Source organism: Acinetobacter sp. CWB-B33 (genome assembly GCF_039655955.1).
Taxonomy (GTDB): domain Bacteria; phylum Pseudomonadota; class Gammaproteobacteria; order Pseudomonadales; family Moraxellaceae; genus Acinetobacter; species Acinetobacter bouvetii.
Genome location: NZ_JAGFEU010000001.1, coordinates 230,285 through 286,992 on the forward strand (window position 1 = coordinate 230,285; position 56,708 = coordinate 286,992).

Below are 56,708 nucleotides of genomic sequence, written 5' to 3' on the forward strand. Positions count from 1 at the left end.
CACAGCCTGTACCAAATTCTTTGTCTACATATTCATCTTTAACGATTGGAACCGCACGGCCTGTAATCGGCAGGATGATGTTTTTGCCAACAAGCGCTGCATAGCGTTCATCATCAAGTGCAACTGCAACTGCTGTATCGCCAAGCAATGTTTCAGGACGAGTGGTTGCAACTACAATATGGTCTTTACCGTCATGGGTACGCAGTGACTTGTCTTCAAAGAAGTATTTGAAGTGCCACAATGAACCCGCTTCTTCTTTATCCGACTCAACTTCTAAGTCAGAAAGGGCCGTTTGCAGTTTAGGGTCCCAGTTGACGAGGCGCTTGCCGCGGTAGATCAAGCCTTCTTCATGAAGTTTTACAAACACTTCTTTAACCGCGTTTGAAAGGCCTTCATCCATGGTGAAGCGTTCACGAGACCAGTCTACAGATGAACCTAAGCGGCGGATTTGGTTGGTAATGTTGCCGCCCGATTGTTCTTTCCATTCCCACACTTTTTCGATGAACTTTTCACGGCCCAAGTCATGACGGCTCACACCTTGCGCGCCCAGCTGGCGCTCAACCACCATTTGCGTCGCAATACCGGCATGGTCAGTCCCTGGCTGCCACAAGGTATTTTTACCCGACATGCGGTTGTAGCGGGTCAGGGCATCCATGATGGCATTGTTGAAACCATGACCCATGTGCAAATTGCCTGTGACGTTAGGCGGCGGAATCATGATGCAGAATGATTCTCCTTTTTTAGAGGGCTTAAAGTAGCCGCGTTCTTCCCAAGTCTTGTACCATTTTTTCTCGATCTCGGTAGGATCGTAGGTCGTAGCAATATTTTGCGCTGAATCAGTCATAGTCTAAACAGATCAAAAGTAGATAAAAAATTGCGTCTATTGTAGCAAATAAAAACGGGGTTTAGGCACTTTGCGCGCATGGAAACTTTATCCGTTTGCAGCCTGAAAATAAGAACCAGTTGGCAGTTTTCATCTAAGGCTTTATGATAGGGGCAGATATAAGCGCAAGGTTCGCAGCACATTATAAAAAAAGGAGTTCAGTGCATGAGTTATTCTATCTCTTTGAAAATTTTGCCGGAAACACATCAGCGTTTTACGGATTTGCATCGAAAGCTGAATGCAGGAGATCAAGAAAGCCTGGCAAAGCCGCTCGGGGAGAATTTGGCGGATATTGCCTGTGAAATTATTGATCAGGTCTTTGGCAATATTGCCAAAATGTCGACCTCAGGGGATCATGAATCTGAAAAAGTAATTCAGCAGATTTTAGACACCACCCGTAAATATATGCCCTGGTCGGTCTCATTTTTCGCTAATGAGCGTCTGGTGCCGATGGTGAATTATCTGCGTGATTTGACCATAGAGAAGAACGGGCATTTTTATGTGACCTATCCCATAGACCATAGCTTGGCCAATGAGCTGCTGGGGCATGTCGAGAAAATGAAAGACGGCAACAATGCCTGCGTTCCGCCGGCATTAAAAGCATTTACAGAAGTGGTGGATCAAGGGGTCACGCATTTAATCCGCGAGCCGAAAAAAATGCTGAAATTTAATGTGGTGGTGGATAAAACGCTCAATGGCGTGATTCATGTGACGACCCAGCTGGGCTACAAGCGTTTTGATAAATTGGGTAAAATTTATGATGCCAACTCGATAAGCGGCTATTTTGATCACTTTTTGGTTTTTTTGAATAATGAGCAGATACAAAAAACGATTAAACTGCGGGATAGTAACTTTTAATAAAACAATGATTTCATAAGGAATGCATTATGGCAAAGCTGGATGATTTAAAAGGTAAGGTCGTATGGATTACAGGCGCTTCATCCGGTTTGGGCAAAGCCTTGGCGCAGGAATGCGCTTTGCAGGGCGCGCAAGTGGTGTTGACGGCGCGCCGTTTTGAGGAGCTGGAAAATGTCCGGGTCAGTTTGCTGAACCCGGATCAGCATGTATCTATTCCAGCCGATATTACCGATGAAAGCCAAGTCCGCCATGCCTATGAAAAAGTGCTGGAATGCAGGGGCCGAATTGACTGGCTGGTGAATAATGCAGGCTTAAGCCAGCGCGCTTTGATTGCCGACACCACCATGCAGACTGAACGCGCCATTATGGAAGTGGATTATTTCTCTCAAGTCTTTTTAACCAAAACCGTATTGCCAGCTTTCTTAAAGCAAAAATCAGGACGCATAGTCTTTGTGTCCAGTGTGGCAGGTTTATTAGGCACGCAATACCGCGCATCTTATTCTGCAGCCAAAGCGGCGATTCATATGTGGGCAAACAGCTTGCGTGCAGAAGTTGCTGAAGACGGGGTAAATGTTTCGGTGATTTTCCCGGGTTTTGTTAAAACCAATGTGTCGATTAATGCGCTCAATGGTGAGGGCAAGGCGCAGGGCTATGATAATGAAGCAACAGCCAATGGTTTGGAAGCCGATGAATTTGCGCAAATGACAGTAAAAGCGTTGCTGAAAGGTGAGGAATACATTGTTATCGGCGGCCGTAAAGAAGTCTTGGGGACTTGGGTCTCGCGTTTATCGCCAAGCACGCTGTATAAAATGATCCGTAAAGCGCAGGTGAAGTAAATTTAAAAGGCAGGAGGAAAGTCACTTCCACCTGCCTTTTGGGATCATGTTGTTCCCATATTCCATCCCCGATGGTTTGATAGGGGAACAGAGCTGCACTACTTGCTGATTTTATTTAAATAATTTAAGAACAATTCCGCATTTTCCCCACGCACTTGCCAAGACATGCAGCGCACACCGCCGCCCATATGACAGACATTAGCAGACTGTACAGGAATCACGGCACGTTTGGTTATGCTGCGAATTTGCTGTAAAGCGACAGCATCCTCTTTAATGCCAAATTGCGGGAAGTAAATCCGATCAGGCGTGACCAGCATGTTGGTGTATAAGCCGCATGCAGAACCAAATTTTTCATCGTAGATTTCACTGCCATCATAAGGCGTGATGATTTCATGAATTTTAACATTGGGAATGCCGCGCTTTAAATCTGCTTTGAGCTGTTTGGCATAATCGGGATCTTCAGGGTAGGAATTAATCACCAAGGTGTTTTGATCGACAAAGCTGACCACGCCATCGGCATGTTCCAAGCCTCCTTGTTCATCGGCTTCAATGAATGCAATCTGCTTGGCACCAGTTAACGCCATGAGTTTTTTGCGGGCTTCACTTTCAGTGAGCTTGTTATCCGCTAGAAATTTGGTGCTGAGGACGACATTGCCATAACCATCTTCAACCCAGTTTCCGCCATCATTCAACAGCTTGCTTTGAGTAAACTGCAAGCCCGCTTTTTGGCTGTAGTATTTAAACTCGTCCTGCACTTCATCTGAAATGGCCTGACCTTTTTTAGCGCCGCCTTGTCCTGCGGCCGTGTAGCGGAACATGACCGGCTGGGCTGGATTGGCGCTGGTAAAATCTCGCATCCAAATATCATGCATCGGCGCGATCGCCACATGCTTTTTGCCCAAGGCTTTGACATAGTCGGGGTAGAGATATTTATCCGTCAGAACAACGGCATTGTCGCCATTTTTAATAATTTTTTTTGCATAATCGACATGAAAATCGAAAATATCATCAATCATTTTTGCATAGTAAGCATCATTGCTTTGAGGGGATGCCAGTACAATTAATTCAGCTTTGGCTGCAAGTGGAAGCATAGTAAGTACCGCCATGCTTATTTTCAGTGCTAAAGATTTCATTATTTGTGACCTATTTGCAGTGTAGGTGATATCCATTTTTATTGTGTTCAGTGCAGAGCGTTATGCTCTAGTGAGAAATCTGCCATCAAGGTATGCGGTAGAAGGTGAAAGAGCATGAGCTATTTTGAAAGCTCATGCTGTTTGAGTTTAGTGAATAGATGATGGGTAAATAGCCGCTATTAAGGACTTTGAATGGCGGTCCCATATGCAAAGACTTCAATCATGCCACCTTGCATGCCCAATTCAGTGGTGCTCAAACGCAGCCCCATAATATGGGTGGCGCCCATTTTTTCAGCTTCAAGCTTTAAACGCACGACCGCTTCACGGCGCGCGCGGTCAACGACACTTTCATAGCTGGTTAGGCGTCCCCCGAAAAAGTTCTGAATATTGGCAATCACATATTTAAAATAATCATGTGAGATCACCACATTGCTTGAAACCAGTTGACCTAAATGCTCACTGGTTTTGAAGCGGTTATTGTCTATGCGGATGTAGGCCAAGCGCCGTTCCTGCAGCTCCAATTCGTTTAAATGCTTGCGTTCTGCATGGCGGCCGAAAGCCCATCCCACCGTAAACAAAATCACAAAAACAAGGACTTTAAATAAAAAAGCATCCATCGCTTTAGCCTTGAGCAGGGAAAGGGTCAGCCAGTTTCGGCATATTGGCTTCCGCCCGCACGGCAGTGCCGTAAACAAATAATTCAGATGCGCCTTGCGCAATGTTTGAGGTCGAAAAACGGATGCCGACAATGGCATTGGCGCCTAAGCCGCGGGCTTTTTCAATCATGCGGCTCATGGCTTCTTGGCGTGACTCTTCCAGCAGTTCGGTATAGCCTTTGAGTTCGCCGCCGACAATGTTTTTCAGCCCAGCCATAAAGTCGCGGCCAGCGTGTTTGCTGCGCACGGTGCTGCCATAGACAACATCCAATTGCTGGGTAATGGTATGTCCAGGCACAGTCTCAAGATTGCTTAAAATCATAGGGTGATTCATGTGTGTATTTTAGATGCATTGAAGATAGGCAATGTATTGAATAAAAGCAAGATTGCTGATTGATAAATCAGCTGGGCAATAAAAAAGCCCACCGGAGTGAGCTTGTTTATGTTTTAAGCAATCTGCTTATTTCGCGGCATCTGCCTTGCGTTCAGCGGTAGAGGGCTGCTGTTGAACAGCATCGCCGCTATTGGCTTTAATGCCGCCGCCTAAAGATTTATACAGTTCAACTTGGCTGTTTAAATTGCCTTGTTCAAGCAACAGCAAGCCTTGTTCAGCGGCATATGAGGTACGCTGCGCGTCCAATACGGTTAAGTAGCTGTCGATCCCTGCACGGAAGCGGGCATTCGACAGTTTGTAAGTTGTATTGGTCGCATCCACCAAGCGGCGCTGAGCAGACAAGCGGTCACCAATGTTTTGACGCACAGCCAAAGCATCGTTAACTTCACGGAATGCAGACTGAATTGATTTTTCATAATCAGACAGCGCAATTTGCTGCTCTGTTTCTGAAATTTTGATGTTGGCTTTGCGTGTGCCCCAGTCAAAGATTGGAATATCTAAGCTTGGCCCTAAGCCCCAGACAAAACTGCCTGATTTAAACAAATCACTCAAATCAGTCGATGCATAACCCGCAGTGCCGGTCAGGCTGATGGTCGGGAACAGGCGCGCTTTGGCTGCGCCAATGTTTGCGCCAGCTGCAGACAGTTTGTATTCCGCTGCGCGCACATCAGGACGGTTGTTCAGCAAGTCGCTTGGCAAGCCAGAGCCGATAGCGCTGGCTGAGGTAATGCGGGTGACCCGCTGATTTGGCATCAGGTTGTCAGGCACTTGCTGGCCGACCAGAAGATTCAGCAAGTTTTTCGCTTGCGCCACTTGAGTCTTATAGTTTGCAACGTCATTGCGGGCGGTTTCTACAGAGATTTGCGCCTGGCGAACAGGAACTTCACTGTCAATGCCGACATCAAAACGTTTTTTGTTCAGATTGTAAGATTCAAGCTGTGTTTTTAACGTTTGATCAGCCAGTTTCAAATTTGCATTTGAAAATGAATAGCTGAGCCATGCTTGCGCAACTTGGCCGATCAATGCAATTTGAGTTGCATCGCGTGCGCTTGCAGTTGCAAGGTAGCTGTCCAAGGCATTGTCTTTTAAGCTGCGGACACGGCCCCATAAGTCCAGTTCATACGCTGTCACACCGAGGCCAACGTTATACGACGTAACTGGCTTTTGTGAGTTTAGGGTATCTTGGCGCAGCACACTGCCGCTTGCGCCAATCGTTGGCAGCTGATTATTTTCAGTGATTTGGTATTGCTGCTGTGCGCGCTGAATGTTCAGGGCTGCAGTGCGCAAATCACGGTTGTTTGCCAGTGCTAAATCCAGAACTTGAACCAAACGCTGGTCTGAGAAAAAGTCCTTATAGCCTTGCTCTGCAGCAGAAGTGCCAGACGCGCTTGCTGTATAGCCTTGCGGAATGTTTGCTTGTGCTGCTGGTTCTGGACCGCGCATGCTTTGGCAGGCAGCCAAAGCAAGCGCAAGTGAAGAAACCGCAATGCTACGACCTGTAATAGACCATATATTTTGCATCACGATGTGTGCTCCTGATTATTTTGTTGTTTTGGTTTGTACTTAAAGATGCTTCGAATCCATACGTAGAACACAGGGATAAAGAAGATACCTAATAAGGTCGAGCTGATTACGCCACCCAGTACGCCATAACCTACAGAGTGCTGGCTGCCTGCACCCGCGCCAGATGCTAACGCAAGCGGAAGTACACCAAAACCAAAGGCTAGGGTTGTCATGATGATTGGGCGCAAACGCATTCTTGCGGCATGCATTGTCGCTTCAAACAGATCTTCGCCTTTTTCCTGAAGTTCTTTCGCAAATTCTACAATCAAAATCGCGTTTTTGGCAGCCAAACCAATGACTGCTACGATCGCGACTTGGAAGTAGATGTTATTTGAAAGATTTGAATCTTTAAGCAATACCATGCCAAGGAAGGTTAATGCGACTGCACCGACAACGCCTAGAGGGACAACTAAAAGTACAGAGAATGGAATTGACCAGCTTTCATACAGCGCAGCCAGGCACAGGAATACGATCAATAAAGACAGTGCGTAAATAATCGGCGCTTGAGCACCAGATTCACGCTCTTCAAGTGACAAGCCTGTCCATTCATAATCAAAGCCTTTTAGGCCCATAGACGGAAGTTTCGCAATGATTTCTTCCATCGCCGCCATTGCATCGCCAGAGCTGACACCCGGAGCAGGTGTGCCTTGAATGTTCATGGATGAAATGCCGTTATAGCGTTCCAGACGCGGTGAACCGTAAGTCCATTCGCCTGTTGCAAATGCCGAGAACGGAACCATAGTGCCTTGGTTGTTGCGGACATACCATTTATTCAGGTCTTCAGGCATCATGCGGGAATCCGCTTCGCCCTGAACATAAACTTTTTTCACGCGGCCGCGGTCAACAAAGTCATTGATGTAAGAACCGCCCCATGCCATACCCATTGTGGTGTTGATCTCAGAGATGCTCACACCCATAGCGCCAGCTTGCGCTTGGTCAACAATGATTTTGTACTGAGGGGTATCTTCCTGACCGTTCGGACGCACGCCAGTTAAGCGCTTGTCTTGTGCAGCCATGCCTAAAATGGCATTACGCGCATTTAGCAGCTGCTCGTGGCCTAAACCGCTTGAATCTTTCAGCTGCAGGTTAAAGCCAGCAGTCACACCCAATTCAGGCATTGCTGGAAGCTGCAATGGCATGATGTAAGAAGCATCTTTAACGATCATGTTCAATGCCATGCCGCGCTGAATAATCTTACCGATTTGAGCTTCCGGTGTGGTCCGGTCTTCCCAGTCTTTTAATTTAATAAAAGCTAAACCAGCATTTTGACCGACACCTGTAAACGAGAAGCCCGATACGCTGAATACGGATTCAACGTAATCTTTTTCCTTGTTCAGGAAGTAGTCAGTCATGGTGCTGATGGTTTTGTCTGTGCGGTCCAATGTCGCGTTTGGCGGCAATTGCACCAGTGTCATCACGACACCCTGGTCTTCATCCGGAAGGAACGAAGACGGCAGTTTAGTAAACAGAAGGCCTAAAACCACAATCACGGCGCCATACAGTAAGCCTGAAAACAGCTTATGGTGCGTCATGCGGTTTACGCCGTTTTGATACTTGCCGGCGACTTTGTCGAATGTTTCATTAAACCAGCGGAAGAAACGCGCAGGCAAGCTGTTGCTTGGCGCCGCATTTTTATCATGCTGTTTCAGGATGGTCGCACACAGGGCAGGGGTAAAGGTCAACGCGACAAGCAGTGACAGGACCATGGCTGTAACCAGCGTGATCGAGAACTGGCGGTAAATTACACCTGTGGTCCCGCTCATAAATGCCATTGGTACGAATACCGCTGACAGTACAGAAGTAATGCCGACCAATGCGCCGGAAATTTGCTTCATCGAGATCTCTGTGGCTTCCACAGGATCCAGATGCTCTTCGGCCATAATCCGTTCAACGTTTTCCACGACAACAATTGCATCATCGACCAGAAGGCCAATCGCAAGCACCATGGCAAACATGGTGAGCGTGTTGATAGAGAAGCCGAAGACATTAATAACAGCAAATGTGCCCAATACTACGACTGGCACAGCCATTGTTGGAATGATGGTCGCGCGCCAGTTCTGCAAGAACAGGAACATGACCAGGAATACAAGAATCACCGCTTCAACCAAGGTGTGAACCACACTCTCAATTGACAATTGAATGAACGGCGTTGTATCAAATGCAAGTTTGTCCTGCATGCCTGTCGGGTAGTTTTTACGAAGGTCTACAAGGCGGGCTTCAACTGCAGCGGCTGTATCTAAGGCATTCGCGCCAGTAGCGAGCTTGATGGCCACACCGCCGGCAGGTTTGCCGTTGAATTTGGAGTCAAACTGATAGTTGTCTGCACCCAATTCGACGCGGGCAACATCGCCCAAACGCACTTGTGCGCCGCTTGTTGTGTTTTTCAAGAAGATGTTTTTAAATTCTTCAGGTGTTGTCAGCAAGCTTTGCGCATTCACAGTCGCGTTCAGCACTTGGCCTTGCACGGACGGTGCGCCGCCCAGTTGGCCGACAGCCACTTGAGCATTTTGCGTTTTCAATGCTGCGGCGATATCGCTTGGCGTTACTTGAAGGCTTGCCATTTTGGCAGGATCCATCCAAATGCGCATCGCATATGAACCGCCGAATACCTGCACTTCACCGACACCGGCAACACGGCTGAGCGGTTCTGAAATATTCGAGTTTACATAGTCCTTAATGTCATCTGCAGATAAGCTGCTGTCAGGCGAATAGAATGCAATAACTTGCAGGAAGCTTGCGCCTGATTTAGTGACTTTGACCCCTTGACGCTGAACATCTTCAGGCAAAAGCGCAGTTGCAGACTGTAATTTGTTCTGCACCTGAACTTGCGCGATATCCGGATCAACACCTTGGTTAAAGTTCAGCTGAATAGAAGCCTGGCCATTGCCTGCGCTGTTTGATGAAATATAGCGCAGACCGTCAAGGCCATTCATTTGCTGTTCGATGATCTGCGTTACTGTATTTTCAACAGTCGCTGCAGATGCACCTGGATAAGTTGCAGAAATCGTTACCGTTGGCGGGGCAATGGTTGGATACTGCGCGATAGGCATTTTTGTCAGCGTGAGAATACCCGCCAGCATAATGACTAACGCAATCACCCAAGCAAAAATTGGGCGATGGATAAAGAATTGAGCCATTCAGTCTACCCCTTATGAATTTGAAGTAGCTTTTTGTTCAGGCTTTGCAGCAGCTTGAGCAGCTGGTTTTGCTTGGCCAGCGGCGCCTTGAGCAGCTTGCGGCGCAGCAGCTTGAGGCTGGTAAGGTTTAGCTGTAACTTGCTGTTCAGGCTTCACTTTCGCAATGCCGTCTACAATGACTTTATCGCCGGCTTTTAAGCCGTCAGTGACAATCCAGTCTTTGCCTTGAACGCCAACAGTGGTTACTGGGCGGGATTCAACAGCGCCTTTTGCATTCACTAACATAGCCATTGCTTGGCCAGTCGGTGTGCGGGTAAGCGCGGCTTGCGGAATCAGGTACGCATTTGGAATGACGGCCTGTACAATTTTTGCGTTCGCGAACATGCCTGGAAGCAGCAAGTGGTTCGGGTTGGAAAATACAGCACGCAAAGTGACTGTGCCTGTATCTGGGTTCACGCTGGCATCAGAGAATGCTAAACGGCCTTCCACAGGGTAGTCGCTGCCATCTTCCAGCTTCAGCTGCACTTTGGTGTTGTTGCTGCTGTCCACTGCGCCTTTGCTCAGCTGCTGACGCAAGCGAAGCAATTCTGCGCTGGACTGATTGATATCCACATAGATTGGATCTAAGCGCTGAATGGTCACCAAAGGTTCTGCCTGATTGGCGGTTACCAATGCGCCGACAGTGACTGTTGAGCGGTTGGTTTGACCTGAAATTGGCGCACGGACAGTTGAATAGCCCAAGTTGATTTGCGCATTCTTTAAGACCGCTTGGTTAGCATTCAGCGTTGCTTCAGCCAGTTTTACCTGACCGACAATATCGTCATACTCTTGCTTAGAAATGGCATTTGAACCCACCAACTGGCGGTAACGCCCTTCTTTTACACGCAGAACATTTAAATTTGCTTCAGCGCTGGCAATCGCCGCGCGCGCATTGTCAACATTCGCACGGTTTGAGCTGGAATCGATCTCGTAAAGCGCTTGGCCTTCACGGACATAGCTGCCTTCAGCAAATAGACGTTTCAGAACGACACCGCTGGTTTGCGGACGCACTTCAGAAATTTCATATGCTGTAGTGCGGCCTGAAAGTTCTACAGACTGTTCTACGCTTTGCGGCTGGGCAACAAGCACGCCAACTTCAGTTGGAGGCATCTGCTGAGCAGCGCCAGCTTGCTGTGCGTCTTTTGGATCTTTGCTACAACCGACAAGTGCAATACTTGTTGCTAATGCGCAAGCAGTCAGGGCAGGAGCCCAAAGCTTTGCAGACATCATTCTTTCACCTCTATATTAGATTTTTATCTAAAATTATTTATTTAGGCTGCTGGTATTTTACGAGTGCTAAATACAGCAGCGTGATCCAAATAAAACTTATGCTCCAGCCAGAAAAGACATCGGAAGGAAAATGCACGCCGGCATAGACTCTTGAAATGCCCATCAGCAAAATCCATAGACTTGCAATGAGGCAGATCAGTTTATGCCGCGGATGCTGCCGGGAAATGTACATCGCCAAACAGCCTAAAGCAGCCGCATAAAGGCTATGTCCACTTGGAAATGAATCTCCATAGGTTTTCACCAAGAAATACATTTCAGGTGGACGCGGTCTAGAGACGAAATACTTAAGCACCCAAGCGATGCAAATACTTCCAACCAATCCTATACTGATAAAAACAATATCTGAATATTTTTTATACCATGCTTGGCGTAAACACCATAGTGTGGCTAAAAATAATACAAATGGCATGCCGCCTGCTATGGAAAACCCTTGAGCTGCGATATTTAAGACAGGGGTTCTGTGTTCGTACATCCATGCCACAGCGCCTAAGTCATAAGCGCTCAAAGCATGTGATTTGTATAGCAACATACTGATTGTCAATGATAACAAACTCAGGAAAAGCAAGAGTTTCGGCATGCTTGAATCCTTGTTGTTTTATAAGGAACAAGTCCGAATAAATTAAGTGGTAAAGTGTACTCATCAGTACACTTTATTTCAAGTGTGTGTAAATTATGCTAATTTCTTTTTTGTGTTTTTTTAACACTTGATAATATAAATTAACAATTTTTTTAATGACTTTACTTCTGCCCATGGGATGAATCTTCAATTTCCAAAGGCTGTTTCGGCGGCCAAAAAAAGTCGCTAGGGCGGGTCAGGAAATGCGTCAGCACCAATTTTGCCAAGGGTTTCCATTGTTCAAAGCGCACACGACGCGCCCGCAGCGCCACAATAATAGTGAGGGTAAAGCTGACAAATAAGTTGGTCAGGCCGATGCACAGTACTCCTAAGAACGAGACAATTGCCAAGCCGATTTCAGGTCCGCCATTGATGCACATCAAGCCCTGAATAAAGTTGGCGGATGCAAAGGCAATATGGCGGATATCCAGCGGCAAGCCGAGAATATACCCCAGCGTTCCCATGCTGCCGAGCATGATGCCAAATAAGAAGTTGCCTGCCAAAGCTCCTAAATTGCGTTCGATATAAGCCGCGAATGCATTTAAGCGCTCTTGCCCCATGATTTCCCTAAGCGCAGGGTGGGCTTGAATGCGTGGCCCGACTTTACGGTAAATGGCCATGTTGTCAAAATATCCGGCCAGCAACCCAGACAAGAACAAACAGACGCCCGCAATCGCAGCATGCGGTATCGCCAGTGAGGTAAAGGGGTCTAAGCTGTGCAGCAGGTGAGAGGCTTTGGCATGGCTCAGCAAAGGCTCATGCATGGCGGCTTGCCAAAAATAAGTAATCAGTGCGGCCGTTGGAATTGCAATTGAGATATTGCCCAAAATGGCGATAAATTGTGTTCGTATAATATTGATAATCAGCGCAGCCAATTCTGCTATTTGCGCATTTTTTGAGCCTTTCCGGTGCTGCACCGTGGCCGCCAATGCGGCTGCAGTCATTGCCGGCTGTTTGGTCGCAACGGTAAAATGCAGCACATGAATCAGCATAAAGCCAAAAGAGTAGTTCATGCTGAACAAAAAGGCCTGCATCAGCGGCGCCAATGTTAAGCGGGCTGCCAGGATTTTCAGTGACGCCATGACCGCGATAATAACGCCGGCGCCAGCAGCAGCTTTATACATGGCAATAAAGCCTTTTTTATCGCTGCTGACGTAATGTTCACCTGTCTTGCTGGCATTCTCGGTGACTTGCAGCGCCATCAATTCACTGTTTGTCGCCAATAAAGAGCGGACGCTGCGTTCGCTATACAGGGCGTCGGTAACATCAACCAGCAATGCGCCAATCGAGCTGTAGCGGACATCATCTTCTTCCACAATCAGGTTCAGCAGAATTTCAATGCGTTCCAAACATTGTTCCAGTAACGACAGTAAATAAGTCAGGCTGACGCTGACCCCGCTGCGCTTGGTGGCTCTGCGGATTTTAAGCGTTACTTCACGGCATTGATCCAGCATCACCAGCGCTTGCGATGCATCTGGCGGCTCGACGGCGCTCATTTGCTCCGCATTTTGGTGCAGATGTTTATATTGCTGAATAAACTCATTAATTTCACGATTCTGAACTAAAAACGGCGATTCATACTCGGTCAATTCCGGGTGCGCATTGATAAATTCAGGGTATAAGCCGATGCCGCTGACACGGTATGACAAAATTGTGATGGCTTTAATCAATTCACGGCGGATTTGCTTTTTTTCATCCTGATTGCCATGGCCTTGATTGAACAGCCTAAACAGATTTTGCCATTCTGCATCGTCAATTTCATCCAGCCAGTATTTATCGCTGCGCTGATGAAAAACTTGACGCAATAGTTCCTGCAGCTGGCTTTCGTCATGAATTAAAGGTAAAAAGTGTGCGCCTAAGCGCTGCATCAGCTGATTAAAGAATCCATCTAAAGACAAAATTCCGGTATCCGCATAGAGGCTGGTTTGCTTATAACGGCTAATTAATTTAAGAACAAAACTTTGCAGCGTAGAGGCGGCATCCGGCGTCAACAATAAGGCCGTGTAAAAGGCTTTAAATGTTTGATGTATTTCTTCTGTGTTTTTGGTGTCTGCCGGACGGATGCGGTTCACCAGCTCGATCAATAGATTGTGATCCAGCACAGCCTGACGGGTGTCAAGCTGGTGCTGCATTTGCAGGAATAAATCATTCAATTTTATATGCATAAGCAAGCGGTTACGATTCTTTAGTTTATTGAATGCGGTGCAATGCCAAATTTGCGAGATTAATCAGCGCTTGACGGTATTCACTGTCAGGAAGCGCATTCAATGCATCCAGCGCTGCGTTGGTTTCTTCGGTGGCGCGCCGGCTGCAGTAATCCAAGGCGCCAGAAGTCTGAACTATGGAAATTACCTGTTCTAAGTCTGCAGTGCCGCCAGTAGCAATGCTGCGGCGGATTACGTCGTGCTCTTCACCAGAGGTATTCTTCAGTGCAGAGATTAAAGGCAAAGTCGGTTTGCCTTCCATTAAATCATCACCGATATTTTTACCTAATGTTTCAGCATCTGAGGTGTAATCTAAAATATCATCAATGATTTGAAAGGCATTGCCGAAGTGGCCGGCAAATTTTCGCAGCGGTTCGCGGTATTCGGGTTTACCTGAAAGAATAGCCGCGCCTTCTGTTGCCAATTCAAACAGGCGTGAAGTTTTGCCGTGAATAATATCTAAATAGGTCTGTTCCGTAGTATCCGGCTGATGCTGAGACTGCAGCTGCAAGACTTCGCCTTCTGCAATTTCACAGGTGCCTGTAGAAAAGTCTTTCAGCAGCACCATGTCATTCAGGTCGACCAGCAGGTCGAATGCGCGTGAAATCAGGAAGTCTCCGACTAAAACCGCAGTCTGGTTATTCCAGGTGGCATTGGCTGTCGGGCGCCCGCGGCGCAAGCCTGATTCATCGACAACATCATCATGCACCAGGGTTGCAGTATGCAGCATTTCAATAATGGCGGCTAATTTGCGGTGCTCTGCGATGTCTTCTGCGCCGCAGGCTTTGGCGGCCAGTAAGCACATAATGGGACGCATGCGTTTGCCGCCAGCTTCAACCACATGTTTGCTGACGGCCATGACTAAAGCAACTTTTGAGGTAATCCCTTCATTGATAAATTTGTCCATCGCGGCAAAGTCAGTAGCAACAGGAGCGAGAATGTCTTGCTTGAAGTCGATGGTCATGTGAAGAAGAACCTCAGTAATTTTGAATTGCCGCTATAGTTTAGCAATTTCGTATAATAATTACAGATATGAAGCTCGGCGGCTGATTTAAAATTAGATGATAATTTTAAATCAGGCTAAGTTCAGATCACCTGATGTGAATATAAAATGCTGAGTTAAGTAAGTCTGGCTGGCATTTTGTGATTCATCTTAAGCCTTATAGTAGCGAATTGATTTTAAAAATCTATTTGAATTTTTGAAAGATGTTTTCTGCCGTTGCGCGAATGTGCAGGCGCTAAAAATATTTGTTTATAAAACAGTCGCTGTTTTTGGATAATTTTTTGTGCAAATGGCTTGTTGTTTTTATGCAGATCGCTTAAAATCCTTGCCCTTGTATGACCCCAGTGGCGATCGTCTTAAGATCGGTATCTTCCTTTACCGGCACGGCGACACGGGCATGTTTGGAGTACATTATGTACGCAGTTATCCAGAGCGGTGGTAAACAACACCGTGTGGTTGAGGGTGAAACCCTTAAAGTAGAATTATTGAAAGCTGAAACTGGCGCAACAATTACGTTTGATGACGTGTTGATGCTTGTTAACGGTGACAGCATTCAAATCGGTGCTCCAGTTGTTGCTGGCGCTACTGTTACTGCTGAAGTAGTTAGCCATGGTCGTCACGACAAAATCCGCATTATCAAAATGCGCCGTCGTAAACACTATCGTAAACAACAAGGTCACCGTCAATGGTTCACTGAGTTGAAAATTACAGCTATTTCAGGCTAATTACGAGGAGTAAATAGACATGGCAACTAAAAAAGCCGGTGGTTCGACTAAAAACGGTCGTGACTCGAATCCTAAAATGTTAGGTGTTAAAATGTACGGCGGTCAATCTGTGACTGCTGGTAACATTATCGTTCGTCAACGTGGTACAGAATTCCACGCTGGTGCAAACGTAGGTATGGGCCGTGACCATACTTTGTTCGCTACTGCTGACGGCGTAATCAAATTCGAAGTGAAAGGCCAATTCGGTCGTCGCTACGTATCTGTTGAAGTTTAAGCTTTAATAGAAAAAAACCCGCAAATTTTGCGGGTTTTTTTTTGCCAAACAAATCATTCCAAAAAGATTTATTTCAGTAAAAAAAATAAAAATTCACAAGAAAAATAAATAATAACCTGAAATCTTTACTAATAATTAAATCTCCAAAGTGTAATTAAATGTGATTTACGTCACATAAATGAATGTGTGTAATAGGAGGGGAGAAGTACAAAAAAAGGATAAGGACATGAATAGAATATTAAGAAAAGTATTCATAAATACCTGCTCCAAAAGTAGGAAACTTTCTGAAAATGGTTTGAGAGTTACAGGGCTTGAAGATTCAACTCATTTCTCAAACAGCATGATGTGTGAACTAAAACCATATTCACCAGTTGCGCAAGCAATGCCTAAAATGCTGGCTGTAAGCATTCTATTTGCAATCGGCAGTGCGGTATGGGCAGGAAACAGTATAGATCCTGTTATTGCGGATAATTCTTGCCATATGGGATGCAGCTCAGGCCATGATGGTCACGGCGGCAGCGGTGGCGGGCATGAAAATGGGCAAGGTGGCCATGGCGGTGGCGGACAGGGTGGTCATAATGATCACGGCAACGGCAACGGCAACGGCAACGGCAACGGCAACGGCAACGGCAACGGCAACGGCAACGGCAACGGCAACGGCAACGGCAACGGCAACGGCAACGGCAACGGCAACGGCAACGGCAACGGCAATGGCAATGGCAACGGCAATGGCAATGGCAATGGCGGCGGCAGCGGACACGGTCATGGACATGGCGGTGTGCCAGGCCCTCAAGGTGAAACAGGCGCTGCTGGGCCAGTTGGCCCGCAAGGCCCTCAGGGTGAAACTGGCGCTACAGGTCAAACAGGCGCCACAGGTGCAGCGGGGAATACGGGGGCAAGCGGTTTGAGCGCTTATGAGATTGCTGTTGATAATGGCTTTGAAGGCACGCAAGGAGAATGGCTGCTGAGTTTGAGGGGGCCTGCTGGGCAGGATGGCGGAAACGGCCTGAATGAGGCGAAAAGCTATACAGACAGCCGTGCCGATGAATTGAATCACAGGATTGACCGTCTAGAGGATGGGGTATATGCCGCAGTCGCATCTAGTATCGCAATCGCATCTCTGCCGCAGCCGACAGACGCCGGCTATAATATGTTCAGTGCCGGTGTGGGAACATGGGAAGGCGAGCAAGGCTTTGCGGTTGGCTTTAGCGGTGTGTCAGAAAATAACAAGTATGTTTATAAACTGGCCGCCACAACCAATACGGAAGGTGACTTTGGTGCAGGCGCTTCAATAGGGTGGCAGTGGAAATAATGCTGAATCATTTAACTGAATAAAAGCTCCCAATCGATCGGGAGCTTTTTTATATTGAGTGCATTTCTCCATCATGATGAATAAAATCTTCTGATTTGCATTAATAACAATACAAAACTTATTGTTTTCGCTCATATTCGTCTGAGAAATTGGTTTAAGATGGGCTATCTGACAAATTGCAATGCTGCAAATATAAAAGGTGAATCTATGAATATGCTTCGTAAAACCATGTGTGCTATGGCATTGGGTGCAGCGACATTGGCACCTGTGATAAGTACAACAGTTTTTGCTGCCACCGCAGCATCGGAGCAGCAAGCGACAGCCAGCTTGGTTCAGCAGCTGAGCGGTGTGAAAAGTTTTTCTGCAAATTTTGAACAGACGACGAAAGTCACTGGCGGCAAGGCTGTACAGAAAAAAGGCCTGTCTGCTCAGCATATGAATCAAACCTTTAAAGGGGTGATGAAGGTTGAGCGTCCGGGTAAATTCTTCTGGGAAACCTCAAGCCCATCAAAACAGACGATTGTGACGTCTGGCAAGACTGTATGGATTTATGACCCAGACCTGCAGCAAGCCGTGCGCCAAAGTTTAGACGACCAAGTGGCGAATACTCCGGCGTTGCTGCTGTCAGGCAATACCAGTCAAATTATGAAGTCATACCGTGTGACGCAGCCGAATAAAGCCAAAACCTATTACACGCTGTATCCAAAACATGGCGATGGCGCTTTCCAAAGCCTGACCATTAGTTTTGGCGCAAATAAAGCGCCAACGCTGATGATTCTGGCGGATTCATTGGGCCAAACTACATATGTGCGCTTTAACAATATGAAAGTGAATGTACCTATTCCCGCGTCAACTTTCAATTTTACCCCGCCTAAAGGGACTGACATCATTGATCAGTAAGCCATCATCAGTCAGTTGGGTGAATGAACCGGCAGCTGATGCTGAAATCTTTTGAGGCAAAATTAAAAAGCAGGCGCAAGCCTGCTTTTTTTGTCAGTGCGGTTCTGGTACGGGATGGCAGATACATTTCGTAATGTTATCAGGTGTATAGACTGGGTATAGTGGGATCGTTTTATTTGTTTTCCGCTTTTGGCAATAGGGATTGAGTGATGAATACAGTTTATAAAAATGTTTGGGCTGCTGCAGGCGTTGCTTTTCTTTCACTGGGTCTGCTGACTGCATGCCAGCCGCGGAATGAGCCTGTACAGGACAATCAGCACAAAGCGCAGGCAGCGCAGGTAAAAGAGCAAGGCATTCCTCTGATTCAGTCTAAAACCGTTGCAATGAAGCTGGCGAAGCCGGAAGCCTGTGATGCTGAAGGCTGCACCCAGTATTCTATTCAAACGGTTGAAACCAATGTGGACTGGATCAACCAGTATTTTGCGGAGCGCATTAAGAAAGCAGACCCGATTGCATTTTCAACGGCGCCGAATGAAAAAGTGAATTTGGCGGAAGGCGCAGAACCTGGGCTGGGGCAAAGCATAACCCATGTGCGCTATATCAGTCAGTGGGGTAAAATAGCGACATTCGCTTTAGAAAGTTATACGTATACAGCGGGCGCCGCGCATGGCATGTCTCATGTGGAATACGTCAACTTTGATTTACAGGCAAAAAAACGTTTGGCGCTGCAGGATGTATTGGCAAAAGGCGCAGAGGCCAAAGTGCTGAGCGCGCTGTATGACGCCAATTCGATGTGGCTGGAAGAGCATAATATTGAACGCGGCAAGCTGCAGCTGAGTGATAATTTTTATTATGGCGCCGGCGGCATAGTCTTTGTTTATCCGCTGTACGAATTAGCCAGCTATGCCGAAGGCATGACAGAGCTGAATTTGCCTTATCAGATGACTAAAGGCCTGTTTAAGCCTGAATATCTGCCGAATTTGCCCAATTATGAAAATCAGTAAGCTGTAAAAATCTTGCAGTTTATTGTACTAATAAGCCTCAGCTGTAAGCTCGATTACTGTATTTTTTAGCGTTAAGAGCTTACACTATAGCCAGTTTTTTTCTTTGCAAATGATTGGCTATGATCGACCCGAAATTACTCAGAAATAATATTGAGGCTGTAAATTTAGCCTTGGCAAAACGCGGCGTTCAGCTGGACGCGGCAGAATGGGCCGCATTAGAAGCGCGCCGTAAAGAAATTCAGTCTAAAACTGAAAGCTTGCAGGCTGAACGCAATGCGGGCGCAAAACAAGTCGGTCAAATTAAAAAATCGGGCGGCGATGCGTCCGAAATCATGGCGCGCATGTCTGCCATTGGCGATGAAATTAAAGCTGCAGAAACTGCACTGACAGAACTTCAGGCAGAAATTGAAACTAAGTCTTTATCCATTCCGAATATGCCGCATGAATCTGTGCCTGAAGGCAAAGATGAAAGCGACAATGTTGAAATCTTAAAATGGGGCACACCGCGCGAATTTGATTTCGAGATTAAAGACCATACCGATCTTGGCGAAATGATGGGCGGTTTGGAGTTTGAAACGGCAACCAAGCTGACCGGAACACGCTTTAGCGTACTGAAAGGCCCGCTAGCGCGTTTGCAGCGCGCCATCACGCAGTTCATGCTGAATACCCATACCGATGTGAATGGCTATACTGAAGCGTATGTGCCTTATTTGGTCAATGCCGATTCTTTGCGCGGCACAGGCCAGCTGCCTAAATTTGAAGAAGATTTATTCAAGCTGCAAGGCGAAAAAGAATATTACCTTATCCCGACTGCAGAAGTGCCGGTGACCAATTTTGTCCGCGATGAAATTATCGATCCGGCACGCCTTCCTTTGAAATATGCAGCGCATACCCCATGCTTCCGCAGTGAAGCGGGTTCATATGGCCGCGATACGCGCGGTTTGATCCGCCAGCACCAATTTGACAAAGTTGAGATGGTGCAAATTGTGAAGCCTGAAGATTCAATGAATGCTTTGGAAGAGCTGACCGGCCATGCAGAAGGCATTCTGCAAGCTTTAGGCTTGCCATACCGTAAGATTATTCTGTGCGGCGGCGATATGGGCTTTGGCGCAATTAAAACTTATGATTTGGAAGTTTGGGTGCCAAGCCAAAATACTTACCGTGAAATTTCATCTTGCTCATGCATGGGTGATTTCCAGGCGCGCCGCATGAAGGCGCGTTACCGTGCAGATCAAAAGAAAACTGAATTTGTCCATACGCTGAATGGTTCTGGTTTGGCCGTTGGCCGCACTTTGCTGGCTGTCATGGAAAATTACCAGCGCGCAGACGGTTCAATTGAAGTGCCGGAAGTTTTGCGTCCATATATGGGCGGTGCTGAATTTATCGATTAATTATCGATAAGGTGCATGCATTTGTGCACAAAAATTGCTTAAGACAATCAGATTTAAACTATTGAGGTAGTGTGTGGATATCTTTCCAATCTCTTTGAAGCTGCAGCAGCAGCCTTGTCTGATTGTCGGCGGCGGTCATATTGCCTACCGTAAGGCCGTGCTGCTTGCAAAAGCGGGCGCTGCGCTGCATGTGATTTCGCCGGATATAGATGCCAATCTGCTTGAGATTGTGGAACAGAGCGGCGGTCAATATACAAAAGCTGCTTATAGTTCAGGTTTTGCGCTGCGAGATTACCGTCTGGTGATTGCGGCAACGGATGATAAGGCAGTCAATCAGGCTGTATTTGAGGCTTGTGAAGCTGAAAATGTTTTGGTCAATAGTGTTGATGATCCGCCGCATTGCCGTTTCATGGTGCCGGCTATTATTGACCGTTCGCCGCTGGTGGTGTCTATCGCCACGAATGGTGCATCGCCTGTGTTATCCCGTCAGATCCGGACGCAGCTTGAAGCCAGTATTCCGCATGGCATGGGCAAGCTTGCTGATTTTTCGGGAAAATGGCGGGCAGCCGTTAAAGCCAAGATTGAAAATCCGGATGAACGCCGCATTTTCTGGGAGGATTTGTATGCCAGTCCGCTCAAGGAGCAGGTGTTTAATGGCAATGCCGCTGAAGCTGACCGTTTAATTGAACAGGCGTTAATAGAATGGAAACAGCCCAAAGGTGAAGTCTATTTGGTGGGGGCCGGCCCAGGCGACCCTGAGCTGCTGACCTTGAAAGCCTTGCGTTTAATGCAGCAGGCCGATGTGGTTATTTATGACCGGCTGGTATCAGCGCCGATTATGGAATTGTGCCGCCGCGATGCAGAAAAAATCTATGTCGGCAAAGCGCGCTCCAATCATGCAGTGCCGCAAGACGGCATCAATGCCTTGCTGGTTAAATATGCATCTGAAGGCAAGCGGGTCTGCCGCTTAAAAGGCGGAGATCCATTTATTTTTGGCCGCGGCGGTGAAGAAATTCAGGAGCTGTTCGCAGCGGGAATCGCATTTCAAGTGGTGCCGGGTATTACCGCTGCATCCGGCTGCTCAGCCTATGCAGGCATTCCATTGACCCATCGTGATTATGCGCAGAGTGTGCGGTTTTTAACGGGTCATTTAAAAGAAGGTTCACCTGAATTGCCTTGGAATGAACTGGTCTATCAAAACCAAACCTTAGTGCTGTATATGGGCTTAGTTGGCCTAGAAAAAATCTGTGAAAATTTGATTGCTCATGGCCAGCGCCCAGACATGCCGGTTGCACTGGTTTCTAAAGGCACAACGCCCGAGCAGAAAGTTTTGGTTGGCACGCTTGCAGACATTGCATCTAAAGTGGCCGAGCATCAGATACAGGCGCCAACATTGACCATTATTGGCGATGTGGTCAGCCTGCGGGAACAATTGCAGTGGCAAGGCTAATTCAGCCTTGCTACATTATTTAAAAGAGTAGAGAAGTCCAGTGATCCATGTAGTGTTATACGAGCCAGAAATTCCAGCCAATACAGGGAATATCATTCGTTTGTGCGCCAATACAGGAGCGCAGCTGCATTTGGTCAAGCCTTTAGGGTTTGAGCTGGATGATAAGAAGTTGCGCCGTGCCGGTTTGGATTATCATGAATGGGCGCATATGAAAGTATGGGAAAACTTTACCGAATGTCTTGCATATTTAGAAACGCAAGGCATCGCCAATGATGCGGTTTATCCTTTAACCACCAAAGGGGTTGAAACACCGCATACGTCTCATTTGAACCGCCCAGTCGCTTTGCTGATGGGGCCGGAAACCCGCGGCTTGCCGGAAGCTGTGCGCATGATGTTTCCCAAAGAGCATTGGATTCGCCTGCCAATGGCTGAAAATTCCCGCAGCTTGAATTTATCCAATGCAACGGCAGTCATTTTGTATGAAGCATGGCGGCAGCAGGATTTCAAAACATTGGCTTAAGCCTGCTAAGCCATCAGAAAAACCGCTCAATAGAGCGGTTTTTTTATGAGTCAACACGGCATTGCACATTTTACAGTGATGAGATTTTGTAAAATTAAGGGTGAGGATGCTTCTGGACAAATCTAAAACTGTGTATAACGAAAATGAAAGAATTAAAAACAGGCACTTAGAACTTGAAATTTGTAAATTTGAATGTATGTGCAGCGATGCTGGCGGCAGGGTTGACAGCTTCATCTGGCTGGGCGGCTCAAACTGAAAATCAGCCTGCGGCTGCCGCGGCAGTTGTTGAAAGCATTCAGCCCGCGGATATTAAACCCTTAACCAAAGAAGAAATTCAGCAAGGCATGTTGGACTTAAGCGCCCGGCAAAACCAGCGCATAGAAGAGTGGGGCAAAACACTAAAGCCTGAAGATTTTGAAAGAAGCTGGTTTGGGCGGATTTTAAAAAAGCCGAAACGCCAGGAGGTGTGCGGCATTTATCAGGAGGTGCTGGATGAAACTTTAAAATTGGCTGTGCAAAATCAAGACCGGTTGTCTGAAGCGGACCGGAAGCTTTTGCAAGACCGCAATTTGTTTATTCAAGCTTTGGGTTATAAGAATAATATCGTTGATACCCGAATGGGGTTTAACTGCCGGCTGAGATAGCTCAGCCTTCGCTTCAGCAGGTGGTGATTTCAGAAGGGAAAATGGCAAAGGCGGTTTTCATTTCAGAGGACAATAAAAAAGGCGCATAATGCGCCTTTTTAAGGATGGTTCTTCATGCATCAATGATGAGTATCATCAAATTCGTTATGCTGTGGCGCAGGGTGCTTGAAGCCTTTGGTTTTATAGCCAAGGTACAAGATGCCGAACATTGCCCACCATAAGCCAAATTTCAGTGCAGTTTCTTCAATTTCCAGCCACATCGCAAAGATGCTGATGAAGCCGAGCAGAGGGATAACAATGAAGCTGACAATGTCTTTCAGGTTTTTGGTGCGGCCGTCACGCAGGGCATAACGCGAAATTACAGACAAGTTGACGAAAGTAAATGCGGTTAATGCGCCAAAACTGATCATTGAAATGACAATGTCCAGATCCATAAAGCCTGCAGTCAATGCGACTGCACCGACGATCATAATATTGTATGACGGTGTGTAGCTTTTATGGCTGATATGGCCGAAGATTTTTTTGTTGATGACGCCATCACGCCCCATCACATACATTAAGCGTGAAACGCCGGCATGTGCAGAAATACCTGATGCCATCACTGTGACAATGGCGAAATACAGCACAACAGTTTTGAAAGCCGCGCCGCCGACAGCTTGAAGAATATCCGGCTGTGTTGCAGCAACATCTTCAAAATAAGTCTTTGGATCATTCGGGAAATAAATCTGCATAAAGTAGGTGCTGATAATGAAGATGACACCGGCAAGCAAAGCGGTTAAGAAAATCGCTTTAGGCAGTGTTTTCTCTGTATCTTTGGTTTCTTCAGCAAGCGAACTTAAGGAATCAAACCCTGTGAATGAGAAGCAAAGAAGAGTAGCGCCGGTAATTAATGGGCCAATTTGAGTCAGTTCATTCCAAAACGGCTCTAAGCTCCAAAGCTGGTATTTTGCATTGACTAATGTGCCGTCAGCATTTACGCCGCTGGCCAGCAAGCTGTAAACCAGCCATGTAAAGTATGCAATCACGCCCAGCTGAACAAATACGATCAGGCTGTTAAAATTGGCTACAAACTTTGCGCCGCGTAAGTTCACAGCAGTCATGAAGGCGGTGAGGCCAATGACCCAGACCCAGTGATTAATATCTGGGAAAAGCGCTTCCAGGTAAATTACGGCCAAAATGATGTTGACCATTGGCGATAATAAATAATCCAGCCAAGATGACCAGCCCACCATAAAGCCAACATTCGGGTGAATGGATTTTTGCGCATAGGTGTATGCAGAACCCGAAGATGGATAGCGGCGGATCATATGTCCGTAACTGATGGAAGTAAACAAAATTGCAACTAAAGCAATAATATAGGATGTCGGCACATGGTAATGACTTTCTTCCGAAACGAGGCCAAAAGTATCAAACAAGGTCATTGGCTGAATATAAGCTAAGCCAATAATAATAATGTGCCAGAGCCCTAGTGTTTTTTGCAGTTTAGCTGCAGATTGAGTCCCAGAGATATTTGTCAACGGCGTTTCCTCTTAATCGTTGATCAAGGATCAGTCATACTAAATAAGGATCGTTTGAGACGAACGACCCCTCCCTATGTTTAATTCAAAAGCGCGCCAATCTACCCTAAAAAGGCGCATTTTGTCAGTAACTTTGCAAATTTTATTAGCAGAAAATATGCCAGTTTGCTTAAAGGCGCTAAAGTTATCCGATCGGCAAGATAAAAGCCCGATGTTTAAAAAAACATCAGGCTTATTTTTCGCTATATTCGCTTATTTTTCAGTAATTACCAAGCTTTTTCTAAGATAGTCTTTAAATCTTGAAGCGTGGCTTCTTTCGGATTATAGATAATCGAACCATCGTTGAGCGCTTTCTCTGCAATCTCATCAAACTGCGCCTCGGAAACCTTGCCCGTTTCACGCAATGTGCGAGGCAATTTGGTTAACGCATAGATGCGGTCACGCATGGTTTGAAGGGTGGAAATGGTTTTATCTGCGCGCAAATGGGCGGGGGTTTGCGCATAAATATCTGGGCCAGCTAAAGGCAGCAGCAGATCCGCCAATTTATCAGCATTGATTTCTTTATTGTATTCGAGCACATACGGCAAGAACAGGTTCATGCACAGGCCATGCGGCAGGTGAGCAACAGCGCCTAAGGAATGGCCTAAGGAGTGCACGAGGCCAACCATGGAGTTGGAGAATGCGATGCCCGCCATGGTGGAAGCCTGAGCCAGCTCTAAACGGCCATTCGCCTCAGTCGGGTTATCCAGCACATTAAATAAGTTGGCGCTGATTTTTTTAATCGCCGCAGTGGCATAGGCGTCTGAAATTGGATTGGCTGCCAGACAGGTGTAGGCTTCCACGGCATGGGTCATGGCATCCATAGCCGTCATCGCAGTTAAATGCGGCGGCAGCGTTTGGGTCATGCGCGGATCTAAAATCGCCGCATGCGGCATCAAATAATAGGATGCGAACGGCATTTTTACATTTTTCTGATTGTCTGACACGACGGCAACCATAGTGACTTCGGAACCTGTGCCGGATGTGGTTGGAATCACAAAAAAGGGTTTAAGCGGTCTTGGCAGATTATGCGCGCCTGAGTATTTCAGCAGGTCGTCGCCGCCTTCAGACACTAGGATATTCGTAGCTTTGGAGGTGTCAATGACTGAGCCGCCGCCCACGGCAATAATGGCGTCACAGTTGTTTTCACGGTACAGCTGTGCGGCTTTGCGCACCGTTTCAAGGCTTGAATCTGGCGGCACATCATCAAAAATACAGCCAATGACTGCATCTGTTGATTCAAATGCCGCTTCTATCGGCGCGAGCAGATTGTTGCTGCGCACGCCTTTATCGGTAATGATCAGCGGACGGGCTGCGCCTAAGGCGGCAAGTTCAAACGGGATATGTTCCAAGGCTGCATGGCCAGCAATCACTTTTACTGGACAGAAAAATTCGTAATAAGGCTTAGCCATGAGTCAGGCGCTCCGTTTGAAATAAGATTGAGCTACTTTTAAGTAGATGCCGGCAGCTCCGGTTAATTTTTCTTTTAGGCTTAAATTGCTTGGATATTCTTTGACCGCAAGCTCTGCAACCAGTTTTGGCAAAATCAGCGCTTCCATCTTATTTAAGCACCGCACAAGGCGGATGGCGTAGGAAATATCGCCGTCTGCAATCATGCGGTCATTGGCAAAGGCCTGCGCTGTGCTTTCTTGGAAGGAAAATACTAAAAAAGCATGATTGAGGTGTTTGAAAGTAATGGTCAGATCTGGCTTGATGTCTAAATCAGGCACCAGTTCAAGCTGCTTGCTTTCAGTCACTCGAGCAATAAAAGCGGGGCCATGCGGAAAAACTTTCATTGACAGGGTGAAATGATCTGGAAATTTGGCGACTTCCTGTTTGACTTCTTCATCGACTTGGCTCGCCATGACTAAGCCTCTGCCAATCACGTCCATCATGAGTTTGACATAGGCTAGCTGCAAAGCGGGCTTAACGGATTTTGCTGCAATCACGCGTTCATCCCTTTTTTGAATATTATTTATTTAGAGTAAATACTCTAATTTATTTTTATGCTGAAAGCAAAAACTTTATCGCTGTTCGACTCGAACTTCCTTAAAGTAACCGCTGTTCTGTAATGTTGCAATCATATCGACGCATAAGTTCTCAAATTTAGGATAGTTTTCTACTAAATCCTGAACGCGGACCATTTCTAACCCAGCATAACCGCAGGGATTGATGGTGTGAAAGCCAGACAGGTCACAGTCGATATTCAATGCCAGCCCATGATATGAGCGGCCTTTGCGGATCTTAAAGCCCAGTGAGCCGATTTTGCGCTCATTCACATATACACCGGGCGCATCCGGTTTGGCATAAGCTTCAATACCGTATTTCTTGACCAGTTCAATCATTAGATTTTCTGCATAGGACACCAGTGTGCGGACATTCCAGCCAAGGCGGTTTAAGTCAAACATGAAATAAGCCACCATCTGGCCTGGACCATGCCATGTCACTTGTCCGCCGCGGTCGGTTTGCACAACAGGAATGCTGCTGGCCATCAGGATATGTTCTGGTTTTCCGGCTTGGCCTTGGGTCAGCACATCGTGGTGCTGCAGAATCCATAATTCATCAGGCGTGTTTTCATCGCGCTGTTCCGTCAGTGCCTTCATTTCTAGAAAACGGTCTTCATATGGAGTCAGCGAGTTGTACTGGCGAATGATTAAAGACGGTTTGACAGCAGAATCAGTCACGTCGGCAGCATCCTTTTTGGAATGATTGGTATTCATCACATTATAGGGAATTGTTTTGCGCAAGGGGATGCAGATGCATGTTTTTTGCGCTGTAAGGCCAAAAAAAACACGCCCTAAAGCGTGTTTTTCCAAGACTGGATGAATGCTTACAGGGCAGTCCGGATATGTTCACAAGCGGCCAAGTCTGCATACAGCGCATGCACCTGTTCAAGCTCTTCGAAACGAAGCTGCGCAGTAATAGAGTGATATTTGCCTGTGCGCGATGGCTGCACTGTTAATGTAGCTTCATCAAACTCTGGGAAATGTTTCACTAAAATTCCTACGACAGCGCCGTGCAAATCTGCACCTGCATTACCAATGAGTTTAATCGGGTAGTCCATAGGGAATATCCAAAGATCTTCACGGAGTTCGCGAGATGGAGTGCGGTCTATCATAGTTCACCTCAAATTTTATAGACAAAGCCTGCAACAGTGCAGGCTTTGAGTTTTCACATAAGTACTTAATGGAGGCTGTCTGAAAAAAATCAAGCCTGCATTGCATGCTTAGCTATCAGTCATTTTCCAGGAATGAACGCAAATGTTCAGAACGGGAAGGATGGCGCAATTTACGTAAAGCTTTCGCTTCAATCTGACGGATACGTTCACGGGTCACATCAAACTGTTTGCCGACTTCCTCCAGAGTATGATCTGTAGGCATGTCGATACCAAAACGCATTTTCAGAACTTTCGCTTCACGTTCAGTCAAGTTTTCCAGCACTTCACGGGTTGCTTCTTTCAGGCCTTCTGAAGTCGCAGCATCAATTGGAGATGTGATGTTGCCATCTTCAATGAAGTCACCCAAATGCGAATCTTCATCATCGCCAATCGGTGTTTCCATTGAAATCGGTTCTTTGGCGATTTTCAGCACTTTACGGACTTTCACTTCGTCCATTTCCAGACGTTCGCCTAATTCTTCAGGCGTCGGCTCACGGCCCATTTCTTGAAGAAGCTGACGAGATACACGGTTGATCTTATTAATCGTTTCGATCATGTGTACTGGAATACGGATGGTACGCGCCTGGTCGGCAATCGAACGGGTAATGGCCTGACGGATCCACCACGTTGCGTATGTCGAGAATTTATAGCCGCGGCGGTATTCAAACTTGTCTACGGCTTTCATCAAGCCGATGTTGCCTTCTTGAATCAAGTCCAGGAATTGCAGACCGCGGTTGGTGTATTTTTTCGCAATCGAAATCACCAAACGCAAGTTGGCTTCAACCATTTCTTTTTTCGCGCGGCGCGCTTTCGCTTCACCCACCGCCATGCGTTTAGAAATGTCCTTGATTTCTTTTACGTTCAAAAGCAGTTCTTTTTCGATATCCGCAATTTTCTGCTGGAATGCCAAAATGTCTGGACGGACTTTTTCCAAGTAGCCTTTTTGATCTGGCGAAGCTTTCGCAATCTGTTCATCCAGCCACGCAAAGTTCGATTCCTGACCTGGGAAAGAGGTGCGGAACTGCGTGCGGTCCATACGGCCGCGGCGGATCGCATAGCGCATCACTTCGCGCTCAGAAGTACGGATCTGCTCGTGAGTGCCGCGGATTAATTCAGAGATAATATCAAACAGGCGCGGGGTAAATTTGAACATCATGAACACGGATGCCAGCGCTTCAAGCGCATCAGCGCCTTCTTGGCTGTTGCGGCCGTGCTTTTCAATGGCTGCTTTGGTATTTTTCCAGGCATTTTCAAGTTCGGTAAAACGCGCTTTGGCTATTTCAGGATCTGGCCCCGATTCGCCTTCAGAATCATCATCGCTGCTTTCAGATTCTTCTTCTTCGTCATCATCATCCAATTTTACATCTTTGGTTGATTTGCTGTCTGAAGATTCATCTTCGTCAATGTCAGATTCTTCTTCTAAAACTTCAGGAATCTCTTCATCTGATTCAGGATCTAAATAGCCTGAAAGGATGTCGGCAAGGCGGCGTTCGCCCGCTTCATAATCTTTGTATTCCTGCAATACCACTTCTACAGCGTTTGGCCAGTAAGCAATAGAATGAAGAACGTCACGAATGCCTTCTTCAATGCGCTTTGCAATGCTGATCTCGCCTTCACGCGTTAACAGTTCAACTGTGCCCATTTCACGCATATACATGCGGACAGGGTCAGTCGTTCGGCCTGGTTCATTTTCTACAGATGCAAGTACAGCAGCAGCTTCTTCTTCAGCAACTTCGTCAGCCGCTTCATTGCCGCCTTCGAACATCGCATCATCAGTTTCAGGCGCGCGATCATGTACAGGAATACCGACGTCATTCAGCATTTGAATGATGTCTTCAATCTGTTCGCTTTCCGTGATCGAGTCCGGGAGATGATCGTTAACCTCGGCGAAAGTCAGGTAACCTTGCTCTTTGCCTCGGCTAATCAGAGCCGCTACTTGGGAAGTAGGGGAAGTCATATCGCTCATCTTTTGCTTACTCTTCGTTGAATCTGTGGCAGTAAAAAAACCGTGCATTTCAGCACAATTCGCTTAATCAATTTATCAGTGGATAGCTTGCGTATTTCATCAGGAATATTCAGCGCTTCGCTGCCTGACGAAATATTAAAAAAATAAATTCAGTAATTTAGATGGGGGTGAAATTGTTGTTTTCAAGTTCATCCCTAGCGCGCTTCTATTTTCCATTTTACGGCATAAGCATAAAAAAGGTCATAAAACTGAAAGACGCAGGGTGGATTATATCATGCCATAGAATTTGGTCAGAATAAAAGAGCAAAATTCAATTTAAATGCAAATTAAATTGGCTAAATGAAAATAAAACTTGACAAGGTTTCATAACTCATATAAATAGCGCCTAGGACCCTTCACATTTTTCATTATGAGGTAGTTTTAGTGTCTTCTACAGATTTTGAACTAGATGATAACTACGGTGATGATGACGTTAATTTCGATGAAGCCGGCAGCAAGATAAGTGCAAAGGAATCGTTGGAAAAACGCCGCTTAATCGATGATCTTTTGGCACAGCGCCGTTTAGAAAGAGAATTAAAAGAATTTGATTACGATTTCGACGATGATGATCTGGATGATGATGAGGAATAAAATCTGATTCTGCACAGGCCATGAAAATGCTATGCTACGGCTTTAAGTTTCTATGTTTGGATGTGAAATGAGTGCTTTAGATTTAGACCTATTAAGTGAATATCTCGACGGTGATGACAATGAACACGGTCTAGATTTTGCTGCGACTCACGGTTTTCTTTGCGCAATTGCGGTTGGCCCAGCATTTGCTCAATGGCTGGACGAACTTTTTGATCATAATCAAAAGAAAGTGCCGGCTGAAATTATTGCGCAAATCAAAGCATGGCTGGAATCTATCCGTCAGAACTTGGCGAATGAAGAAGGAATTGAATTTCCTTTTGAAATTGAAGAAGCGGATGTTGAATCCAGCTTAGGCGACTGGAGTGTGGGCTTTGTTGATGCCATGTTCCTGAATGAAGAAGGTTGGTTTACAGAAGAATTCGAAGAGCAGCTGGTCGATCTGACATTGCCGATTATGGTATTCAGCGGTATTGACGACGAAGATCCACAAATGGAAACTTTCCGCCGCAACGGGCAGTTAATGGACGAGTTGGCAGAAGAAATCCCAGAGAATTTAAATGAATTGTATTTGATGTATCACACACCGAATTAATTTTTTAAAGTTAAAAAAAGCGCCGTTCAGGCGCTTTTTTTATATTCTGGGCTGATGAATTTGTAAAATTAGCGTTGACGTTTTTTATGCTGTCCTTCTAAGCATTTTATTGCAAACCAGCCATAACTAAAATAAAACACTGCAAACTCAATGAGAATGATAAAAGCGATAGCAATCAGCCAAATCCACATTGGGATAAGCTGTAAGCTTGCAATGATGGCTTGGCTTGTTCCTGTCGCTAAGACAAAAATAAAGACCAGCAACGCGCTGATAATGAATGTACAAGCGATAGATCCCCAAATGAGTTGAACCTTTTCATCTGCATTTGGAATGCGTTTTTCCCGCTTAACAAAATGCCAAGCTGTAAAAAAACCGCCGGCAATCAGTGTTGGAACACCGCTGCTGCTTCCTATATGAATAAATAGAGAAATGACTCCAAATATCATCAGGGCTACGGTGTATGCTCCTGTAAATATCCATAAATACGGCTTCATATGTTTTTATCCCCCTTGAAAATCTTTAAAATTACAATTAATTAACCAGATAGTAAGTTGAAAATATGCTTTATTAAAAAAATTATGCTTTCTAAGCACGCTGAGCGGCGTGCTAAATATTCTTGTTTTTGAGTTTGCGATAGCAATGCCATAGCAGCACTAAAACGACGATCATAATAATGACATAACCGACACGGCTGAAGATTTCATGCATCAATGCCTGATTTTCACCAAAATAAAAACCGACACAGGCCAGGAATGTGGTCCAAATAATCGTGCCTAGCGCGCTGTAGAACATGAATTTCCAAAAAGGCATGCGGCTCATGCCGGCAGGAATGCTGATCAGTGAACGTACAGCAGGCACCATGCGCCCGAAAAATACAATACGGTGGCCGTATTTTTCAAACCAAAGCAGTGACTTTTGGATATCTTCAGATTTTATAAATAGATATTTTCCATAGCGGTCTGTGAAGCGGAAAATGGCATCATGGTTAAATTGATAGCCAATCCAATACAGCAAGGCCGCTGCAGTCAGAGAACCGATGCAGCCTGCAATAATAACGCCGCTGAGCAGCAGCTGCCCTTGTGACGCGGCATAGCCTGCGGAAGGCATAATAATTTCAGAAGGAATGGGCGGAATTACATTGTCTAAAAACATCAGCAGGGCAATGCCTAAATAGCCCAGCTGTTCCATGATGGACAGTATCCACTCGGTTAAATTCATGCTTTAAGTGTTCAAATATATCCAAATTATCCTAAGCGTTATTGCCGCTTCCGTAAAGCATCAATATCAGTGAAGCCGCCGATGATTTGGCGGCGGACTGAAGTTGCACAGTGTGGTGCAAAGCCCGCGTGCGCTTCATGTGCAGCTGTACTCTCCATGAAAATCAGGCTGGCTTTTAACACTCATCATCGTCTTGCATATGGATGAGTGTGTAGATATAGATTTCACGCAGCAGGTAGGGGAGCGCAAAAGGAATCCAGCTGAGCAATAGAACATTGGCAGCTGTTGTTTTAAGGTGATAAGCGATAAAAAGCGCGATCAGTGCGCCAATGAGTGTCCCCAAGGCGACAATAAAAAGATGAGATTGCTGATGCAGCATCTGATTGATTTTATTTAATTCAGCATATTGGTGATGATGCCGCATGCGGTGGTTGTGCTGTACTGGCGCAGCTAAATTTTTAGGCATTTTACTTTCCTTTTCAATTAATTGTGAATCGAAACGGCAATTTATAATTCAAAATATATAGAGCAGGAGCGCCGCCGAAAAGTGTTTAAATTGTGATTTTTGTCACTTTTTATTTCTATTGTGTATGTCGGATGTAAAAAAAACAGGCCCTGCTAAGAGGGCCTGATGAATAAGATTTCACATTGCCTGCCGGCAGTAAGCGTTATAAGCGCTTGCGTTTGGCGGCTAAAATTTGGGACTGGCGCATGCGGAAGCCTGCTTTTTGCTGTTCAGATGTTTTGTCGATGCAGTATTTGCAAGATACGCCATGTTCATAGCTTGGCAGTTCGACTTCTGCAGGAAGCAGTGGCCAGCCGCAAGCGTGACACTTGATATTTTCGCCTTCTTCCATGCCATGTGTAACCGCGGTACGGCCGTCAAAGACGAAGCATTCACCTTCCCACATGCTTTCTTCTGCCGGGGTTTCTTCTAAATATTTTAAAATGCCGCCTTTGAGGTGGTAAACCTCATTGAAACCTTCTTGAAGAAGCAGGGAGGTTGATTTTTCACAGCGGATGCCGCCTGTGCAGAACATCGCAATTTTCTTGTCTTTGTGCTGTTCCAGCTGTTTTTTTACGTAGTCAGGAAATTCGCGGAAAGTTTCTGTTTGAGGATCAATCGCGCCTTTGAAGGTGCCTGCTTTATATTCATAATCGTTGCGGGTATCAACCAGGATCACGTCATCACGGGCAATCAGTGCATTCCACTCTTTCGGGTCAAGATAGTGCCCGACCAAATCACGCGGCTTAACTTCTACGCCCAAGGTGACAATTTCTTTTTTGTGTTTGATTTTCATCTTGCGGAATGGCTTCTCAGAGCTGTGAGACTCTTTATATTCCATGGATGCAAAACCTTCATTCAAAAGAAATTGATGAATAGCGTCAACCGCTTGGCGGTCACCCGCAACAGTGCCGTTAATGCCTTCATCTGCAACAATCAGAGTACCGCATAAGTTGATGGTTTTTACCAAATCCAGCAGGCGCTGCTGTAAATCAGCAGAGTCCTGTACTTCTTTGAATTGATAAAGCGCCGCAACAACCCAGCCATCGGCCGCATGCTGTTCTACAGGTGCAAGCTGTTCTACAGTAGCGTTCATGGATACTCCAATTGAAAATTAAGAATTTTGAAAGGCGCATATTTTAACGTGAATTGCCGCAATAAGCGAGTCATCCGATACAGATTCATGGCTTCTCATCCAGTGGCAGAGCGTGTATATTCTTGACCAGCCGGCAAAATGCCGGCCGTGCAGATTTGATGAATTATATGGGAGCTTGCATTGACTACGGATCGCCGGATTGCCTCATTAACCCCTTGTGCGGGACGCTGTTCGACGGTATTTGGTGATTCAGTCTGCCGCGGCTGCAGGCGCTTTAATCATGAAGTGATCAGATGGAATACCTATACGCCGGAACAGCACAGTGCAGTTTGGCATCGGCTGGATGCACAGCTGGATCAAATTTTAGTGCCGCTGCTGCCGCTGGCGGATTTGCGGCATGTGGAAGGTTTTGTCTTGTCGAAGCGTGTGAGGCTGCGTCCAGATGCAACACGCGGCCGCAAATTGTACCATGCCTTGAAATTATGCGAAAAAAACCGCCACTTTACAGATGAAAGCGGTTTAGGCATTCATTATAAGCAAGTCCGTCCGCTTTGGGATGAGTTTGAACGCCGCATTTTGGCTTTAGCAACGGCCAGCTATGATCTGGCTTTTTTAAGAGCGGACGGCATGAGTATGCATTTGCTGCAAAGCATGGATGAAGAGAACTAAGTCCTCTTTTTTTATGAAATTAAAAATGAATAATGGGGGCATAAAGTGAATTTTGCGGAATATTTTTTATATTGCGCGGCTGTTGTGGTAATGATCGCGACGCCAGGGCCAGTGATGCTGCTCGTCGCCAGTGCGGGGCTGCAGGGCGGCTATAAGCGTGCGCTGCAAACGATTTTTGGAACCAATTTTGCTTCGCTGGTGCTGATTTTGCTATCGGTGCTGATTTTAAAAGGCGCACTGAATATTAATGAACAATGGCTGAATGGCATTAAGGCGCTGGGCTGCTTCTATATTGCCTATATCGGTTTTGATATTCTGAAAGAAGTGGCGTCAAGCTCTTCTGCCGAAAATGAAATGACACCCAATGCGGTATCTGGCGGTTTTAAAAAAGGCTTTTTAGTGGGAATCTCTAATCCTAAAGATATTATCTTTTTTGCCTCATTTTTCCCGCAATTTACCGGTGTTACCGCCGATTTAAACCTCAGTTTAATCGTTTTGACCATGAGCTGGATCATCTTGGATTTTGCAACATTAAGCATAGTCTATTTGTCATTTAACCGCTTAGCCCAATCTGTCTGGTATCCAAAGCTGCTGGCCTTATGCGGGCTGATCTTGATTGCTGTTGCGATCTATGGCATTTACGGCGTCTGGTTTTGATCCTCGGTTTGCGTCTGAAAAGATTCAATGACATCAAAAATCAGCGCTCTGCTCATTGCCGCTGTTTGTGCTTGAAAGCCTTCGACCAGAAATTGATTGATTAAGCCCTCCAGCTGTAAATACATCAGCTGCGTAATGTCTTGACCGCGTTTTAGCTTAAGGGTCTGTGTTTGAATCAGAGAGCGAACCCATTGTTTATGCTGCTGGGCGATGGCAATGATGCTGTGATCGTCTGGGCTGGATTCGCCAACTGCGCGGACAAACAAACAGCCTTTGAAATGGTCGCTCTGAAACCATTGAATATGCCAATCATAGATTTTTTTTAAAGCGTCCACGCCTTGCAGGCCGTCTACAGCAGCTTGCAGGCTTTCCCTAAAACGCTGATCGCGGGCTTGCAGCACACTCTGAACCAATTGATGCTTATTGCTGTAATAGGTATAGAGTGTTGTTTTCGAACAGCCCGATTCATCGCGGATTAAATCAACGCCTACACCGCTGAAACTTTGCTGATTAAACAGCTGTTCCGCAGTTTTCAAAATTTTATCTGCCGATTTAGACATGCATTTACGCTCGCATTGGATCCAATGAATATTACCGCATCGCCGATTTTTTAAATCGGCTATTTACAAATAGTACAGATCTGTACTATTTTGATTTTAGCGCGCGCTATATCTGAAATCAATATCGAAGGGCAGAATCATGTTTATATTTTCAGGCAAAGAAAAATTAGCGCCTAAACCCAGTGCAGGCATGCTGCTGCGCGGATTTGCAGGCGGCATGCTGAGTATTTTTATTTTATTGCTGCTGAGTGGTTACGCGCATCAGCCTTGGATTATGGCGCCGTTCGGCGCGAGTTGTGTATTGCTGTATGCCGTACCGCAATCGCCATTGGCGCAGCCGCGCAATGTGATTTTTGGACACGTGGTGTCTGCGGCTATAGGTTTATGTGTTGCACTGTATTTTCCAGTTAATGCTTTCAGTATTGCTATAGCTGTTGGTTTAGCCATTTGCTGCATGCAATTTTTGAGATGCGTGCATCCGCCAGCCGGCGCCAATCCTTTAGTCATTTTATTGACGGCGCCGGCCGTACACTATGATTGGGGATTTTTGCTGTTTCCAGTTTTATCCGGTGCGGTCAGTCTAGTGGCTGTAGCCTATGCTGTGAATAATTGGCGCAGCAGCAAGCCATGGCCAGAGTATGGTTTGGCCTTATGGCATAGTAAAATGAAAGAGTGAATCGCTGCCGCGAAAGTAGCAGCTATATTTTAGGATGAGGCCATGCAGATGTAGCGTATATGCATCTGCTAGCTATACTTTTCACACTGGATTAATCATCAATGAAATTAAATAGATGACGAACAAAGCTGAACAGGCCGATAATGTCCATAAATAAATCGAAAGCACCCGTATGCGCGTTATAGCCGAGCTGATCTGCACGCATTAAAATTTGGCTGGTATCGTAAAGAATCCAGCCAATAAATATGACTGAGCCGAAAATACCGATAAATAGAGATAAAGCGCTGATATGAACAAAGAATGAAATAACTGATAGGGCAAGAATGACCCAAAATCCAATATTTAAACTGGCATGTAAAAAAGAGAAATCTTTTTTACTGAAAAAAACATAGCAGCTGGTTCCCGCAAAAATAGCCAAGGTGGTCGCTGCACCAGTCATAAATACATCTGGACGGTATAAATGCGCAATTTGGCCCAGGCATAATCCTGTGATGATTAAAAAGATTGGAAAAACCGCTTTAATCGGGTTGCGTAAACCAAACCAGCCGCATGCAATCCAGATAATGGAATCGAGAAGCATCAGCGGGCCAGCGGAGGCGGGCGGCAGCTGGGTGTAGGAAAATATGCCTAATAGAGTCATTAGTGCCAAAGCGCCGAAAAGCACCTGATAAGTACGCTGGATGAATTGGCTGTCTTTACGGCTTAAATCTGAAAAATGGCTGAGCATGATTGAACCTTATTTATTTGTAATTATTGGTTATATTCTTTTATTAAATTAAATGTGCCTAAAAAGCAAACGTTTTTCGACCTGCAGAAAAAAGCCCAGCGTACAGGCTGGGCCTTTTATTAAATCTTTATATTAAATTTGGTGCGCAAGCCGATATTGCACAATTTCTTCAATGGTAATGAGAGTGAGATTGTGTGTTTGCGCATAAGACAAGACTTGAATGCCGGAAGCCATTGAGCCATCTGGATTGGTCACTTCACAGAGGACGCCTGCAGGTTTGAGGCCAGCTAAACGCGCCAGATCTACACTGCCTTCAGTATGACCGCGTCGGGTGAGAACGCCGCCGTCACGGGCGCGTAAAGGAAAGACATGTCCCGGACGGTTTAAATCACTGGCTGCTGCGCCATCTTTAACGGCGGCATGAATGGTGGTGGTGCGGTCTTGGGCTGAAACCCCAGTGGTGACACCTTCAGCAGCTTCAATAGTCACAGTGAATGCGGTTTTAAACTGGCTGGAGTTGTCTGTCACCATAGGCGGCAATTCGAGATGGTCGGCTAATTCATTGGTCAGCGTTAAGCAAACGATGCCTGAACCGTCTCGAATCATGCGGGCCATGGTTTCGACATTCAGGGTTTCCGCAGCGACAATCAGGTCGGCTTCATTTTCGCGGTCAAAATCATCCATGACCAAAACGGGTTTGCCTTGGCGCATATCTTCAAGCGCTTGCGCTATGCGCTGCTCAAATGGAGGAAGGGCTGAAAAGAAAATTTCGGGTTGAATTAAACTGGACATTGAAACGCTCTCGTAAGTTTTAAAATACGGTTGAACATTTCAGGACATTGAAAAATAGGCGCAGCAGATCAATTGCAGCCGAGGCTGTAATTGAAACTTTTAACGTCGTCTTCTTTCATCCGGACTATACCGTCGGCTTTGGTATTTCACCAAATCTGCGAATCGCGGTTAAGCGATAGGCTCGTGGGCTGATTCAGCCATAATGATTTTATGCTGAACTTACCACCGGTGGGGAATTGCACCCCGCCCTGAAGCGATGTGCAATGAGTATATGCCTGTTTCAGTCTTTAAGGGGGGATTTTTTATCGTGAATCATTGCAAAATTTAAGATAAGCAAAACAGATAATTTGATTTGTAAGCTTTTTTATTAAATCCGCAAAAGCGTGCTATCTTGCCAAAAGATCTTTAAAACGGATAAATAATCATAAAAATGACTGATTCCGAATTTTCAGCGCCCAAAAATGAATTTTCCCCGCGCTTATTTTGCAAAGTCCAAGTCATTCAATACTTACAGGTTATTGGACTGTCACTGATTGCGGCCAGCATCGTGTATTTAGTCGCCGCGAATTGGCTGATGATTCCAAAATATCTGCAGTTGGCTATTCCGATGACTCTGCTGCTGTGCAGCGCCTTGTCCAGCATTTATTTTACAGCACACAGCTGGATTCGGCAGAGTTTAGACTGCATCAGCGGGTTAATGCTGGGGATGAGCATGGCGGTCATTGGGCAAGTGTATCAGACAGGCGCAGACAGCTATTTGCTGTTTTTAATCTGGGCGGTGCTGCTCTTGCCGTGGCTTTATCGGCCTAATATTGGCGTATTCGCGCTGTTTTGTGCAGTAAGCCAGCTGGCGCTGTCTCTATTTTTTAAACAAAGTTTTCTTTTTGAGCAGAAAGAGCTGCTGTATCTGTTCGGCATGAATGTGCTCACAGCGCTAAGCGCTGCCTTTTGTCTAAAGTTTTATCCAGCTTTGCGTTTTGTTTTTATTGCTTTTATTGCGGCGATATCAGCGTATTGCATGTTTAATTTCTGCAGCGGCCAAGCACCGTATCAATGGCCGTATCTGGCGCTTTCGATTCTTTTGCCGCTTTGCCTATGCTGGTATTTCTATAAACAGCGGTTATCTTTAGAAACCAGTTTGCAGGCAGCCGGGCTGGCGGCCAGTGTCAGCATTTTAATCTTCCATTTTGCCGAACATCTGCTGGATGATTCTATTGCCGGCTTGCTGGTATTGGCGTTACTGGTTTTTGCCTGGTTTGCCGTGATCAGCTTGCTGCTGATAAAAATGCTGCCTAACACTCAATTTGCCGTGATCCCTCTGGCGATCGGCGCTTGGTTTGCAGGCATTATTTTGGCCTCTTTGCTGCTGACCTATTGGAAAACTTTTTCAATTTTGATGGGGCTGGCCTTTGTTGCACTCGCTTGGTGGATGATCCGCCGTGTTTCCAGTGTATTTGCCCGGCAATTTGCTTATTGCTTGTGGTTATGCGGGCAAGTCGCTGTATTGGTGCATACGCAAATGCTGACTGATAGCTTTGCCCTTATTTTGCTGATTCAGCTGGGCTTTACGCTGTTGTGCGTGCTTAGCCGCATGCATTGGCTGATTGTGCTGATTCAACTAGTGGCCTGTTACGGATTGAGTATTGCGGCTTTGGGCAGGGGGACTCTGTTCCGTGCGGATGAGCATTTGTTTTTCAGCATAATGATCCTAAACGGCCTGCTGTTGATTGGCCTGCTGTGTACAGGAATTTGGTGGCTAAAATCCATGTACCGCCAGGCATTTTCACTCTGGATGCTGTTTATTGTATGGGCCGCGGCGGCGCTGCAAACGCTGCTGAGCAATTTTATGCACTTGGATTTTTCATTCAGTCCGGCGGTGCAGAATACGATTGTCTACGGTCTGCCGCTGCTATGGCTCTGTCTGTATATCGGGCTCTCAGATCAGCATGATGCCGGTTTGGAAAAGTGGCTGGCGGCAGCTTTAGGCTTTACCCTGATCTTGATGGGCTATTTTGAAATTTTCCTGCTACTGGTATTCTTGTCATGGGCTGTCGCGTATCAACAGCGGCTGGTGCAGGGGCTGACTATTGTTCTGCTAATCTTGATGTTATGGCTGCTGTATTACAATTTGGACTTGAGCTTTCTGCTGAAAAGTCTGAGCATTCTTGTGTCTGGCGCGCTGCTGCTGGCTATGGCTCAGCTGCTGATGAAATCTTCAGATGCGAAATTGCAGGGAGCTGCATCATGAAGAAAATGATTCCCTTATGGCTGGCGGCATTCAGTATTGCGCTCTTTCTGATTATGATTGGCCGGCATGAATGGCATTTGGCGCACAGCGGCAGCATTTATGTGAAACTCAAGCCTGTTGACCCCCGCTCGATTTTACAAGGGGATTATATGGCGCTGAATTATCAGCTATATTTTGCTGAGCTGCCGTCTGCGATGGAATTGATTGAAGATCATTTGCCATCCGATGCGGCAAAAGCGTATTTTTATAATCAACCCAGCATCTTAAGCTATGTACAGCTTGATGCGCAGCGCAGAGTCATTCAGACCCGCTTTGATCCGCAGCTGCTGAATGACTATCCCGATGCATCTGCAAAATTAGTGCTGCGGAATCCTCACAATACCTTTGAAGGGCTGTATCCGGCAGCCCGCAGCTTTCTATTTGCAGAAGGTTTGGAGCCATGCTACCGCAATGCGCAATTTGCTGAGCTGAAAGTGCGTGAAAACGGGCAGCCGCTGCTGGTGAATTTGGTGGGTGAAAACTTGAAAGCGCTGAATTGCGAACAGCAAAATGACTGGTGGAAGGGCAGTCTCAACTAAAATTTTGAGTTTAAAAAAGCCCGCATTCATGCGGGCTTTTTTAAAGAATTCGGGTATTACGCAACTTGAACAGGAATACAGTTCGCAGTGTGATTCACAGTATTGTTTGGATTTGCATACACCAAGCGCGGCTTATGCGCATTTGCTTCGGCTTCTGTAAAATCACCAAATGTAGCAATAATCATTAAATCGCCTACATCTGCTTGATGCGCTGCACCGCCATTGACTGAAATGATGCCGGAACCTTCTTCACCGCGAATCGCGTACGTGCTAAAACGCTTACCATTAGTCACGTTCCACATGTGAATTTCTTCATATTCGCGGATACCGGCTAAATCCAATAAAATGCCGTCAATTGCACAAGAACCTTCATAATGTAATTCTGCTTGTGTAACGACGCAACGGTGAATTTTAGCTTTTAATAAACGAGATAGCATGGCTAGCGTCTCCTTAGTGGACCTAAGATTTTCATCTTGTGGTTGAATCAAACTGAACTTGCTGGATCAGCAATCAGGCAAGCGCATTTTGCCCTTAAAATGGCAGCATGGCAAGCAGCATGGTTCAACAATTTATTGACTTATCAGTTTGGTTTGTAAGCATTGATTTGATTCATGGCAGGCTGAATTTCACCATTCACCAGCATATTGATGCGGGCTAAAGCATGGCTGATTGCGTCGTCCATTAAATCTTGTTCACTGCTTGGCGCTTTGCTTAAAACATGTCCTGAGACACGTTCTTTAGAACCGGGGTGGCCTATTCCAATGCGTAAACGGTGGAAATTTGGACCTGTGTGCGGAACGATGTCACGCAAACCGTTGTGACCGCCGTGACCGCCGCCAGTTTTTAGGCGGATAATGCCGGGGTTCATATCCAGTTCATCATGTGCGATGAGCATGGTTTCAGGAGAGATATTGTAGAATTTTGCGAAGGGGACAACACTTTTACCGGAGAGGTTCATAAATGTTGTAGGCAGCAGCAGACGAACGTCATGGCCTTCTATATTGCCGCGCCCGCTGATTCCATTGAATTTCGGGTCAGCTTTTAAATTTATGCCATATTGCTCTGCAAGGCGTTCTACAAACCAGAAGCCTGCATTATGGCGGGTTTGAGCATACTCTTTACCAGGGTTGCCCAAACCGACAATCAGTGAAATATTTGACACTAATTACACCAATAACACTTATGCGCGAACAAAGTCAGCGTGCATAGGCGTGTTTTTAGCTGGGTGACGCTGTAACGCTTTGATTTTAACGCTTTCAGTTTTGTCGCCAACTTTGATTTCTACAACTTCTTCAAAGAATGCGTTGTTTTCTAAAGCTTTAACAAGCTCACGAAGTTCTAAAGTTACAGCAACAGGTTCGCCTGAACCGTAGATGATTGCTGGTACTTTGCTTTGCAGGCGAAGGCGGCGGCTCGAACCTTTCCCTTGAACTGCTTCTTCACGTGCTGCTGCGTTTAATACGAAGTTTGCCATGATAGACATCCTATTTAAGTTTAATTGAGCTGAACTTTCGACCAGTTCAGCGATAGAAAACCCTGCTAAGAGCAGGGTTTTGAAAATTTAGCGCTATATTATAGATAAGAATCAAACATTGCGCTAATAGATTCTTCGTTGTTAATACGACGAATTGTTTCAGCAACCATGCTTGCTACTGAAACTTGGCGAATCTTGCCGAGCGCTTGAGCTTCTTCAGAAAGCGGAATGGTGTCAGTCACAACCAATTCATCAATCACTGAATTTTTCAAGTTTTCGATCGCTTTGCCTGATAAAACAGGGTGAGTTGCATAGGCAACAACACGGCGTGCGCCAAATGTTTTCAGCGCGTCAGCAGCTTTACATAAAGTACCTGCTGTATCGACCATGTCATCGACAATAACGCAGTCACGGCCTTTCACATCGCCAATCAAATGCATCACTTGTGATTCATTCGCTTTTTGACGGCGTTTATCAATGATCGCAAGATCAATATCGCCCATTTGCTTCGCAACTGCGCGAGCGCGGACTACACCGCCTACGTCCGGAGAAACAACCATTAAGTTGTCATGGGACTGTTGGCGCAAGTCAGCAAGCAATGCTGGCGTACCGTAGATGTTGTCTACAGGGATATCGAAGAAGCCTTGGATTTGGTCTGCGTGCAGATCAATCATTACAACACGGTCAATACCTACTGTAGTCAGCATGTCTGCAACAACTTTAGCGGTAATAGGAACACGTGATGAACGAGGACGACGGTCTTGACGGGCATAACCGAAGTAAGGAATAACGGCAGTGATACGGCCTGCACTTGCGCGGCGAAGCGCGTCTGCCATAACTAAGATTTCCATCAGGTTATCATTAGTCGGGGCACAAGTAGGCTGTACAACAAATACGTCTTTACCACGCACATTCTCAGTGATTTCTACAGCAATTTCACCATCAGAAAAGGTTGAAACAGCAGCAGCACCTAGTGGGATATGTAAGTGGCTAACGACTTTTTGAGCGAATTGTGGATGCGCGGTTCCACTAAAAACGACAAGATTGGGCATGAAGCACCCTTGGCGGTTGATATGTATGGAAATAGATGGCAGGGGCGGCTGGATTCGAACCAACGGATGCCGAGATCAAAACCCGGTGCCTTACCACTTGGCGACGCCCCTAATGCGGCAGAACTTTAATATTTTTGAGCTGTTTTGTCAAGATGATTTAACAGGCTAGCCACAAAAGAATGTTCTGTCTTTTTTGAGAAAATGGCAGGGGCGGCTGGATTCGAACCAACGGATGCCGAGATCAAAACCCGGTGCCTTACCACTTGGCGACGCCCCTAAAATTGATGTGCTGTATTAAATGGCAGGGGCGGCTGGATTCGAACCAACGGATGCCGAGATCAAAACCCGGTGCCTTACCACTTGGCGACGCCCCTTTAATACAACATACATCTACAGGTGAATTTAATGGCAGGGGCGGCTGGATTCGAACCAACGGATGCCGAGATCAAAACCCGGTGCCTTACCACTTGGCGACGCCCCTATCAAACTTCAAAATGACGCAATGGCGATTCTGTTAAACTGCTGACCAAGTAAGATTTACATGGCGCGTTTTTCAGAATGTCATTCACATTCATATTTTCCGTTACCTCAGCAAAAACACAAGCACCTGTACCTGTAAGCTTTGCTGTACCGAACTGATCTAAATACTGCATTGCTTCATTTACTTCCGGGTATAAACTTCTTGCCACTGGCTCAAAGTTATTTCCAAAACTAAACGGCGTTAGCTGATAGGCGCAAAATTTAGTAGGCTTCGTGTCTCTTGTCAATGTTTTTTGCGAAAAAAGCAGTTGAGTGCTGATAAAACAATCAGGTTTCAGCACTATGTATTGTTTTTGATCTAAGTCTATGAATGTTAAGTGTTCACCAATGCCTTCCGCCCAGGCATTGCGGCCATGAACAAAAATAGGCACATCGGCTCCGAGTTTAAGTCCGAGTCTTGCCAAGTGTTCAGTATCTAAGCCGCATTGCCATAATTTATTCAGCACGATCAGCGTGGCGGCCGCATTTGAAGAACCGCCGCCGAGTCCGGCACCCATTGGAATATTTTTTTCGATGCGGATATTGATGCCGCCCGGCTGTTTTGCGTAAGGCAAAAGCGCTTGCGCGGCGCGATAGATTAAGTTTTGTTCCAGATCGACACTGTTCAAGCCGTCAATGCTGATTTGCGGTGATCCTGTTTGCGTAAATTCCAGCCAGTCATATAAATCAATCAGCTGAAAAATGCTTTGCAGTTCATGGTAACCGTCTGCACGGCGCCCCGTAATATGCAAGAACAAGTTAAGTTTGGCAGGAGAGGGAACACGGATCATAACAATTCAAACTTTGTTGGCTTAGCGGTTTTGTATCACCATTGTAATACGGTTTTCTTTTCCAGTTTCAAGCGCTTGCTTTAAAACCAGTTTATTGGGCAATGGGACGCTGTTTTCATAGCTTAAATCGACCTGCCAGCCGTCTTCAAGAATTTGCACAATGCGGCCGCTGCCATCTTTGTTGAGCTGCGCATGCGGAGTGGCGGGTTTGGCTTGTACCCATTTGACTAGATGGGTAATAGGCGCGTTCCAGCCTGTCGCCCGCTCCAGCAGCTCTTCAGGTGAAGCCGCGCTGATCAGGCCTGTTTTCGCGCTGTTCAGTGTTGCTTCGCCGGGTTTTCCGGAAATTTGGGTTTTGCCGACGCCTAAAATGCCGCTCAGTTCGATATCAAACTCATCCTGTTCCTGCGCCCAGGTAAAGAAAGCGCTGCCGGACTGCTGCGGAGTGCGCACGCCAATTTTGCCTTGCAGGTTGAATTGATTTGGCGCTTCTATCGAGGGGGCCGGCAGCGGTTCCTGAGGCTGAATGTACTGTTGGCAGCCGGTTAAAGCCAAGGTGCTGCCAGCAATAACAGACAGGCAAAGTTTAGAAAGGATATGCATAAACGGGGGTTAACTCTTTTTCATGTGCTGAGGCAACAATAACGTATTCAATTGTTCCAATTGAGGATCATTCGGGTGTTTTTGTTTGAGTTGTTGTAACACTTGGCTAAATTCTGCAATGTTGCCCTGCATATACACAGAGCGGGCATAGTTCACCCCAATTTTAACGCTGCCGCTCAATTCGTAGGCTTTTTTCAATACTTCTGCGGAGGCGGCAAAGTCGTTCTGCAAATAGCAGATATAGCCCAGCGTATCTAAGATAGAGGCCTGCTCTGGGGCAAATTCTAAGGCGTGCTCTACAAATCTGCGCGCATCATCCAGCCGCCGGTTTTGCAAGGCTAAGGTATATGCATATGCATTCAGATAGGTCGGGCTGTTCGGTTCAATCGCAAGCAGGCTGTTGAGCCGCTTATCGAGCTTATCCCGTTCTTGATAAGGGTCTAGAATCAGAACCTCTGCATAAATCAGCTCAGGGTCGTCCGGCAGATTTTTAATAGCTTCATCCAAAAGCCGCATAGCCGCTTTTTTATTGTCCATGCGCTTTAAGATGTCGGCCTGCGCTAAATACAGAAAACTGGCATGCTGCGGGTAGTTGACGCGTTCCTGCGTCAAAAAGCGCAGCGCATCATGCAGCTTATTTTGCTGGGTAAAAATATTGACCATGCTGCGCCGCGAGACGGTATAGAGGCTGCCATCCACCAAGCGGTAATAGGCTTTTGCCGTCTCAAAATGCTGTTTCCGCTCAGCATTAACGGCTAAATAATAATAGGCTTCATTTTGATACTGAGCGGAGTAGCGCAGTTCAACCAAGTACTTTTCGGCTTTTTCATACTGCTCTAAATCAATGCTGGTGAGGCCGCCCAAAAACAGCGCTTCTTCGGCTTTGGGCCATTTTTTGATAATGTCTTCCAGTTTTTTCAGCGCGAGCTCAGATTCATTGATTTTGACTAAATACTTGGCTTCCGCTAAGCGGACATCCAGATTGCTGCGGTGCTTGCGGCTGGATTTTTCATACCATTCACGAGCAGCCTCTTCATCACCTAAAGCGGTGAGCAAGTTGGCTTTCATTAAAATGTAGCCCGTTGTTTTCGGGCGTTTTTTTAAAGCGAGGTTGACCGTATTCAGTGCATCATTCAATTGCCCATTCTGCGCTTCTAAGGCGGCAATCAGCACAAGGATAGATGGATTGCGGTTCTCTTTGCTGGTCCGCAATGCATTGATCAGAAAGTCGCGGTCATCGGCTGATTCAGGCGAGATGCCTGCTAAAATCTGTTCCAAATCCGCATTCGGGTCAATATTTAAAATTTTATCTAAGGTTTCTGCCGCCAGATCATATTCATGGGCTTTTAAGGCAATATGTGACAGATAAAACAGGGCAGGAACATCTTCCGGCTCCTGCACCACCCAATGCGTGGCAATATCTAAAGCGGCCTGCAGATCATTTTGCTCCAGCGCGACATTCAGGGCGCGCTGCTTGACCGAGGTAGAGTTGCTTTTAATAGCAAGCACAGTATAGTTATGCAATGCGGTTGGAATGTCGTCATAGGCTAGGGCAAACTCTGCAATCATGCTTTGTTTTATGGCATCATAATTTGGATTGGCGTGGTAAACTTCTCCAAATGCCCGAACTTGAGCACTGGAAGCCATGCTACCGACCAGCAAGAATGTGGTAGAATACTGCTTAATTGTCGAGCCGCTGAGCCGGCTATTTGTTTGACGCAATTTTTCTTGATCCAAGTAATGCTTTTTATGACACCGATATTGCACAATAGCATAAATTTAGCGAAATGATGATCTGATATGTCTTTCTTTGCATTGGGTGTCAACCATCAAACCGCCTCTGTAGAGCTGCGTGAAAAAATCGCATTTAACCCTGAAAAGTTAAGTGCGCTGCTTGCACAGCAAAGCCATGCCGAATATCTGAATGATATGGTGGTGGTTTCTACATGTAACCGTACAGAAGTTTATGCCATGTCTGAGAATCCAGATATGGTATTAAATTGGCTCGCCCAAGCAAATCATATTGATGTAAAGCAATTGTCAAATCATGTGTACCGCTATGAAAACGCGCAGGCGGTGACACATCTTATGCGGGTTGCCAGCGGGCTCGACTCACTGATGCTGGGTGAACCGCAAATTTTAGGGCAAGTCAAAACCGCGCTGTCTTTAGCGAAAGATGCAGAAACGGTATCGTCCAATTTAAACCGAATTTTTGAATATGCTTTTTATGCAGCTAAGCGCGTGCGCTCGGAAACCGCCGTCGGCAGCCATGCAGTTTCCATGGGCTATGCAGTTGCACAGCTGGCTTTGCAGGTCTTCAGCAAGCCTGAGCAGTTAACCGTTATGGTGGTTGCAGCTGGTGAAATGAACAGCCTGGTGGCAAAGCATTTGGCGGAAATGGGTGTGGGCAAAATCATTATTTGTAACCGTACCCGCAGCCGCGCAGAAGCGCTGGCGCAGGAAATTGCGCATCGCGCAGAGGTCGAGATTATTGATTTTGATCAGCTGGCGGAGAATCTGCACCGCGCCGATGTGATTTCCAGCTGTACAGGCAGCCTGCATCAGGTTATTTATTTTAAAGATGTGAAAGCAGCGTTAAAAAAACGCAAATATAAGCAGATGCTGCTGGTCGATTTAGCCGTGCCGCGTGATATTGAAGCGAAGGTTGAAAGTTTGGATGGCGTCTACCTGTATGGGGTCGATGATCTGCAAAGCGTGATTGATGAAAACCTCGCGCAGCGCCGCCAAGCTGCAGTGGAAGCCGAGGTCATGGTTAACCAATTGGCGACTGAGCTGGTCATTCAGCAAAAGGTGAATTTGGCTGGCGCGACAATTCAGGCTTATAGAGCGCATGGTGAGAGCTTAAGGCAAGAAGAGCTGGCGCTGGCCTTGGAGCGTTTGCAAAAAGGGGAAGCTGCAGAACAGGTGCTGCAGGAGTTTTCTTACCGTTTAAGCAACAAGCTGCTGCATCCGACGTCAATCCTGCTGCGCCATGCAGCCACTGCTGAAGATCCGGCCTACTTTGAAATGCTGGAGCGGGAGTTGGCGGACGTTGCGGAAAAGCGCCGTAAGCCAAAAAGGTGAGGCGAAGCTGTTTAGGCTTTTTCTTGATTTTTAAAGTGTCTTAGACGAACACAGCATGGCCGCAGGGCTTTTTTGCATTCAGCTGCCCATAAAAGTGGATGCTGTCATGCATGCGCCTGTATCGGCGAACCGAATGAAACCGGATTTTAAAAAGTATCACTTAGACGGCTTGTATTGGCTTCCGTCTGAGCTTATTCATCTAAGAGCGTCAGCGACCTTTTTTTGCTGATCTCATAAATTTTCTGTTTCAGATTGCGCATTTCAGCAAGGCTGGAAAACTTCTTCGATTTGATCTTTTGCTGCAGGCATTCGTATTGCAGTTTGATCGAAAAATCTGCGGCCAATTTGTCTGCCTGTTCAGGAGACGACGTATAATCGCTGATATTGGCATTTTCCAAAATATGCTGCAATTCATGGTGATACGCCGAACATGCGCCTAAAACATAATAGCGGGACAGTTCAGGATCATCCGGCAAATCATCAAAAATAGTATTGAAAATATTCAGAATATTAAACAGCAATAAGTCGGATGAAATCAGCGCGCGCAGCGGCTCAAAATGAATGTACAGATAGGGATGATTGATTAAAATCGCTATGACATATTCTTCGGCATCAATTTTGGTGCTGAAACTGAGTGAGGCATCGTTATTGACCTGCGGCTGCCATTTACGGCTGAAGCCGAGTTTTTCACGGAAATACTGCTGCAGCAGATAACGGTACGACCCCGTTTTTGGCAGCAACTCTGTCAGCTGTTTGAGTTCACCCATCACTTGGCTTTTGCCTTCAGGTTTGGTGACATCAAAATTTTGAGTTAAATGCGCAAAGATAAATTCAGAAAGCAACGGAGCAGTGTCTAAAAGCCGTCTAAAGTTTTCAATGCCTTCACGGCGAATTAAGGAATCTGGATCGTGATCATTCGGCAGCACAAAGAATTTCAGCTCACGGCCGTCGTTCAGCAGCGGCAGAGCAATTTCTAAAGTGCGGCGGGCGGCTTTTTGCCCGGCAGCGTCACCGTCAAAGGCAATGGTGATGCGGTTATTTTGCTTGAATAGAATATTCAGATGTTCAGTATTGCTGGCTGTGCCCAAAGTTGCAACTGCGCCTGCAATGCCATACTGCTGCAGGGCAATCACATCCATATAGCCTTCCACCATCAGCCAGTCTTGGGCTTTTTGCTTGCGGCCTTCATATAAGCCATACAGCAGCTGGTTTTTATGGAAAACTTCAGAATCTGGCGAGTTGATGTATTTGGGTTTGATTTCGTCATTCAGCGCCCGGCCGCCAAAGCCGACCACCCGGCCTTTCGGGTCGCGGATCGGGAAAATGACCCGGTCGCGCAGCAAGTCAAAATCACGGCCGCTGTCACTGGTGCGGATCAGGCCCAGCAGTTTTAAGCCTTCAATATCCTGCGGAAAAGCTTTTTCTAAATGCTGCCAGTCTTCTGGCGCATAGCCTAAGCGCCAATACGCAATGGTTTCCGCAGACAGTCCGCGTTGTTTAAAATACTGCTGCGCTGTTTTGCTGTGCGGCAGTTGATGCGCGTAAAATTGCGCAATATTTTCCAGCAAGTCGTATAGATTGCCATCCGGCTGGGCCTGTTCAAAGGCTGCAGGCTGATCAAAGGCCGCAAAAGGATCATTGCCGTAAAAGGCGTCATCCTGAGGCTGAAATTCTGCAAATGGATCATGCTCAAATGCGGGCTGCTGTTCACCGGCTGCAGGCGCAGTTTTTGCCTGCATTGAGCTGGGCTGGGCTGATTCCGCAGGCGCTTTCGGTTTTTGCGCTTCCCGTTTGTATTTTAATTTATTGGAGTCAAAATTGTCTTTTGGCAGTTCAATGCCGGTTTGACTCGAAAGGTCCTTCATGACTTCAATGAAATTTCGGCTGCCGATATCCATTAAAAAACGGATGGCATTGCCATTGGCCTGACAGCCGAAGCAGTGGAAATACTGCTTGTCACGGTATACGTGAAAAGATGGCGATTTTTCCTGATGAAACGGGCAGCAGCCTGAATAGGTACGCCCAGTCTTTTTTAATTTCACAAATTGACCGATCACATCGACAATATCGGTGCGGTCTAAAATTTGATCAATGGTGTGCTGAGGAATCGCCATGCTGTTATATCAATATGTCTTCAAAGTCTGCGGAAAATAGAAAGAGTCAATTTTTTGCTGATCGCATTTAAGTGCAAGCCAGCAGCTGGCGGACATGCCGATCAGTCATTTGTATCCTTTTTGAGCATTCGGATCAAGCGGTGATCTGCGTCAGCCTGAAATGATAAAGGGCAAATATGATAACTTGCCCTTTATGAAAAATCATCCTAAATACCGGATTTATTCGGCTGGCTGCGCTGCATCGGATTCAACAGGCTGTTGAATCTCAGCCGCTTCCGCTTTAGGGCGGTCCAGCAAGCCAAAAGATAAGCGGTTGGTTAAGCTACGCTTTTCTCCGCTGTCTGTGTTTTTCACTGCATCCTGTTCAGAATGGGTGCGGCCTTCTTTGCCAAAGACGCCTAAAGTCGTGCGGTTCCAGAAACTGCCTTCACTGCGGGCGGCGCGCATGTTGACCGTGCCGTCAGATTTCACCAGTTCAGGATAATTCATTTTCAAGATATCAATATACTGCTGGGACGTCGCTTTATCGCCGAGTTTGTCATAACCGTAAGCGGCTGTCGCCAAAGCTTCTGGAATTTGCGGTGTTTGCGGATAGTGTTCAATGACCCATAATGAACGCTCCACAGCCGCAAGGTAGGCTTTACGCTTAATGTTGAAGCGGGCGGCGTTCATTTCGCTTTCAGCCAATTCCTGGCCAATAAACTTCATGCGCTGCGCTGCGTCTACCGCATAGGTGCTGGACGGGTAACGGCGGATAAAATCTACAAAATTCTGATAAGCCACTTTTAAATAGCTCACATCACGGTGTGACTGCTTTAATGACGTATAGCGCAGCAGGCCGTCATAGTTTTGTTCCATATTGGCAACACCGCGGACATAATACGCATAATCTACATTTGGATGCTGCGGATTCAAGCGGATAAAACGTTCTGCCAAAGTGATAGCGGCTTCATAGTCTTTTTGCTGAAATTTAACGTAAAGCAATTCCAGCTGCGCCTGCGCTGCATAGCTGCCAGTTGGGTAATACGTTTCTAGAGCTTCAAGATGTTTTGCCGCATCTGTATATTGATGACGATCAAGCGCTTTTTTAGCTTTTTCAATATAAACCTGTTCGCTGGATTGCGGACCAGTATCGACCACATCTTTTTTTGGATTGCTGCTGCAGCCTGACATTGCGGCTGCAATACCAATCGTTAGAGCAAGCATTGTCTTTTTATAATGTGGCAGCGACATAAAAATTCCTCTGTTAATACTGGCAATGAGCTACAATTGCACTATTAAACCACTTTTGCCTGAATGATCAAATGACTCAAGCACAATCTTCTAATTCCAATATCCCTGAAACCGACTTCAATTTGCTTGAAGATTCTGAGGATGCAGATAACCATACTTCAGACTCAACTGCAACACGTTTATCGTTGCAATTTCAATTGGATGACAGCTTTTTTGGACAGCGTATCGACCAAGTCGCAGCAACCGTTTGGCCTGATTTTTCACGCGAAAAACTGAAACAGTGGCTGAAAGAAGGCCATTTGTTAGTGAATGGTAACAGCGTCAAGCCAAAGTATAAATCTGAGGGTGATGAACTGCTCACGCTTGACGTTGAGCTGGAAGCGCAAACCCGCAGCCTGCCTGAAGACATTCCTTTAGACATTGTCTATGAAGATGATGACATTATCGTCATTAATAAGCCTGTGGGCATGGTGGTGCATCCGGGCGCCGGCAATTCGACAGGAACGCTGGTGAATGCCTTGCTGCATCATTATCCTAAATCTGTGGAATTGACCCGTGCGGGCTTAGTGCACCGTATTGATAAAGATACATCAGGCTTGCTGGTTGTTGCAAAAAATCTGGAAGCGCAGTTCTCGCTCAGCAAGCAATTGGCGAAGAAATCGGTTTACCGGATTTATGATCTGGTGGCTTATGGCGCCATTATTGCTGGCGGCACCATTGATGAGCCGATTAAGCGTCATCCGGTAGACCGCATTAAAATGGCCATTTTGCCGGGCGGGAAAGAAGCGGTCACGCACTATAATGTGAAAGAGCGCTTTCAGCATTTCACCCGTATCCAAGCGCGTTTGGAAACGGGCCGCACCCATCAGATCCGTGTGCATTTCAGCTATATTGGTCATGGCCTGATCGGCGATTCTGTATATATGAACCGTGTACGCGTGCCTGCAGGCGCATCGGAACTGCTGGCAGATACGCTGCGCGGCTTTAAGCGTCAGGCTTTGCATGCGGCTAAACTGGGGCTGGTGCACCCGCGCACAGGCGAAGATATGATGTTTGAAGCGCCGTGGCCTGAAGACTTCAGCCACTTGGTTGATGTTTTGCGTACTGAAAACAAAGCGTATTAAGGCAAGGACTGAATGCGTTCAGTCTAAAATGAAAAGGATGAAGACATGCAATTTGTTCAAGGGCTGCCGAAAGGTGTGTATGCAGGTCAGACCCGAGTGCATCATGAAAAGGTGCTGCCGTCAGAAATGCCTGAATTGGCAGGCTTTAATTTGGCCTTGCATGTCAATGATGATCCGCAGCGTGTGCAGCGGCACCGCATGGCGCTGCTGGAAGAGTTTTCTGTTCATGGCGTGCGTAAAATCACCTGGATGACTCAAACACACAGCACCATCTGCCGCACCATCAATGAAGAAATGCCTTTTGATGCGCTGGAAGGAGATGGTTTGGTGACGCAAACTGCAGGCCATGCCTTAATGATGATGACAGCAGACTGTTTGCCTGTGGTGCTGGGCAATGCTGAAGGCACTGAGGTGGCCAATCTGCATGCGGGCTGGCGCGGTTTGGCTGGCGGCATCATCGAAGCTACGATTGGCGAGATGAAAAATCCGCCGGCATGGGCGTGGCTCGGGGCGGCTATTTGCCAAGACAATTTTGAAATTGGCGCTGAAGTGAAACAGGCATTTTGCGCTAAATATCCTGAGCTGGACAGCGCATTCAAAGCAGGCCTGAAAGAAGGAAAGTTCTATGCAGATCTGTATGCGATTTCGCGGTATATTTTAGCTTTGCATGGGGTGAATACCGTGCTGGGCGGCGATCAGTGCTCTTATCAGCAGCCGGAGGATTTTTTTTCTTACCGCCGGGAATCTCAAACGGGCCGCATGGCAACGTTCGTGTTTATGGCATGAAAATGCTAAACTTGATTGAATCTGTAGACTTTTAATTACTATGCCTTTATCCGCAAAATCTATCGCTATTGTTTATCACAGCCCTTACGGCCATACAGCAAAAGTCGCTTCCTGCATTGCTCAGGGTGCGGAACAGGCCGGCATTGCAGTGCATAGCATGAATATTGAACAGATAGATTGGGAGGCTTTGGACCAGGCCGATGCCATTGTATTTGGCTGTCCGACGTATATGGGCAGCATTACATCGGGCTTGAAGCAGTTTATGGAACAGTCTTCTAAACGCTGGCTGGCGCGGACTTGGCAAGGCAAATTGGCGGCCGGTTTTACCAATGGCGGCGGTTTAAGCGGCGACAAATTGGCCGTTTTGCAGCAGATTAATTTATTTGCCATGCAGCATGGCATGCTGTGGTCTGGTTTGCCGATGATGCCCACGGGGCGCAGTGCGCAAGACCTGAACCGCATGTCGAGCTTTCTGGGCTTAATGACTCAGTCAGATAATGCGCCAGTTGAGGTGACACCGCCCACAGGTGATTTGAACACTGCCATCTGGTTTGGTGAATATTTAGCCCTGACATTGAATAAATTTAAATAATTTGTTTTTTTAATTGTTTAAATGTTCAGCCATAAGTATTTAAAAAGCCAAAAGAATTTAATTTTCTTTTGGTTTTTTTCTTTATGGGCAATTTTAAACAATATGCTGGGACAGCTGTCACTAAAAAATCATGCTGAACTGAAAAACTCATTCATTATTGATCAATAAAAAACCTCCAGCTGGAGGTTTTTATGATGCGCGGTTTATTTATGCATAATGCGGGCTTTATCACGCTGCCAGTCGCGGTCTTTTTCAGTAGCGCGTTTGTCATGCAGCTGCTTGCCTTTCACCAAAGCAATTTCCAGTTTCGCTAAACGGCCTTTCCAGTAACAGGCGAGCGGAACACAGGAGTAGCCTTTTTGATCGACGGAACCCATTAGCTTTTCTATTTCACGCTTACTGAGCAATAGTTTACGTGTACGGCGGGCTTCAGGCACAATGTGCGTAGATGCGCTCAGCAAGGGCTGAATTTGAGCGCCAAACAAATACGCTTCGCCATTTTTAAAGGTGATATAGCTTTCGCTAAGGGTCATACGGCCAGCACGAAGCGACTTAACTTCCCAGCCTTGCAAGGAAAGTCCAGCTTCAAATTTCTCTTCAATAAAATAATCGTGGCGGGCGCGTTTGTTCTGCGCAATCGTTCCGCCGTTATTTTTTTTAACAACAGTTACTTTCGACATAATCAGAAACTTCCAAAGTTAAGGCTATTGTACCCGAACTTATATGCTTATGGACTGTTTAAATTGATGGAGTTTCTTCACCCAAAAACAAGATTTTGCTAAAATAAGTTTCTACAAAACAAACTGAGTACAAATGGATGTCTCAAACTCGCGTAATTTATCCGGGCACATTCGATCCAATTACCAATGGCCATATTGATTTAGTTACACGCGCATCACGCATGTTTGATGAAGTGGTGGTCGCAATTGCTATTGGTCATCATAAAAATCCATTATTCAGTTTGGAAGAGCGTGTAGAATTAGCAAAAGAATCATTAAGCCATTTAGACAATGTTGAATTTGTAGGCTTTGACGGCCTGCTGGTGAATTTCTTTCATGAGCAGAATGCAACCGCAGTATTGCGCGGATTGCGCGCCGTATCTGATTTTGAATATGAGTTTCAATTGGCGAATATGAACCGCCAGCTCGATTCTAAATTTGAAGCGGTATTTCTGACGCCGTCAGAACAGTATTCCTTTATTTCATCCACATTAGTGCGTGAAATTGCCCGCTTAAAAGGCGATGTGACGAAGTTTGTTCCTGCAAATGTCGAAGCTGCCTTTGAGCGCAAACTACAACAAGGCTGGTAGCGTGTCTTTATATATCACCGATGAATGCATCAATTGTGATGTCTGCGAACCTGTATGCCCCAATGAGGCAATTTTTATGGGGGAGGTCATTTATGAGATCAACCCTGATTTATGTACAGAGTGCGTCGGGCATCATGATAAGCCGCAGTGTCAATTATTTTGCCCTGTCGACTGCATCCCGCTTGATCCCAATCATGCAGAGACGCAGGAAGAGCTGCAGCTGAAGTATGAAAAGCTGACTGATCAAAAAACATCAAGCAATTAGTTTGTTTATTTGCTATCATCCCGCTCGAAGTGAGCCAGACGATCGCTGCTGTGGAAATCTCCGTGATTGAAGCAGGGGAGGAAAGTCCGGGCTTCATAGGGCAGGGTGCCAGGTAACGCCTGGGCGGCGAAAGCCGACGGCAAGTGCAGCAGAGAGTAGACCGCCTCCATCATGTTTTCGAGCAATCGGATTCGGAGGTAAGGGTGAAAGGGTGCGGTAAGAGCGCACCGCGTGTCTGGTAACAGTTCACGGCAAGGTAAACCCCACCAGAAGCAAGACCAAATAGGGATCCTGAGGCACGGCCCGTGCTGGATCCGGGTAGGTCGCTTGAGCGTACGAGTGATTGTGCGCCTAGAGGAATGATCGTTCACGACAGAACCCGGCTTATCGGCTCACTTCACCAAATTTTGATCAATTAAGCGCATTAAGTACTTGACGTACTTTGGATAAAACCACATAATGCGCGCACAGTTTAAGGCTATGTAGCTCAGTTGGTTAGAGCACCGCACTCATAATGCGGGGGTCACAGGTTCAAGTCCCGTCATAGCCACCATTTTTATAGACCACGTTCCAAAACGTGGTCTTTTTTTGCCTAAAATTTTGAAGGTCTTGTTTGCAATCGCCGGTTCATTGGTAAAAATTAAGCCGATTTATATACCAGTGCGCGCATGCCAGAGCGTAAGGCAAATGCGCCGTGCATGTATACGCCGCCTAACCAATAAGGCACATTGAAAATATCCGTATGGCGGTATTTGACCAGTCCAAATTCTGCCAAAAGCCCTTCAAAAAACATGCCGCCTATGGCCAATAATATTGCCAGTATGCACAGCCAGGCGCGCTCGTAAGTGAAACTTAGCCGAATAATAAAAGTAAGATAAAAAATAAAGCACAATAAAGCAGGGTGAAAATTGCCAAAACCGCTGAGCAGGTATGCACAGGCAAATGCAGTTAAATCTTCAGATAGGCTGCGCCAGCTTCCATGCGCGGTACTTAGCTTGATATCCAGTTTTTGACTGAGTATGCGGCTAACATGGAGGTAATTGATTGCCATAAATAAGAAGGCAATAAAAAAGGCTGGAAAGACCCACCAAGCTTGTTGAAAAAATAGGGGATTGGGGTAACTAAGCGTTTGAGTAAAGACATGGTTGGCGTCGCAGAGTGTAGCGACAATAGCTGCAAGTAAGGCTAAAGCAAGGATTCCTGTTTTACGGATGTTGAGGGGCATTCTGTGTCCTATTATTTTTTGTTTTGATGGGCTTTATTTATAGGGCTTGGCAAGGTTTATAGCTATGTCATAAGAGGC

58 protein-coding genes, 5 tRNA genes, 1 other RNA gene and 1 riboswitch (1 of these 65 cut by a window edge) are annotated in these 56,708 nt (G+C 46.3%); of the genes, 26 read left to right on the plus strand and 38 right to left on the minus strand.

What is annotated here, in order from left to right:
* Window positions 1–844 carry the 5' portion of a valine--tRNA ligase gene (locus JZ784_RS01115; protein WP_346313501.1) on the minus strand. It extends 2,051 nt beyond the left edge of the window, so 844 of the gene's 2,895 nt are visible here — the first part of the coding sequence; its start codon is at window positions 842–844; its stop codon lies beyond the left edge, outside the window.
* Window positions 845–1,048: 204 nt separating this feature from the next.
* Here JZ784_RS01115 and JZ784_RS01120 point away from each other — a divergent pair, with 204 nt between their 5' ends.
* Together JZ784_RS01120 and JZ784_RS01125 are read left to right on the plus strand one after the other, a co-directional pair.
* On the plus strand, window positions 1,049–1,741 hold the full coding sequence (locus tag JZ784_RS01120; RefSeq protein WP_346313502.1) for a hypothetical protein: 693 nt from the start codon (window positions 1,049–1,051) through the stop codon (window positions 1,739–1,741).
* A 29-nt stretch (window positions 1,742–1,770) separates the two neighbouring features.
* The gene (locus JZ784_RS01125; RefSeq protein WP_346313503.1) at window positions 1,771–2,577 is read left to right on the plus strand and encodes an SDR family oxidoreductase; all 807 of its coding nucleotides are present in this window, start codon (window positions 1,771–1,773) and stop codon (window positions 2,575–2,577) included.
* Window positions 2,578–2,675: 98 nt separating this feature from the next.
* On the opposite strand, the gene JZ784_RS01130 is transcribed toward JZ784_RS01125, so the two are convergent.
* The 9 genes from JZ784_RS01130 to sdsA all read right to left on the minus strand — a co-directional run bounded on the left by JZ784_RS01130 (window position 2,676) and on the right by sdsA (window position 14,573).
* Window positions 2,676–3,710 carry an agmatine deiminase family protein gene (locus JZ784_RS01130; protein WP_346313504.1) on the minus strand — a complete coding sequence of 345 codons (1,035 nt, stop codon included), beginning with the start codon at window positions 3,708–3,710 and terminating at the stop codon, window positions 2,676–2,678.
* 179 nt (window positions 3,711–3,889) lie between these two features.
* Entirely contained in the window at window positions 3,890–4,327 is a 438-nt protein-coding gene (locus JZ784_RS01135) for a heavy metal-binding domain-containing protein (RefSeq protein WP_346313505.1), read from the minus strand.
* Between the two features lie 4 nt (window positions 4,328–4,331).
* Entirely contained in the window at window positions 4,332–4,688 is a 357-nt protein-coding gene (locus JZ784_RS01140) for a YbjQ family protein (RefSeq protein WP_018573093.1), read from the minus strand.
* A gap of 138 nt (window positions 4,689–4,826) precedes the next feature.
* The gene (adeK, locus tag JZ784_RS01145) at window positions 4,827–6,281 is read right to left on the minus strand and encodes a multidrug efflux RND transporter AdeIJK outer membrane channel subunit AdeK (RefSeq protein ID WP_005011547.1); all 1,455 of its coding nucleotides are present in this window, start codon (window positions 6,279–6,281) and stop codon (window positions 4,827–4,829) included.
* Complete coding sequence (locus JZ784_RS01150) at window positions 6,281–9,460, minus strand: efflux RND transporter permease subunit (RefSeq protein WP_005011546.1); 3,180 nt, start codon at window positions 9,458–9,460, stop codon at window positions 6,281–6,283. The genes adeK and JZ784_RS01150 overlap by 1 nt, the downstream gene beginning before the upstream one ends.
* A gap of 12 nt (window positions 9,461–9,472) precedes the next feature.
* Window positions 9,473–10,729: an efflux RND transporter periplasmic adaptor subunit gene (locus tag JZ784_RS01155; RefSeq protein WP_346313506.1), complete on the minus strand. Its 1,257-nt coding sequence runs from the start codon at window positions 10,727–10,729 to the stop codon at window positions 9,473–9,475.
* 37 nt (window positions 10,730–10,766) lie between these two features.
* Window positions 10,767–11,366, minus strand: coding sequence for a phosphatase PAP2 family protein (locus JZ784_RS01160; protein ID WP_346313507.1), 600 nt, complete (start codon window positions 11,364–11,366; stop codon window positions 10,767–10,769).
* Window positions 11,367–11,527: 161 nt separating this feature from the next.
* Window positions 11,528–13,570 carry a site-specific recombinase gene (locus JZ784_RS01165; protein ID WP_346313508.1) on the minus strand — a complete coding sequence of 681 codons (2,043 nt, stop codon included), beginning with the start codon at window positions 13,568–13,570 and terminating at the stop codon, window positions 11,528–11,530.
* A gap of 25 nt (window positions 13,571–13,595) precedes the next feature.
* The gene (gene sdsA, locus JZ784_RS01170) at window positions 13,596–14,573 is read right to left on the minus strand and encodes an All-trans-nonaprenyl-diphosphate synthase (protein WP_131276344.1); all 978 of its coding nucleotides are present in this window, start codon (window positions 14,571–14,573) and stop codon (window positions 13,596–13,598) included.
* A 452-nt stretch (window positions 14,574–15,025) separates the two neighbouring features.
* Here sdsA and rplU point away from each other — a divergent pair, with 452 nt between their 5' ends.
* From rplU to JZ784_RS01215, 9 genes are all read left to right on the plus strand, one after another.
* Entirely contained in the window at window positions 15,026–15,337 is a 312-nt protein-coding gene (gene rplU, locus JZ784_RS01175; RefSeq protein WP_005011534.1) for a 50S ribosomal protein L21, read from the plus strand.
* Window positions 15,338–15,356: 19 nt separating this feature from the next.
* Entirely contained in the window at window positions 15,357–15,611 is a 255-nt protein-coding gene (rpmA, locus tag JZ784_RS01180; protein ID WP_005011531.1) for a 50S ribosomal protein L27, read from the plus strand.
* Between the two features lie 391 nt (window positions 15,612–16,002).
* The gene (locus tag JZ784_RS01185) at window positions 16,003–16,923 is read left to right on the plus strand and encodes a YadA-like family protein (RefSeq protein WP_346313509.1); all 921 of its coding nucleotides are present in this window, start codon (window positions 16,003–16,005) and stop codon (window positions 16,921–16,923) included.
* Between the two features lie 207 nt (window positions 16,924–17,130).
* A complete protein-coding gene (gene lolA, locus JZ784_RS01190; RefSeq protein WP_346313510.1) occupies window positions 17,131–17,823 on the plus strand; it encodes an outer membrane lipoprotein chaperone LolA in 693 nt (230 codons plus the stop codon).
* Window positions 17,824–18,032: 209 nt separating this feature from the next.
* Entirely contained in the window at window positions 18,033–18,827 is a 795-nt protein-coding gene (locus JZ784_RS01195) for an RsiV family protein (protein ID WP_346313511.1), read from the plus strand.
* Window positions 18,828–18,946: 119 nt separating this feature from the next.
* Window positions 18,947–20,218, plus strand: a complete 1,272-nt coding sequence (gene serS, locus JZ784_RS01200; RefSeq protein WP_005011518.1) for a serine--tRNA ligase — start codon at window positions 18,947–18,949, stop codon at window positions 20,216–20,218.
* Window positions 20,219–20,291: 73 nt separating this feature from the next.
* Window positions 20,292–21,668, plus strand: coding sequence for a siroheme synthase CysG (cysG, locus tag JZ784_RS01205; protein WP_346313512.1), 1,377 nt, complete (start codon window positions 20,292–20,294; stop codon window positions 21,666–21,668).
* Between the two features lie 40 nt (window positions 21,669–21,708).
* Entirely contained in the window at window positions 21,709–22,188 is a 480-nt protein-coding gene (locus JZ784_RS01210; RefSeq protein WP_005011514.1) for a tRNA (cytidine(34)-2'-O)-methyltransferase, read from the plus strand.
* A 173-nt stretch (window positions 22,189–22,361) separates the two neighbouring features.
* Window positions 22,362–22,832, plus strand: a complete 471-nt coding sequence (locus JZ784_RS01215) for a hypothetical protein (RefSeq protein ID WP_346313513.1) — start codon at window positions 22,362–22,364, stop codon at window positions 22,830–22,832.
* Between the two features lie 119 nt (window positions 22,833–22,951).
* Here the strand turns inward: JZ784_RS01215 and JZ784_RS01220 are convergent, their stop codons facing one another.
* The 6 genes from JZ784_RS01220 to rpoD all read right to left on the minus strand — a co-directional run bounded on the left by JZ784_RS01220 (window position 22,952) and on the right by rpoD (window position 29,559).
* Entirely contained in the window at window positions 22,952–24,349 is a 1,398-nt protein-coding gene (locus JZ784_RS01220) for an APC family permease (RefSeq protein ID WP_130146462.1), read from the minus strand.
* Between the two features lie 266 nt (window positions 24,350–24,615).
* Complete coding sequence (locus tag JZ784_RS01225; RefSeq protein ID WP_005011507.1) at window positions 24,616–25,800, minus strand: iron-containing alcohol dehydrogenase; 1,185 nt, start codon at window positions 25,798–25,800, stop codon at window positions 24,616–24,618.
* Window positions 25,801–25,803: 3 nt separating this feature from the next.
* On the minus strand, window positions 25,804–26,337 hold the full coding sequence (locus tag JZ784_RS01230) for a hypothetical protein (RefSeq protein ID WP_219191114.1): 534 nt from the start codon (window positions 26,335–26,337) through the stop codon (window positions 25,804–25,806).
* A gap of 75 nt (window positions 26,338–26,412) precedes the next feature.
* Window positions 26,413–27,072: a lipoyl(octanoyl) transferase LipB gene (lipB, locus tag JZ784_RS01235; protein WP_346313514.1), complete on the minus strand. Its 660-nt coding sequence runs from the start codon at window positions 27,070–27,072 to the stop codon at window positions 26,413–26,415.
* A gap of 146 nt (window positions 27,073–27,218) precedes the next feature.
* Window positions 27,219–27,506, minus strand: a complete 288-nt coding sequence (locus JZ784_RS01240; protein ID WP_005011500.1) for a DUF493 domain-containing protein — start codon at window positions 27,504–27,506, stop codon at window positions 27,219–27,221.
* A gap of 115 nt (window positions 27,507–27,621) precedes the next feature.
* A complete protein-coding gene (gene rpoD, locus JZ784_RS01245) occupies window positions 27,622–29,559 on the minus strand; it encodes an RNA polymerase sigma factor RpoD (RefSeq protein ID WP_346313515.1) in 1,938 nt (645 codons plus the stop codon).
* 375 nt (window positions 29,560–29,934) lie between these two features.
* Between rpoD and JZ784_RS01250 the strand changes: the two genes are divergently transcribed.
* Window positions 29,935–30,141: a hypothetical protein gene (locus JZ784_RS01250; RefSeq protein ID WP_005011498.1), complete on the plus strand. Its 207-nt coding sequence runs from the start codon at window positions 29,935–29,937 to the stop codon at window positions 30,139–30,141.
* A gap of 67 nt (window positions 30,142–30,208) precedes the next feature.
* Window positions 30,209–30,733, plus strand: a complete 525-nt coding sequence (locus tag JZ784_RS01255) for a YecA family protein (protein ID WP_346313516.1) — start codon at window positions 30,209–30,211, stop codon at window positions 30,731–30,733.
* Between the two features lie 68 nt (window positions 30,734–30,801).
* Here the strand turns inward: JZ784_RS01255 and JZ784_RS01260 are convergent, their stop codons facing one another.
* The 4 genes from JZ784_RS01260 to JZ784_RS01275 form a co-directional block, all read right to left on the minus strand.
* Entirely contained in the window at window positions 30,802–31,227 is a 426-nt protein-coding gene (locus JZ784_RS01260) for an ABZJ_00895 family protein (protein ID WP_346313517.1), read from the minus strand.
* 112 nt (window positions 31,228–31,339) lie between these two features.
* A complete protein-coding gene (locus JZ784_RS01265) occupies window positions 31,340–31,951 on the minus strand; it encodes a DedA family protein (RefSeq protein ID WP_346313518.1) in 612 nt (203 codons plus the stop codon).
* Window positions 31,952–32,126: 175 nt separating this feature from the next.
* Complete coding sequence (locus JZ784_RS01270; protein ID WP_346313519.1) at window positions 32,127–32,417, minus strand: hypothetical protein; 291 nt, start codon at window positions 32,415–32,417, stop codon at window positions 32,127–32,129.
* Between the two features lie 202 nt (window positions 32,418–32,619).
* The gene (locus JZ784_RS01275) at window positions 32,620–33,552 is read right to left on the minus strand and encodes a rhodanese-related sulfurtransferase (RefSeq protein ID WP_346313520.1); all 933 of its coding nucleotides are present in this window, start codon (window positions 33,550–33,552) and stop codon (window positions 32,620–32,622) included.
* Between the two features lie 180 nt (window positions 33,553–33,732).
* On the opposite strand from JZ784_RS01275, the gene JZ784_RS01280 reads away from it, so the two are divergent.
* Window positions 33,733–34,221 carry a DUF1289 domain-containing protein gene (locus JZ784_RS01280; protein ID WP_346313521.1) on the plus strand — a complete coding sequence of 163 codons (489 nt, stop codon included), beginning with the start codon at window positions 33,733–33,735 and terminating at the stop codon, window positions 34,219–34,221.
* Window positions 34,222–34,266: 45 nt separating this feature from the next.
* Window positions 34,267–34,878 (plus strand): LysE family translocator, encoded by a 612-nt coding sequence (locus JZ784_RS01285; RefSeq protein WP_346313522.1) that lies wholly within the window; start codon window positions 34,267–34,269, stop codon window positions 34,876–34,878.
* Here the strand turns inward: JZ784_RS01285 and JZ784_RS01290 are convergent.
* Window positions 34,860–35,438 (minus strand): helix-turn-helix domain-containing protein, encoded by a 579-nt coding sequence (locus tag JZ784_RS01290; protein ID WP_346313523.1) that lies wholly within the window; start codon window positions 35,436–35,438, stop codon window positions 34,860–34,862. The two genes, JZ784_RS01285 and JZ784_RS01290, sit on opposite strands and share 19 nt — an antisense overlap.
* A 139-nt stretch (window positions 35,439–35,577) precedes the next feature.
* On the opposite strand from JZ784_RS01290, the gene JZ784_RS01295 reads away from it, so the two are divergent.
* Entirely contained in the window at window positions 35,578–36,114 is a 537-nt protein-coding gene (locus tag JZ784_RS01295; protein WP_346313524.1) for an HPP family protein, read from the plus strand.
* 91 nt (window positions 36,115–36,205) lie between these two features.
* Here JZ784_RS01295 and JZ784_RS01300 read toward each other — a convergent pair whose 3' ends face one another.
* Both JZ784_RS01300 and ribB read right to left on the minus strand, forming a co-directional pair.
* On the minus strand, window positions 36,206–36,841 hold the full coding sequence (locus JZ784_RS01300; protein WP_346313525.1) for a Bax inhibitor-1 family protein: 636 nt from the start codon (window positions 36,839–36,841) through the stop codon (window positions 36,206–36,208).
* A gap of 132 nt (window positions 36,842–36,973) precedes the next feature.
* Window positions 36,974–37,633 carry a 3,4-dihydroxy-2-butanone-4-phosphate synthase gene (gene ribB, locus JZ784_RS01305; RefSeq protein ID WP_005011472.1) on the minus strand — a complete coding sequence of 220 codons (660 nt, stop codon included), beginning with the start codon at window positions 37,631–37,633 and terminating at the stop codon, window positions 36,974–36,976.
* A gap of 103 nt (window positions 37,634–37,736) precedes the next feature.
* Window positions 37,737–37,892, minus strand: a riboswitch (FMN riboswitch).
* Window positions 37,893–38,063: 171 nt separating this feature from the next.
* Here ribB and JZ784_RS01310 point away from each other — a divergent pair.
* Window positions 38,064–39,881: a DUF2157 domain-containing protein gene (locus JZ784_RS01310; RefSeq protein ID WP_346313526.1), complete on the plus strand. Its 1,818-nt coding sequence runs from the start codon at window positions 38,064–38,066 to the stop codon at window positions 39,879–39,881.
* Window positions 39,878–40,459: a GDYXXLXY domain-containing protein gene (locus JZ784_RS01315; RefSeq protein WP_346313527.1), complete on the plus strand. Its 582-nt coding sequence runs from the start codon at window positions 39,878–39,880 to the stop codon at window positions 40,457–40,459. The genes JZ784_RS01310 and JZ784_RS01315 overlap by 4 nt, the downstream gene beginning before the upstream one ends.
* A gap of 56 nt (window positions 40,460–40,515) precedes the next feature.
* Here the strand turns inward: JZ784_RS01315 and panD are convergent, their stop codons facing one another.
* From panD to JZ784_RS01370, 11 genes are all read right to left on the minus strand, one after another.
* A complete protein-coding gene (panD, locus tag JZ784_RS01320) occupies window positions 40,516–40,896 on the minus strand; it encodes an aspartate 1-decarboxylase (RefSeq protein ID WP_005011465.1) in 381 nt (126 codons plus the stop codon).
* 143 nt (window positions 40,897–41,039) lie between these two features.
* Window positions 41,040–41,621, minus strand: coding sequence for an aminoacyl-tRNA hydrolase (gene pth, locus JZ784_RS01325; protein ID WP_005011462.1), 582 nt, complete (start codon window positions 41,619–41,621; stop codon window positions 41,040–41,042).
* A gap of 18 nt (window positions 41,622–41,639) precedes the next feature.
* Window positions 41,640–41,933, minus strand: coding sequence for a 50S ribosomal protein L25 (rplY, locus tag JZ784_RS01330; RefSeq protein WP_005011459.1), 294 nt, complete (start codon window positions 41,931–41,933; stop codon window positions 41,640–41,642).
* A 98-nt stretch (window positions 41,934–42,031) separates the two neighbouring features.
* Window positions 42,032–42,985, minus strand: coding sequence for a ribose-phosphate pyrophosphokinase (locus tag JZ784_RS01335; RefSeq protein WP_005011457.1), 954 nt, complete (start codon window positions 42,983–42,985; stop codon window positions 42,032–42,034).
* Between the two features lie 36 nt (window positions 42,986–43,021).
* Window positions 43,022–43,096 (minus strand) — tRNA-Gln (locus JZ784_RS01340).
* Between the two features lie 91 nt (window positions 43,097–43,187).
* Window positions 43,188–43,262, minus strand: a tRNA-Gln gene (locus tag JZ784_RS01345).
* A gap of 22 nt (window positions 43,263–43,284) precedes the next feature.
* Window positions 43,285–43,359 (minus strand) — tRNA-Gln (locus JZ784_RS01350).
* 32 nt (window positions 43,360–43,391) lie between these two features.
* Window positions 43,392–43,466 (minus strand) — tRNA-Gln (locus tag JZ784_RS01355).
* Window position 43,467: 1 nt separating this feature from the next.
* The gene (ispE, locus tag JZ784_RS01360) at window positions 43,468–44,295 is read right to left on the minus strand and encodes a 4-(cytidine 5'-diphospho)-2-C-methyl-D-erythritol kinase (RefSeq protein WP_346313528.1); all 828 of its coding nucleotides are present in this window, start codon (window positions 44,293–44,295) and stop codon (window positions 43,468–43,470) included.
* A gap of 21 nt (window positions 44,296–44,316) precedes the next feature.
* Complete coding sequence (gene lolB / locus JZ784_RS01365; protein ID WP_346313529.1) at window positions 44,317–44,898, minus strand: lipoprotein insertase outer membrane protein LolB; 582 nt, start codon at window positions 44,896–44,898, stop codon at window positions 44,317–44,319.
* A gap of 9 nt (window positions 44,899–44,907) precedes the next feature.
* Entirely contained in the window at window positions 44,908–46,620 is a 1,713-nt protein-coding gene (locus tag JZ784_RS01370) for a hypothetical protein (protein ID WP_346313530.1), read from the minus strand.
* A 78-nt stretch (window positions 46,621–46,698) separates the two neighbouring features.
* On the opposite strand from JZ784_RS01370, the gene hemA reads away from it, so the two are divergent.
* Entirely contained in the window at window positions 46,699–47,982 is a 1,284-nt protein-coding gene (gene hemA / locus JZ784_RS01375; protein WP_346313531.1) for a glutamyl-tRNA reductase, read from the plus strand.
* Window positions 47,983–48,173: 191 nt separating this feature from the next.
* Here hemA and JZ784_RS01380 read toward each other — a convergent pair whose 3' ends face one another.
* Window positions 48,174–50,096 carry a CHC2 zinc finger domain-containing protein gene (locus JZ784_RS01380; protein ID WP_346313532.1) on the minus strand — a complete coding sequence of 641 codons (1,923 nt, stop codon included), beginning with the start codon at window positions 50,094–50,096 and terminating at the stop codon, window positions 48,174–48,176.
* Window positions 50,097–50,315: 219 nt separating this feature from the next.
* Window positions 50,316–51,329 carry an outer membrane protein assembly factor BamD gene (locus JZ784_RS01385; RefSeq protein ID WP_346313533.1) on the minus strand — a complete coding sequence of 338 codons (1,014 nt, stop codon included), beginning with the start codon at window positions 51,327–51,329 and terminating at the stop codon, window positions 50,316–50,318.
* Window positions 51,330–51,400: 71 nt separating this feature from the next.
* On the opposite strand from JZ784_RS01385, the gene rluD reads away from it, so the two are divergent.
* From rluD to JZ784_RS01400, 3 genes are read left to right on the plus strand one after another with little or no spacing between them, the layout of a single operon-like run.
* Window positions 51,401–52,453 (plus strand): 23S rRNA pseudouridine(1911/1915/1917) synthase RluD, encoded by a 1,053-nt coding sequence (gene rluD / locus JZ784_RS01390; RefSeq protein WP_005011445.1) that lies wholly within the window; start codon window positions 51,401–51,403, stop codon window positions 52,451–52,453.
* A gap of 45 nt (window positions 52,454–52,498) precedes the next feature.
* Entirely contained in the window at window positions 52,499–53,239 is a 741-nt protein-coding gene (gene pgeF, locus JZ784_RS01395; protein WP_346313534.1) for a peptidoglycan editing factor PgeF, read from the plus strand.
* A 40-nt stretch (window positions 53,240–53,279) separates the two neighbouring features.
* Window positions 53,280–53,831 carry a flavodoxin family protein gene (locus JZ784_RS01400; protein WP_346313535.1) on the plus strand — a complete coding sequence of 184 codons (552 nt, stop codon included), beginning with the start codon at window positions 53,280–53,282 and terminating at the stop codon, window positions 53,829–53,831.
* A gap of 203 nt (window positions 53,832–54,034) precedes the next feature.
* Here JZ784_RS01400 and smpB read toward each other — a convergent pair whose 3' ends face one another.
* Complete coding sequence (smpB, locus tag JZ784_RS01405; RefSeq protein ID WP_005011442.1) at window positions 54,035–54,511, minus strand: SsrA-binding protein SmpB; 477 nt, start codon at window positions 54,509–54,511, stop codon at window positions 54,035–54,037.
* 137 nt (window positions 54,512–54,648) lie between these two features.
* Between smpB and coaD the strand changes: the two genes are divergently transcribed.
* The 4 genes from coaD (at window position 54,649) to JZ784_RS01425 (ending at window position 55,958) form a co-directional block, all read left to right on the plus strand.
* The gene (coaD, locus tag JZ784_RS01410) at window positions 54,649–55,140 is read left to right on the plus strand and encodes a pantetheine-phosphate adenylyltransferase (RefSeq protein WP_005011435.1); all 492 of its coding nucleotides are present in this window, start codon (window positions 54,649–54,651) and stop codon (window positions 55,138–55,140) included.
* 1 nt (window position 55,141) lies between these two features.
* Window positions 55,142–55,405, plus strand: coding sequence for a YfhL family 4Fe-4S dicluster ferredoxin (locus JZ784_RS01415; protein WP_026253457.1), 264 nt, complete (start codon window positions 55,142–55,144; stop codon window positions 55,403–55,405).
* 26 nt (window positions 55,406–55,431) lie between these two features.
* Window positions 55,432–55,808, plus strand: an RNA gene (gene rnpB, locus JZ784_RS01420) — RNase P RNA component class A.
* Window positions 55,809–55,881: 73 nt separating this feature from the next.
* Window positions 55,882–55,958 (plus strand) — tRNA-Met (locus JZ784_RS01425).
* A gap of 87 nt (window positions 55,959–56,045) precedes the next feature.
* Here the strand turns inward: JZ784_RS01425 and JZ784_RS01430 are convergent.
* Window positions 56,046–56,630 (minus strand): hypothetical protein, encoded by a 585-nt coding sequence (locus JZ784_RS01430; protein WP_346313536.1) that lies wholly within the window; start codon window positions 56,628–56,630, stop codon window positions 56,046–56,048.
* Window positions 56,631–56,708: the final 78 nt, after the last annotated feature.

Excerpts from the sequence above, each read along its gene's own strand:
- smpB (WP_005011442.1), bottom strand. The coding sequence starts at position 54,511 with ATGTCGAAAGTAACTGTTGTTAAAAAAAATAACGGCGGAACGATTGCG.
- pgeF (WP_346313534.1), top strand. The coding sequence starts at position 52,499 with ATGCAATTTGTTCAAGGGCTGCCGAAAGGTGTGTATGCAGGTCAGACC.
- JZ784_RS01270 (WP_346313519.1), bottom strand. The coding sequence starts at position 32,417 with ATGCCTAAAAATTTAGCTGCGCCAGTACAGCACAACCACCGCATGCGG.
- rplY (WP_005011459.1), bottom strand. The coding sequence starts at position 41,933 with ATGGCAAACTTCGTATTAAACGCAGCAGCACGTGAAGAAGCAGTTCAA.
- rluD (WP_005011445.1), top strand. The coding sequence starts at position 51,401 with ATGACTCAAGCACAATCTTCTAATTCCAATATCCCTGAAACCGACTTC.
- rpoD (WP_346313515.1), bottom strand. The coding sequence starts at position 29,559 with ATGCACGGTTTTTTTACTGCCACAGATTCAACGAAGAGTAAGCAAAAG.
- JZ784_RS01335 (WP_005011457.1), bottom strand. The coding sequence starts at position 42,985 with ATGCCCAATCTTGTCGTTTTTAGTGGAACCGCGCATCCACAATTCGCT.
- coaD (WP_005011435.1), top strand. The coding sequence starts at position 54,649 with ATGTCTCAAACTCGCGTAATTTATCCGGGCACATTCGATCCAATTACC.
- JZ784_RS01240 (WP_005011500.1), bottom strand. The coding sequence starts at position 27,506 with ATGATAGACCGCACTCCATCTCGCGAACTCCGTGAAGATCTTTGGATA.
- JZ784_RS01290 (WP_346313523.1), bottom strand. The coding sequence starts at position 35,438 with ATGTCTAAATCGGCAGATAAAATTTTGAAAACTGCGGAACAGCTGTTT.
- JZ784_RS01385 (WP_346313533.1), bottom strand. The coding sequence starts at position 51,329 with ATGTCGCTGCCACATTATAAAAAGACAATGCTTGCTCTAACGATTGGT.
- sdsA (WP_131276344.1), bottom strand. The coding sequence starts at position 14,573 with ATGACCATCGACTTCAAGCAAGACATTCTCGCTCCTGTTGCTACTGAC.
- panD (WP_005011465.1), bottom strand. The coding sequence starts at position 40,896 with ATGCTATCTCGTTTATTAAAAGCTAAAATTCACCGTTGCGTCGTTACA.
- JZ784_RS01310 (WP_346313526.1), top strand. The coding sequence starts at position 38,064 with ATGACTGATTCCGAATTTTCAGCGCCCAAAAATGAATTTTCCCCGCGC.
- JZ784_RS01150 (WP_005011546.1), bottom strand. The coding sequence starts at position 9,460 with ATGGCTCAATTCTTTATCCATCGCCCAATTTTTGCTTGGGTGATTGCG.
- JZ784_RS01380 (WP_346313532.1), bottom strand. The coding sequence starts at position 50,096 with ATGGCGATTCCTCAGCACACCATTGATCAAATTTTAGACCGCACCGAT.
- JZ784_RS01430 (WP_346313536.1), bottom strand. The coding sequence starts at position 56,630 with ATGCCCCTCAACATCCGTAAAACAGGAATCCTTGCTTTAGCCTTACTT.
- JZ784_RS01195 (WP_346313511.1), top strand. The coding sequence starts at position 18,033 with ATGAATACAGTTTATAAAAATGTTTGGGCTGCTGCAGGCGTTGCTTTT.
- JZ784_RS01160 (WP_346313507.1), bottom strand. The coding sequence starts at position 11,366 with ATGCCGAAACTCTTGCTTTTCCTGAGTTTGTTATCATTGACAATCAGT.
- JZ784_RS01165 (WP_346313508.1), bottom strand. The coding sequence starts at position 13,570 with ATGCATATAAAATTGAATGATTTATTCCTGCAAATGCAGCACCAGCTT.
- JZ784_RS01135 (WP_346313505.1), bottom strand. The coding sequence starts at position 4,327 with ATGGATGCTTTTTTATTTAAAGTCCTTGTTTTTGTGATTTTGTTTACG.
- ispE (WP_346313528.1), bottom strand. The coding sequence starts at position 44,295 with ATGATCCGTGTTCCCTCTCCTGCCAAACTTAACTTGTTCTTGCATATT.
- JZ784_RS01315 (WP_346313527.1), top strand. The coding sequence starts at position 39,878 with ATGAAGAAAATGATTCCCTTATGGCTGGCGGCATTCAGTATTGCGCTC.
- rplU (WP_005011534.1), top strand. The coding sequence starts at position 15,026 with ATGTACGCAGTTATCCAGAGCGGTGGTAAACAACACCGTGTGGTTGAG.
- JZ784_RS01300 (WP_346313525.1), bottom strand. The coding sequence starts at position 36,841 with ATGCTCAGCCATTTTTCAGATTTAAGCCGTAAAGACAGCCAATTCATC.
- adeK (WP_005011547.1), bottom strand. The coding sequence starts at position 6,281 with ATGCAAAATATATGGTCTATTACAGGTCGTAGCATTGCGGTTTCTTCA.
- JZ784_RS01400 (WP_346313535.1), top strand. The coding sequence starts at position 53,280 with ATGCCTTTATCCGCAAAATCTATCGCTATTGTTTATCACAGCCCTTAC.
- JZ784_RS01130 (WP_346313504.1), bottom strand. The coding sequence starts at position 3,710 with ATGAAATCTTTAGCACTGAAAATAAGCATGGCGGTACTTACTATGCTT.
- serS (WP_005011518.1), top strand. The coding sequence starts at position 18,947 with ATGATCGACCCGAAATTACTCAGAAATAATATTGAGGCTGTAAATTTA.
- JZ784_RS01255 (WP_346313516.1), top strand. The coding sequence starts at position 30,209 with ATGAGTGCTTTAGATTTAGACCTATTAAGTGAATATCTCGACGGTGAT.
- JZ784_RS01140 (WP_018573093.1), bottom strand. The coding sequence starts at position 4,688 with ATGATTTTAAGCAATCTTGAGACTGTGCCTGGACATACCATTACCCAG.
- JZ784_RS01120 (WP_346313502.1), top strand. The coding sequence starts at position 1,049 with ATGAGTTATTCTATCTCTTTGAAAATTTTGCCGGAAACACATCAGCGT.
- JZ784_RS01295 (WP_346313524.1), top strand. The coding sequence starts at position 35,578 with ATGTTTATATTTTCAGGCAAAGAAAAATTAGCGCCTAAACCCAGTGCA.
- JZ784_RS01155 (WP_346313506.1), bottom strand. The coding sequence starts at position 10,729 with ATGATGTCTGCAAAGCTTTGGGCTCCTGCCCTGACTGCTTGCGCATTA.
- JZ784_RS01225 (WP_005011507.1), bottom strand. The coding sequence starts at position 25,800 with ATGGCTAAGCCTTATTACGAATTTTTCTGTCCAGTAAAAGTGATTGCT.
- rpmA (WP_005011531.1), top strand. The coding sequence starts at position 15,357 with ATGGCAACTAAAAAAGCCGGTGGTTCGACTAAAAACGGTCGTGACTCG.
- lolB (WP_346313529.1), bottom strand. The coding sequence starts at position 44,898 with ATGCATATCCTTTCTAAACTTTGCCTGTCTGTTATTGCTGGCAGCACC.
- lolA (WP_346313510.1), top strand. The coding sequence starts at position 17,131 with ATGAATATGCTTCGTAAAACCATGTGTGCTATGGCATTGGGTGCAGCG.
- JZ784_RS01185 (WP_346313509.1), top strand. The coding sequence starts at position 16,003 with ATGCTGGCTGTAAGCATTCTATTTGCAATCGGCAGTGCGGTATGGGCA.
- ribB (WP_005011472.1), bottom strand. The coding sequence starts at position 37,633 with ATGTCCAGTTTAATTCAACCCGAAATTTTCTTTTCAGCCCTTCCTCCA.
- hemA (WP_346313531.1), top strand. The coding sequence starts at position 46,699 with ATGTCTTTCTTTGCATTGGGTGTCAACCATCAAACCGCCTCTGTAGAG.
- JZ784_RS01125 (WP_346313503.1), top strand. The coding sequence starts at position 1,771 with ATGGCAAAGCTGGATGATTTAAAAGGTAAGGTCGTATGGATTACAGGC.
- JZ784_RS01265 (WP_346313518.1), bottom strand. The coding sequence starts at position 31,951 with ATGAATTTAACCGAGTGGATACTGTCCATCATGGAACAGCTGGGCTAT.
- JZ784_RS01260 (WP_346313517.1), bottom strand. The coding sequence starts at position 31,227 with ATGAAGCCGTATTTATGGATATTTACAGGAGCATACACCGTAGCCCTG.
- JZ784_RS01275 (WP_346313520.1), bottom strand. The coding sequence starts at position 33,552 with ATGAACGCTACTGTAGAACAGCTTGCACCTGTAGAACAGCATGCGGCC.